This window comes from Bradyrhizobium septentrionale (assembly GCF_011516645.4).
Taxonomy (GTDB): domain Bacteria; phylum Pseudomonadota; class Alphaproteobacteria; order Rhizobiales; family Xanthobacteraceae; genus Bradyrhizobium; species Bradyrhizobium septentrionale.
The window spans coordinates 7,222,926-7,277,876 of record NZ_CP088285.1 but is presented as its reverse complement, the minus strand read 5'-3'; the positions used below and the strand labels follow the sequence as shown (position 1 = coordinate 7,277,876).

The 54,951-nt window shown below is 64.3% G+C and carries 58 protein-coding genes and 1 pseudogene (2 of these 59 running past the window's edge); 32 read left to right on the top strand and 27 right to left on the bottom strand.

Annotated elements, in window-relative coordinates:
• From HAP48_RS36370 to HAP48_RS36360, 3 genes and pseudogenes are all read left to right on the top strand, one after another.
• Nucleotides 1-312 carry the final stretch of a xanthine dehydrogenase family protein molybdopterin-binding subunit gene (locus tag HAP48_RS36370; RefSeq protein WP_166215488.1) on the top strand. It extends 2,463 nt beyond the left edge of the window, so only the last 312 of its 2,775 coding nucleotides appear in the window; the start codon falls outside the window, past its left edge; the stop codon is at nt 310-312.
• Nucleotides 309-751, top strand: a pseudogene (locus HAP48_RS36365) ((2Fe-2S)-binding protein). Before HAP48_RS36370 ends, HAP48_RS36365 begins: the two are co-directional and overlap by 4 nt.
• 11 nt (nt 752-762) lie before the next feature.
• A complete protein-coding gene (locus HAP48_RS36360; protein WP_166204592.1) occupies nt 763-1,380 on the top strand; it encodes an Isoquinoline 1-oxidoreductase subunit in 618 nt (205 codons plus the stop codon).
• A gap of 9 nt (nt 1,381-1,389) precedes the next feature.
• On the opposite strand, the gene HAP48_RS36355 is transcribed toward HAP48_RS36360, so the two are convergent.
• The 6 genes from HAP48_RS36355 to HAP48_RS36330 all read right to left on the bottom strand — a co-directional run bounded on the left by HAP48_RS36355 (nt 1,390) and on the right by HAP48_RS36330 (nt 5,927).
• A complete protein-coding gene (locus tag HAP48_RS36355; RefSeq protein ID WP_166204591.1) occupies nt 1,390-1,539 on the bottom strand; it encodes a hypothetical protein in 150 nt (49 codons plus the stop codon).
• A gap of 108 nt (nt 1,540-1,647) precedes the next feature.
• Nucleotides 1,648-2,274, bottom strand: coding sequence for an antibiotic biosynthesis monooxygenase family protein (locus HAP48_RS36350; RefSeq protein ID WP_166204590.1), 627 nt, complete (start codon nt 2,272-2,274; stop codon nt 1,648-1,650).
• Nucleotides 2,275-2,431: 157 nt separating this feature from the next.
• A complete protein-coding gene (locus HAP48_RS36345; RefSeq protein WP_166204589.1) occupies nt 2,432-3,250 on the bottom strand; it encodes a tetratricopeptide repeat protein in 819 nt (272 codons plus the stop codon).
• Between the two features lie 32 nt (nt 3,251-3,282).
• Nucleotides 3,283-3,969 carry a substrate-binding domain-containing protein gene (locus HAP48_RS36340; RefSeq protein ID WP_166204588.1) on the bottom strand — a complete coding sequence of 229 codons (687 nt, stop codon included), beginning with the start codon at nt 3,967-3,969 and terminating at the stop codon, nt 3,283-3,285.
• Nucleotides 3,970-3,974: 5 nt separating this feature from the next.
• The gene (locus HAP48_RS36335) at nt 3,975-4,679 is read right to left on the bottom strand and encodes a hypothetical protein (protein ID WP_166204587.1); all 705 of its coding nucleotides are present in this window, start codon (nt 4,677-4,679) and stop codon (nt 3,975-3,977) included.
• A 213-nt stretch (nt 4,680-4,892) separates the two neighbouring features.
• Nucleotides 4,893-5,927, bottom strand: a complete 1,035-nt coding sequence (locus HAP48_RS36330) for a glutamine synthetase beta-grasp domain-containing protein (protein WP_029082245.1) — start codon at nt 5,925-5,927, stop codon at nt 4,893-4,895.
• A gap of 542 nt (nt 5,928-6,469) precedes the next feature.
• On the opposite strand from HAP48_RS36330, the gene HAP48_RS36325 reads away from it, so the two are divergent.
• A complete protein-coding gene (locus tag HAP48_RS36325) occupies nt 6,470-6,682 on the top strand; it encodes a DUF2735 domain-containing protein (RefSeq protein WP_166204586.1) in 213 nt (70 codons plus the stop codon).
• Between the two features lie 90 nt (nt 6,683-6,772).
• On the opposite strand, the gene HAP48_RS36320 is transcribed toward HAP48_RS36325, so the two are convergent.
• Complete coding sequence (locus HAP48_RS36320) at nt 6,773-7,084, bottom strand: MliC family protein (protein ID WP_166204585.1); 312 nt, start codon at nt 7,082-7,084, stop codon at nt 6,773-6,775.
• Between the two features lie 83 nt (nt 7,085-7,167).
• Between HAP48_RS36320 and HAP48_RS36315 the strand changes: the two genes are divergently transcribed.
• Nucleotides 7,168-7,911, top strand: coding sequence for a tyrosine-protein phosphatase (locus HAP48_RS36315; protein WP_166204584.1), 744 nt, complete (start codon nt 7,168-7,170; stop codon nt 7,909-7,911).
• A gap of 111 nt (nt 7,912-8,022) precedes the next feature.
• On the opposite strand, the gene HAP48_RS36310 is transcribed toward HAP48_RS36315, so the two are convergent.
• Nucleotides 8,023-8,229, bottom strand: coding sequence for a hypothetical protein (locus tag HAP48_RS36310; protein ID WP_029082249.1), 207 nt, complete (start codon nt 8,227-8,229; stop codon nt 8,023-8,025).
• A 119-nt stretch (nt 8,230-8,348) separates the two neighbouring features.
• Nucleotides 8,349-9,044 (bottom strand): SGNH/GDSL hydrolase family protein, encoded by a 696-nt coding sequence (locus HAP48_RS36305; RefSeq protein ID WP_166204583.1) that lies wholly within the window; start codon nt 9,042-9,044, stop codon nt 8,349-8,351.
• 125 nt (nt 9,045-9,169) lie between these two features.
• Between HAP48_RS36305 and fabG the strand changes: the two genes are divergently transcribed.
• Entirely contained in the window at nt 9,170-9,850 is a 681-nt protein-coding gene (fabG, locus tag HAP48_RS36300; protein ID WP_166204582.1) for a 3-oxoacyl-ACP reductase FabG, read from the top strand.
• 87 nt (nt 9,851-9,937) lie between these two features.
• Here the strand turns inward: fabG and HAP48_RS36295 are convergent, their stop codons facing one another.
• Nucleotides 9,938-10,282 carry a GrlR family regulatory protein gene (locus HAP48_RS36295; RefSeq protein ID WP_166204581.1) on the bottom strand — a complete coding sequence of 115 codons (345 nt, stop codon included), beginning with the start codon at nt 10,280-10,282 and terminating at the stop codon, nt 9,938-9,940.
• A gap of 142 nt (nt 10,283-10,424) precedes the next feature.
• Between HAP48_RS36295 and HAP48_RS36290 the strand changes: the two genes are divergently transcribed.
• The 3 genes from HAP48_RS36290 (at nt 10,425) to HAP48_RS36280 (ending at nt 11,823) form a co-directional block, all read left to right on the top strand.
• On the top strand, nt 10,425-11,108 hold the full coding sequence (locus tag HAP48_RS36290; RefSeq protein ID WP_166204580.1) for a DUF2161 domain-containing phosphodiesterase: 684 nt from the start codon (nt 10,425-10,427) through the stop codon (nt 11,106-11,108).
• 16 nt (nt 11,109-11,124) lie between these two features.
• Nucleotides 11,125-11,424 (top strand): putative quinol monooxygenase, encoded by a 300-nt coding sequence (locus HAP48_RS36285; protein ID WP_166204579.1) that lies wholly within the window; start codon nt 11,125-11,127, stop codon nt 11,422-11,424.
• 90 nt (nt 11,425-11,514) lie between these two features.
• On the top strand, nt 11,515-11,823 hold the full coding sequence (locus HAP48_RS36280) for a hypothetical protein (RefSeq protein ID WP_029082254.1): 309 nt from the start codon (nt 11,515-11,517) through the stop codon (nt 11,821-11,823).
• 79 nt (nt 11,824-11,902) lie between these two features.
• Here HAP48_RS36280 and HAP48_RS36275 read toward each other — a convergent pair whose 3' ends face one another.
• Both HAP48_RS36275 and HAP48_RS36270 read right to left on the bottom strand, forming a co-directional pair.
• Nucleotides 11,903-12,526, bottom strand: a complete 624-nt coding sequence (locus tag HAP48_RS36275; protein WP_166204578.1) for a GNAT family N-acetyltransferase — start codon at nt 12,524-12,526, stop codon at nt 11,903-11,905.
• Between the two features lie 139 nt (nt 12,527-12,665).
• The gene (locus HAP48_RS36270; protein ID WP_166204577.1) at nt 12,666-13,064 is read right to left on the bottom strand and encodes a PaaI family thioesterase; all 399 of its coding nucleotides are present in this window, start codon (nt 13,062-13,064) and stop codon (nt 12,666-12,668) included.
• A gap of 183 nt (nt 13,065-13,247) precedes the next feature.
• Here HAP48_RS36270 and HAP48_RS36265 point away from each other — a divergent pair, with 183 nt between their 5' ends.
• Nucleotides 13,248-14,033 carry a cobalamin-binding protein gene (locus tag HAP48_RS36265; RefSeq protein ID WP_166204576.1) on the top strand — a complete coding sequence of 262 codons (786 nt, stop codon included), beginning with the start codon at nt 13,248-13,250 and terminating at the stop codon, nt 14,031-14,033.
• A gap of 213 nt (nt 14,034-14,246) precedes the next feature.
• Here the strand turns inward: HAP48_RS36265 and HAP48_RS36260 are convergent, their stop codons facing one another.
• Nucleotides 14,247-15,524: an ArgE/DapE family deacylase gene (locus tag HAP48_RS36260; protein WP_166204575.1), complete on the bottom strand. Its 1,278-nt coding sequence runs from the start codon at nt 15,522-15,524 to the stop codon at nt 14,247-14,249.
• Between the two features lie 54 nt (nt 15,525-15,578).
• Entirely contained in the window at nt 15,579-16,271 is a 693-nt protein-coding gene (locus tag HAP48_RS36255; protein ID WP_420869915.1) for a pyridoxamine 5'-phosphate oxidase family protein, read from the bottom strand.
• Between the two features lie 106 nt (nt 16,272-16,377).
• Between HAP48_RS36255 and pdxR the strand changes: the two genes are divergently transcribed.
• The 3 genes from pdxR to HAP48_RS36240 are packed head-to-tail and all read left to right on the top strand — an operon-like array spanning nt 16,378 to nt 18,375.
• Entirely contained in the window at nt 16,378-17,919 is a 1,542-nt protein-coding gene (pdxR, locus tag HAP48_RS36250) for a MocR-like pyridoxine biosynthesis transcription factor PdxR (RefSeq protein WP_166204574.1), read from the top strand.
• A gap of 46 nt (nt 17,920-17,965) precedes the next feature.
• Nucleotides 17,966-18,118: a hypothetical protein gene (locus tag HAP48_RS36245; protein ID WP_166204573.1), complete on the top strand. Its 153-nt coding sequence runs from the start codon at nt 17,966-17,968 to the stop codon at nt 18,116-18,118.
• Nucleotides 18,119-18,129: 11 nt separating this feature from the next.
• Nucleotides 18,130-18,375: a DUF6719 family protein gene (locus HAP48_RS36240; RefSeq protein ID WP_166204572.1), complete on the top strand. Its 246-nt coding sequence runs from the start codon at nt 18,130-18,132 to the stop codon at nt 18,373-18,375.
• A 54-nt stretch (nt 18,376-18,429) separates the two neighbouring features.
• On the opposite strand, the gene HAP48_RS36235 is transcribed toward HAP48_RS36240, so the two are convergent.
• On the bottom strand, nt 18,430-18,825 hold the full coding sequence (locus HAP48_RS36235) for a hypothetical protein (RefSeq protein WP_166204571.1): 396 nt from the start codon (nt 18,823-18,825) through the stop codon (nt 18,430-18,432).
• Between the two features lie 39 nt (nt 18,826-18,864).
• Nucleotides 18,865-19,023 carry a hypothetical protein gene (locus HAP48_RS36230; protein WP_166204570.1) on the bottom strand — a complete coding sequence of 53 codons (159 nt, stop codon included), beginning with the start codon at nt 19,021-19,023 and terminating at the stop codon, nt 18,865-18,867.
• Between the two features lie 472 nt (nt 19,024-19,495).
• Here HAP48_RS36230 and HAP48_RS36225 point away from each other — a divergent pair, with 472 nt between their 5' ends.
• Complete coding sequence (locus HAP48_RS36225; RefSeq protein ID WP_166204569.1) at nt 19,496-19,723, top strand: hypothetical protein; 228 nt, start codon at nt 19,496-19,498, stop codon at nt 19,721-19,723.
• Between the two features lie 43 nt (nt 19,724-19,766).
• On the opposite strand, the gene HAP48_RS36220 is transcribed toward HAP48_RS36225, so the two are convergent.
• Nucleotides 19,767-20,324 (bottom strand): CreA family protein, encoded by a 558-nt coding sequence (locus HAP48_RS36220; protein ID WP_166204568.1) that lies wholly within the window; start codon nt 20,322-20,324, stop codon nt 19,767-19,769.
• A gap of 223 nt (nt 20,325-20,547) precedes the next feature.
• Between HAP48_RS36220 and HAP48_RS36215 the strand changes: the two genes are divergently transcribed.
• From HAP48_RS36215 to HAP48_RS36200, 4 genes are all read left to right on the top strand, one after another.
• Nucleotides 20,548-22,320, top strand: a complete 1,773-nt coding sequence (locus tag HAP48_RS36215; RefSeq protein WP_166204567.1) for a L,D-transpeptidase family protein — start codon at nt 20,548-20,550, stop codon at nt 22,318-22,320.
• Nucleotides 22,321-22,589: 269 nt separating this feature from the next.
• Complete coding sequence (locus HAP48_RS36210) at nt 22,590-23,159, top strand: glutathione peroxidase (protein WP_166204566.1); 570 nt, start codon at nt 22,590-22,592, stop codon at nt 23,157-23,159.
• Nucleotides 23,160-23,321: 162 nt separating this feature from the next.
• Nucleotides 23,322-24,350 carry a polysaccharide deacetylase family protein gene (locus HAP48_RS36205; RefSeq protein ID WP_166204565.1) on the top strand — a complete coding sequence of 343 codons (1,029 nt, stop codon included), beginning with the start codon at nt 23,322-23,324 and terminating at the stop codon, nt 24,348-24,350.
• Nucleotides 24,351-24,458: 108 nt separating this feature from the next.
• Nucleotides 24,459-25,025, top strand: a complete 567-nt coding sequence (locus HAP48_RS36200; protein WP_166204564.1) for a dihydrofolate reductase family protein — start codon at nt 24,459-24,461, stop codon at nt 25,023-25,025.
• Between the two features lie 106 nt (nt 25,026-25,131).
• Here HAP48_RS36200 and HAP48_RS36195 read toward each other — a convergent pair whose 3' ends face one another.
• Both HAP48_RS36195 and HAP48_RS36190 read right to left on the bottom strand, forming a co-directional pair.
• Nucleotides 25,132-25,584 carry a DoxX family protein gene (locus HAP48_RS36195; protein ID WP_166204563.1) on the bottom strand — a complete coding sequence of 151 codons (453 nt, stop codon included), beginning with the start codon at nt 25,582-25,584 and terminating at the stop codon, nt 25,132-25,134.
• A gap of 87 nt (nt 25,585-25,671) precedes the next feature.
• Nucleotides 25,672-27,981, bottom strand: coding sequence for an NADP-dependent malic enzyme (locus tag HAP48_RS36190; RefSeq protein ID WP_166204562.1), 2,310 nt, complete (start codon nt 27,979-27,981; stop codon nt 25,672-25,674).
• A gap of 92 nt (nt 27,982-28,073) precedes the next feature.
• Between HAP48_RS36190 and HAP48_RS50240 the strand changes: the two genes are divergently transcribed.
• Together HAP48_RS50240 and HAP48_RS36185 are read left to right on the top strand one after the other, a co-directional pair.
• Complete coding sequence (locus HAP48_RS50240) at nt 28,074-28,208, top strand: hypothetical protein (protein ID WP_275948997.1); 135 nt, start codon at nt 28,074-28,076, stop codon at nt 28,206-28,208.
• The gene (locus HAP48_RS36185; protein ID WP_166204561.1) at nt 28,205-30,196 is read left to right on the top strand and encodes a hypothetical protein; all 1,992 of its coding nucleotides are present in this window, start codon (nt 28,205-28,207) and stop codon (nt 30,194-30,196) included. The genes HAP48_RS50240 and HAP48_RS36185 overlap by 4 nt, the downstream gene beginning before the upstream one ends.
• 156 nt (nt 30,197-30,352) lie before the next feature.
• On the opposite strand, the gene aspS is transcribed toward HAP48_RS36185, so the two are convergent.
• Nucleotides 30,353-32,128, bottom strand: a complete 1,776-nt coding sequence (gene aspS / locus HAP48_RS36180; RefSeq protein ID WP_166204560.1) for an aspartate--tRNA ligase — start codon at nt 32,126-32,128, stop codon at nt 30,353-30,355.
• Nucleotides 32,129-32,324: 196 nt separating this feature from the next.
• Here aspS and HAP48_RS36175 point away from each other — a divergent pair, with 196 nt between their 5' ends.
• Together HAP48_RS36175 and HAP48_RS36170 are read left to right on the top strand one after the other, a co-directional pair.
• Complete coding sequence (locus tag HAP48_RS36175; protein WP_166215484.1) at nt 32,325-33,797, top strand: protein adenylyltransferase SelO; 1,473 nt, start codon at nt 32,325-32,327, stop codon at nt 33,795-33,797.
• Nucleotides 33,798-34,399: 602 nt separating this feature from the next.
• Nucleotides 34,400-35,704, top strand: a complete 1,305-nt coding sequence (locus HAP48_RS36170; RefSeq protein ID WP_166204559.1) for an SLC13 family permease — start codon at nt 34,400-34,402, stop codon at nt 35,702-35,704.
• A gap of 25 nt (nt 35,705-35,729) precedes the next feature.
• Here the strand turns inward: HAP48_RS36170 and HAP48_RS36165 are convergent, their stop codons facing one another.
• Nucleotides 35,730-36,905 (bottom strand): hypothetical protein, encoded by a 1,176-nt coding sequence (locus HAP48_RS36165; RefSeq protein ID WP_166204558.1) that lies wholly within the window; start codon nt 36,903-36,905, stop codon nt 35,730-35,732.
• Nucleotides 36,906-37,274: 369 nt separating this feature from the next.
• On the opposite strand from HAP48_RS36165, the gene chrA reads away from it, so the two are divergent.
• The 4 genes from chrA (at nt 37,275) to HAP48_RS36145 (ending at nt 42,658) form a co-directional block, all read left to right on the top strand.
• Nucleotides 37,275-38,483 carry a chromate efflux transporter gene (gene chrA, locus HAP48_RS36160; RefSeq protein WP_166204557.1) on the top strand — a complete coding sequence of 403 codons (1,209 nt, stop codon included), beginning with the start codon at nt 37,275-37,277 and terminating at the stop codon, nt 38,481-38,483.
• Between the two features lie 88 nt (nt 38,484-38,571).
• Entirely contained in the window at nt 38,572-39,726 is a 1,155-nt protein-coding gene (locus tag HAP48_RS36155; protein ID WP_166204556.1) for an acyltransferase family protein, read from the top strand.
• A 1,115-nt stretch (nt 39,727-40,841) separates the two neighbouring features.
• The gene (gene rnd / locus HAP48_RS36150; RefSeq protein ID WP_166204555.1) at nt 40,842-41,990 is read left to right on the top strand and encodes a ribonuclease D; all 1,149 of its coding nucleotides are present in this window, start codon (nt 40,842-40,844) and stop codon (nt 41,988-41,990) included.
• A gap of 464 nt (nt 41,991-42,454) precedes the next feature.
• Nucleotides 42,455-42,658: a cold-shock protein gene (locus HAP48_RS36145; RefSeq protein ID WP_021079877.1), complete on the top strand. Its 204-nt coding sequence runs from the start codon at nt 42,455-42,457 to the stop codon at nt 42,656-42,658.
• A gap of 80 nt (nt 42,659-42,738) precedes the next feature.
• On the opposite strand, the gene purN is transcribed toward HAP48_RS36145, so the two are convergent.
• Together purN and purM are read right to left on the bottom strand one after the other, a co-directional pair.
• A complete protein-coding gene (purN, locus tag HAP48_RS36140) occupies nt 42,739-43,389 on the bottom strand; it encodes a phosphoribosylglycinamide formyltransferase (RefSeq protein WP_166204554.1) in 651 nt (216 codons plus the stop codon).
• On the bottom strand, nt 43,386-44,459 hold the full coding sequence (gene purM, locus HAP48_RS36135) for a phosphoribosylformylglycinamidine cyclo-ligase (RefSeq protein WP_166204553.1): 1,074 nt from the start codon (nt 44,457-44,459) through the stop codon (nt 43,386-43,388). The genes purN and purM overlap by 4 nt, the downstream gene beginning before the upstream one ends.
• Nucleotides 44,460-44,619: 160 nt before the next feature.
• On the opposite strand from purM, the gene HAP48_RS36130 reads away from it, so the two are divergent.
• From HAP48_RS36130 to ppx, 4 genes are all read left to right on the top strand, one after another.
• Nucleotides 44,620-45,162: a CDP-alcohol phosphatidyltransferase family protein gene (locus HAP48_RS36130; protein WP_166204552.1), complete on the top strand. Its 543-nt coding sequence runs from the start codon at nt 44,620-44,622 to the stop codon at nt 45,160-45,162.
• Between the two features lie 94 nt (nt 45,163-45,256).
• Nucleotides 45,257-45,934 (top strand): P-loop NTPase family protein, encoded by a 678-nt coding sequence (locus HAP48_RS36125; protein WP_166204551.1) that lies wholly within the window; start codon nt 45,257-45,259, stop codon nt 45,932-45,934.
• 132 nt (nt 45,935-46,066) lie between these two features.
• Nucleotides 46,067-48,271 (top strand): RNA degradosome polyphosphate kinase, encoded by a 2,205-nt coding sequence (locus HAP48_RS36120; RefSeq protein ID WP_166204550.1) that lies wholly within the window; start codon nt 46,067-46,069, stop codon nt 48,269-48,271.
• A gap of 12 nt (nt 48,272-48,283) precedes the next feature.
• On the top strand, nt 48,284-49,786 hold the full coding sequence (ppx, locus tag HAP48_RS36115) for an exopolyphosphatase (RefSeq protein ID WP_166204549.1): 1,503 nt from the start codon (nt 48,284-48,286) through the stop codon (nt 49,784-49,786).
• Here the strand turns inward: ppx and HAP48_RS36110 are convergent.
• From HAP48_RS36110 to ndk, 3 genes are all read right to left on the bottom strand, one after another.
• Nucleotides 49,734-51,578 carry a B12-binding domain-containing radical SAM protein gene (locus HAP48_RS36110; RefSeq protein WP_224496751.1) on the bottom strand — a complete coding sequence of 615 codons (1,845 nt, stop codon included), beginning with the start codon at nt 51,576-51,578 and terminating at the stop codon, nt 49,734-49,736. The genes ppx and HAP48_RS36110 overlap by 53 nt on opposite strands.
• A 476-nt stretch (nt 51,579-52,054) precedes the next feature.
• The gene (locus HAP48_RS36105; RefSeq protein WP_166204548.1) at nt 52,055-52,894 is read right to left on the bottom strand and encodes a TerC family protein; all 840 of its coding nucleotides are present in this window, start codon (nt 52,892-52,894) and stop codon (nt 52,055-52,057) included.
• Nucleotides 52,895-53,005: 111 nt separating this feature from the next.
• Entirely contained in the window at nt 53,006-53,428 is a 423-nt protein-coding gene (ndk, locus tag HAP48_RS36100) for a nucleoside-diphosphate kinase (RefSeq protein ID WP_166204547.1), read from the bottom strand.
• A 344-nt stretch (nt 53,429-53,772) separates the two neighbouring features.
• Between ndk and HAP48_RS36095 the strand changes: the two genes are divergently transcribed.
• On the top strand, nt 53,773-54,036 hold the full coding sequence (locus tag HAP48_RS36095; RefSeq protein ID WP_166204546.1) for a sulfur globule protein precursor: 264 nt from the start codon (nt 53,773-53,775) through the stop codon (nt 54,034-54,036).
• A 158-nt stretch (nt 54,037-54,194) separates the two neighbouring features.
• Here the strand turns inward: HAP48_RS36095 and HAP48_RS36090 are convergent, their stop codons facing one another.
• Nucleotides 54,195-54,560, bottom strand: coding sequence for a hypothetical protein (locus HAP48_RS36090; RefSeq protein ID WP_166204545.1), 366 nt, complete (start codon nt 54,558-54,560; stop codon nt 54,195-54,197).
• Between HAP48_RS36090 and HAP48_RS36085 the strand changes: the two genes are divergently transcribed.
• Nucleotides 54,547-54,951 carry the beginning of an ABC-F family ATP-binding cassette domain-containing protein gene (locus HAP48_RS36085; RefSeq protein WP_166204544.1) on the top strand. It continues 1,458 nt past the right edge of the window, so only the first 405 of its 1,863 coding nucleotides appear in the window; it begins with the start codon at nt 54,547-54,549; its stop codon lies beyond the right edge, outside the window. The two genes, HAP48_RS36090 and HAP48_RS36085, sit on opposite strands and share 14 nt — an antisense overlap.

Here is a 54,951-nt window from a genome sequence, read left to right as displayed (position 1 = left end):
TCCCATGGCGGCTTCGCGATGGGCGTCGGCTACGCGCTGCTCGAAACCCTGCCGCCGTTCGAAGGTGGCCCCGGCAACGGGCAGTGGAATCTCGGCCAATACCTGATCGCGCGCGGCTCCGACCTGCCACTGCACGATCTCGAGATCGAGATGCTGCCGCCGCTGACGCCGGACGAACCGCCCAAGGGCATGGCCGAGGTGGTGATGATCCCGATCGTGCCGGCGCTGCTCAACGCCATCAACGACGCGACCGGCCACCGCTTCCGCTCATTGCCGGTGACCTCGAGCCTGCTCAAGGGAGCGCTTGCGTGACGACGCTCAACCTCACCATCAACGGCCAGAAGCACGGCCCCGTCGAGGTCCGCGACGACCTCTCGATGAACGATTTCCTGCGCGAGATGCTCGCTACACCAGCCCGACCTGCGTGGTGCCGGCGGCGAATTTCGACGGCAAGGCGATCCGCACCGTCGAGGGCCACGCCAGGGACGGCGAACTCTCGGCGCTACAGCGGGCCTTCATCGACCACTTCGCGTTCCAGTGCGGCTACTGCACGGCCGGCTTCCTCAACGAAGGCCAGGTTCTGCTCGAACGGTTGGCGAAGACGCCGGTGGCACGGGAGCAGCTCGAGACAGTGATTGCCGATGCGCTCGACGGCCATCTGTGCCGCTGCACCGGCTACATCAAATATCACCAGGCGGTGCGCGACGTGATCCTCGCCGATTCCAAACGCTATCTGACCGCCAACAAATGAGCCCGCGCGCGATGACATCGGACACGCGGTTTCGGATCATGGCAGTGCTGACGGCGCTCGCGACCAGCCTATGCGCGGGCTACGCGGCATCGCAGAGCGCCAGCCATGCCCTCGCCTCACCGGAAAGCTTTGCCGGAATCGAGAATGTCGAGCAGCGCTCCGCGGCGATCTTCACCGAGCTCGGCAAGGTTTTGACGCATCCGCGCTGCACAAATTGCCATCCCGCCGGCGACAGTCCGCGGCAAGGCGACATCAGCCGCATGCACCAGCCGCCGGTCACGCGCGGCGCCGACGGCCACGGCGCCAGCGCAATGCGTTGCTCGATCTGTCACAAGCACGCCAATTTCGAGCCCGCGCGCGTGCCGGGCCACCCGGAATGGCACCTCGCGCCGCGCGAGATGGCGTGGGCCGGAAAGACAGTCGGCGAGATCTGCGCGCAGATCAGGGATCCCGCGCGCAATGGCGGCCGCAAGGTCGAGGAACTGATCGATCATATCGGCAAGGACACGCTGGTGGGCTGGGCCTGGCATCCCGGCTTCGGCCGCTCACCCGCACCGGGCACGCAGGCGCAGGCCGGCGCGCTGGTCGAGGCCTGGGTGAAGTCCGGCGCGGCCTGCCCCGCGCCGTAAACCCGCAAATTAGTGCCGTTTGAAATACTGCACGTCGCGCTCGTGCTTCTCCGCCGCCGTGCGCGACTTGAACGTGCCGAGATTGCGGCGCTTGCCGGTCTTCGGATTGACGTTGCGGGAATACAGCCGGTACTCGCCGGAACGCAATTTGCGGATCATGACGTCGCCTCGCCAGTGCCTTTCGCATATCAACGACAGGCTGGGACGAGCGTTCCAGATCACCACCTCGCACTTGTGGCGAAGGAAAGCCGGCATCGCCTTGTCCGTCTAAGGTCTCTGCACCGGCGGATAATACTGCGGCGCCTCAGCGCGCTCGTACATTCCGTAGTCGCGCATGACCTCGAAAATGCGGAAATATTCGGTCCTCGGATCGCTGAAGAGCTGCGCGCCGAAGTCCAGACCGGATTGATAATCCGGCAGGTCGACGAGGTGCGCGAACCGGCCATCGCGATACATGCTTTGGAAGGAATCCCGACGCCACTCCGTCGCTGCCGGCAGATCGGGATTGGTCGACTCCGACGCAATGACATAGGTCGGGGGACGTCTTGCGGGGTCATTGTATGGCGTGCGTCGCTCGGGCTGCCAGATCGGGCGGCCCGGCCTTGCTTCATGGATCACCTGGGCGATCCGGATGCGGTAGTCGGAGAAGACATCCTCGCGGCCGATCTTTTGCACCGCATGATGCCCCGCATCCACGCGCCACGCGGTCATGGCGCCTTCGTCCTGCCAGATCTGATAGGACAGCAGAAGGTTCTTGCGGGTCAGGCTCTGGAAACGATCGATGAAGAGACAGCCGCCCATGGCGTCAAGCGCAGGCCTCAGCGAAGCCGCGAGGTCCATATAGCGGTTGATGTGCCCGTCCTTGATCTGGACTTCGAAGAACTGAGAAATCATCAAATGGTACCCCGGCGTCTGCGACGTTTGCGCAAAGCTGCACTATGCCTGGCGTGAGAGCATTGCCTTCGAAGCGCAAACTGATACCCGCCGACTGTAGAATCAGAATGTGCCGGCAAGAAAGGGCCAGTTTCTTCTATTCCAGGGGCCACCGGAACTAGAAGCAGAGATTGGTCACGGCGTTGCCGCGCTTGTCCTTGATGACATAGGGACAGCGGGCGCGCTCCAGCGCCTTCTTGGCATCCTCGTCGCCGAGCGCCGCCGCCCGCTCATAGTAGGCCTTCGCTGCATCACTATCTTTCGGACCGCCGCGGCCGGCCTGCGCGAACGCCCCCATCCGCTCCAGCGCGCCCGGATGGTTCTGAGCCGCCGCCTTCTCGAACAGCGCGCGTGCGGCAGCGTCGTCCTGCGCACCGCCCTTGCCCTCGGCGAGCATCATGCCGAGCTGGTACTGCGCCTCCGCATTGGTCTCGGCAGATCTGGCGAGCAATTCGCGGGCGCGTGCCGGGTCGGATGCGGTGCCGCCGCCGAGTGCCGCAAGATTGCTGACGCCGCGCGCGTTACCGGCCTGCGCCGCACGCTCGAACAATTTGCGCGCCTGCGCCTCGTCCTTGGCAACGCCGGTGCCATTGCCGTAGAGCACGCCGAGCTCGACCATTGCCGATGTCGAGCCCTTGTCGGCGGCTTTGCGCCAGGCGGCCATCGCTTCCGCCGTCTGCCGGTTGGCGGCATGGGCGCGGCCGAGCGCATACATCGCGCGCCGCGAGGATCTTGCCGCCACCGCGCAATACTTGATCGCGGTCGCGATATCCGCCGATGCGATCTCGCCCACGCCCTTCACGTCGGCCGGCTTGTCGGGATCGGTGGGATCGGCGGCGAGCCGGTCGCACAGCACGAGGTCGGCCGATTGCGCGTGGGCCAGCGCGGGCGCGGCGAGTGCCACGGCAACAACGAATGCATGGAACAGTTTGAACATGGGCGGCAGGTTGCGTCGCGGTGCGGGCAAATTCAAGGCTCGAGCCCGGTCTCCCGCAACACCGGCGCGACATCAGCGGACGACAGATAGCGCAGCAGATGATCGGCGGCCTCTGCGCGTTGCGAGGTGGCTATCCGGCCGGCGGAAAACACCGCCGGCGTCTGCAGGTTCAGGGGAATCGGCCCGACGATCTCGATGCCATCGATCTGCTTCAACTCGCTGATCTGCTGGATCGCAAGATCGGCCTCACCACTGACGAGCTTTTCCGCGGTGAAGCCTGCGGGAATGATCACCGCACGCGCGTTGATGTCAGTGGCGATGCCGAGCCGCTCGATCAGCCGCGCGAACAGGATGCCGCTGGCGCCGAGCCGCGAATAGGCCACCGCCCGTGCACCGAGCAGCGCCGCACGCAGCGCGGCTTCGGTTGTGATGTCGGGATGCGCGGCGCTCGCCTTCACCGCAACGCCGACATAGGAGCGCGCGAGATCGACGGCGCTATCCCGCGCAACGCGGCCTTCGCCGATCATCTCGTCGAGGCCTTCCTTGGTCAAAATCACCAGATCAGCCGCCTCGCCGCCACGCAGGCGCTCGAGCAGCGCCAGCGTCGGCGCGAAATCGGCATCGATCGCAACGCCGCTTGCCGCCTGATAGGCCGAGGCAAGCCGCGCGACCGCGCCCTTCAGCGCCAATGTCGAGAGCACGCGAACCGAATTGCCCATTCCGCTCATGCCCGCCGCATCAGCTTGAGCGCGGCCGTGAGGCGGAGGCTGCGCTTGCCGGCAAGCGCGGTCGCTTCGAGCACCGCGCCTTCCGCGTCGCAAGTACCGGCGAAACCGATCCCGACCTCGCGGCCGCCGAAGGTCGGATGCTCGCCCATCGCCGAGGTGTGTTCCTGATTGAGGATCTGGCCCTTCCAGCGGCCCTTCTCGGAGGTGTAGGTGCCGAGATAGTAGAAGAACGCGTCGCCGCCGAGGATGCGGCCGTTGTTCAGCAGCATCACGCCGGTCAGGCCGCCATCGACCCCGTCGAGCAACTGGATGTGGATCGAATAGAGCCCGTTGATGATGCCGCCCTCGCCGACCCCGCCGGCAATCGGGACTTCGTCGTCGGTGATCGGCGTCATCACCGACTGGAACGGCACGCCGGGCAATTCCCTCAGTTCGCCCTTGAAACGGTAGAGCTCACCGTCCGGCCAGCCTTTGGCGATCAGCGTCGCGTCGTCGGTGCCGGCCATCGCGCGGTAGTTCAGGTCGGGGTTGTGGCGGACGGTCTGGATCTCGACCGCGACCTCGTCGCCGTCTTTCTCATAGGTGCCGATATGGGCAAATGCCGAATTGCCGCCGAGCATCCTGCCGTCACCGACATACATCACGCTGCGGCCGACAGCGCCGCCCAGCTCGAACCGGACCTTGTAAAATCCTTCAAACAAGCGCCGTGTCCCCGGCAGCCAAAATGCAATCGTTATCTAGCGCGGTTCAAAACGCGGCGAAACCGCTTTCGGCGGCAAGCCGCCCGCAAATACTGTCCTTAAAAAGCAAAGGTCCGCCAAGGCGCTCGCCCTGGCGGACCCAATTGCGGTACCGGATGGCTCCATCCGGGTCCGATCGCTGCTTAGGCCGCAGCCACTTAAGCCGCAGCCTTATTAAGCTGCAGCCTTGGCGCCGGTCGGAACCTCGGAGATCGTCTTCAGGATCTGCGAAGCGATCTGGTAGGGGTCGCCCTGGGAGTTCGGGCGGCGGTCTTCCAGATAGCCCTTGTAGCCATTGTTGACGAAGGAGTGGGGCACGCGGATCGAAGCGCCACGGTCAGCCACGCCGTAGCTGAACTTGTTCCACGGCGCGGTCTCGTGCTTGCCGGTCAGACGTTTGTCGTTGTCCGGGCCGTAGACGGCGATGTGGTCCATCAGGTTCTTGTCGAAGGCCTTCATCAGGCTCTCGAAATATTCCTTGCCGCCGACTTCGCGCATGTACTTGGTCGAGAAGTTGGCGTGCATGCCCGAGCCATTCCAGTCGGTGTCGCCGAGCGGCTTGCAGTGGAATTCGATATCGATGCCGTAGCTCTCGGTGAGACGCAGCATCAGATAGCGGGCCATCCACATCTGGTCAGCGGCGGTCTTGGAGCCCTTGCCGAAGATCTGGAATTCCCACTGGCCCTTCGCCACTTCGGCGTTGATGCCTTCGTGGTTGATGCCGGCGGCGAGGCAGAGATTGAGATGCTCTTCCACGATCTTGCGGGCAACGCTGCCGACGTTCGAATAGCCGACGCCGGTGTAGTACGGGCCCTGCGGCGCCGGATAGCCATCGGTCGGGAAGCCGAGCGGACGGCCGTCCTTGTAGAAGAAGTATTCCTGCTCGAAGCCGAACCAGGCGCCTTCGTCGTCCAGGATGGTGGCGCGCTTGTTGGAGACGTGCGGGGTCTTGCCGTCGGGCATCATGACTTCGCACATCACCAGCACGCCGTTCTCGCGCGCAGCGTCGGGATAGCAGGCGACCGGCTTCAGCACGCAGTCAGAGCTGTGGCCTTCAGCCTGCTGGGTGGATGAACCGTCAAAGCCCCACAGCGGAAGCTGTTCGAGGGTCGGGAACGACGCGAATTCCTTGATCTGCGTCTTGCCGCGCAGGCTCGGCGTCGGCGTATATCCGTCGAGCCAGATATACTCGAGCTTGTACTTGGTCATTGAACCTCTCTGTTGATGATGCAAAACCGTGAGGACACCGAAAGCCAGTCGGTCGCCGCACGCGTACCCGGCCACCATCGGCCGGCTCTTACTAAGCAATTAAAATGCCAGTCGCTGCACTGCGGGACCCACCCTGTTCGCGGATGTCCACAACGGACATCGCATTTTTAGCTGCGACATAGCAGCGCGGCAGGCATGCGCCGCGGTCAGCCAAAATCTTCTTTTCGAGCGCCTCGCCGCCCGTTTCTGCAGCAAATTCGGCTACGGCACCGCCTGCCGATTAATGCAGCGGCAGCGCTGTGTGACAGTTCGTGTCCGACCACCGGGCGCCCCGCAACCATCGCCATGGCCCAAGCGTTAATCAGCTGCCTCCTGCCTCGCAGGAGGCAAACCGGGATTTGCTCACGAATTAGACAGTAGATGACTATTTCTTAGTCAACTTGCGCCCCGCCGGGCCCGGGCCGATATCGAAAGCACGGTAACGACACGCGAATGAGTCGGGCGCACCATGGAGGCTCGCTCCGGCCAAAGGAGACTTTGACATGATCACGACGGGCCAAAACCAAGGCCAAAACCAGGGATCGGCAACGATCTATCAATTCCCGGCGGGGGGCCGCTCGGCTCTCGGCGGACGCCGCTATGGCGAAGCGCTGGTGGTGCGCGGACTTGCCAGCGAGGTCGAGACCTCGGCTTGCAGCGAGAGCTGGTACCATCAGGCGGCGATCGACGACGCCAAACCGAGCCGCGATCACTGATGTCGATCAGGCAGAGAGGCGCGACGCAAGAACGTCAGACAGCGTCAGAACAATAAAGAAGGGTCGGAACCAGGCGTTTCGGCCCTTTTTTCATGCCAGCTCGCAGGCCGTCGCTGGCCGCTTGGCATGCCGGAGCCTGGCAAGCCCAGATCGACTGATCTCGAGCGTGACGCCGCCGCCTTTGTAGCGTGTGCCTGTCAGCGACAGGCGCTTGGTCAGCGTCACCGCCTTGCCGTCGAGCTGCAGATGCGCGCGTGTGTCCCCGGTGAAGAACCCCGCAACGAACTGGGTGCCGTCGGCACAGCGATAATTCCGGAAGGCGGACTGTGCCGATGCCGCCTGGGGACCGAAAACGCCCAAGACCATTGCGCCAACGAGAATGGCGCCCCCGCGATAAGTCATATTCTCCCCCTGACGCGCCGGTTATAGACCTGTCTGCGCCAAGATTTCTGCGCCAAGACCTCACCAGCTGCAACAGGCCCGCCATGTCCGAAGCCCCTGCCCGTCATCTCAATCTCGCCGGCGCCACCAATTTTCGTGACCTCGGCGGCTACCAGACGCGTGACGGGCGGACGGTGCGCTGGCGGCAGATCTTCCGCTCCAACCATCTGGCGCATCTCACCGAGCAGGACGTCGCCGTGGTGCGCTCGCTTGGGGTCAAGAGCGCATTCGATTTTCGCGGCGTCGCCGAGCGCACCGAGGCGCTGTGCGGCATGAGCGACGTCACCGTGCATTCGCTTCCCGTCGAGCCGACGGTGGTGGCCGCGCTGCGCGCGATCGCCGGCAGCCGCCAGCTCTCGGAAACGGATGCGATCGACGTGATGCGGGATTCCTACCGCGGCTACGTGCAGGACAACACGCCGCGCTATCGCGCGCTGTTTTCCCATCTGCTGGAAGACCGCGCGCCGCTGGTGATCCACTGCACCGCCGGCAAGGATCGCACCGGCTTTGCCTGCGCGCTGATCCTGTACGCGCTCGGCGTGTCCGATCAGGTGATCGCCGACGACTATCTCCTGACCAATCAGTTCTACAAGCGCGATCCGGCGCACAGCACCGAGCTGCCCGACGACGTCAAGCAGGTGCTCGGTACCGTGCGCGCTGCGTTTCTGGAGGCTGCGTTCGAGGCGGTCGAGGCCGATTACGGCAGCCTCGACGGTTATTTCCGCGAAGGCCTCGGGCTCGGCCAGGCCGAGCGCAAGGCGCTTGAAGGCCGCTATCTGCAGGCTTGATCAATTCGCCAGAGCGTTTTCGAGCGAAGTGGACACCGGTTCGCGTGAAGAAAACGCGTCAAAACAAGAATCTAGAGCTTCGGTTCTGATCCAATCAGAACCGAAAAAGCTCTAGGCCGCCGCGGCCTCGAGCTCGAGTTCTGCATCGAGATCGGCGATCACATCCTCGAACGCCGAGATCGCCTGCTGGATCGCCGCGATCTGCATCAATTCCCAGCTGCTCACCGGCCCGTTACGGTTTTGCAGCGCCACCACGAGATCGCGCCGCTGCTCCTTAAGCTGAACAAGCGGTAAACCGTGATCCGGAAGATATCCCATAGAAAACCCCTACCTTGGCTGGAGTTTCGCTTCTACGGGAAAGGATTCTGCGAACGACTTACGGAACTGCCGCAAATTTTATCCAATCGGCCCTACTCCGTAGTCTTACGTAGTCAGCGTTACGTGATCGCCTCCGGCTTCAAGGCGTCGTCGATGGCGCCAAACAGCGACTGGGTTGCGCAATTCGTCGCCCATTCGCTGGTGTGAAGCAGAAGCTGGCCGCCATCGTCGAGCTCGGTCAGGGGAATTCCGGCTTCGAACCAGCGCTTCATCAGCGCGAAACGGCTGAACAGGTTGACGCCCTTGTTCGACGTGACCTCGGCGATCATCGGCATGATGATGTTGGCGAGATTGAGCGCGGCTGGTGTTCCGACGATCGCCTGCGTGTACTGGGAATCCATCACGACGACGTCAAGCGGCAGCGCGGCGAGCACGTCGAGCCCGGCCTCCAGCGTGGCACGCACCTCGGCCGGATTGTAGCTCTTGTAGACGGCGTTGGTGCCGACCTGCCAGATCACCAGCACCGGCGCCTCGGTCGTGACGTCGGTTTCGATGCGCGAATATTCCTCAGGCGCCTCCTGGCCGCCTACGCCACGGTTGATCACATCGATCATCCGGCCGAAGAAGCGTTGCCGCAGCAGCATTTCGAGCCGCGGCGGGAATGGCAGGATGTTGTCGGCGCCCGCCGTCGACGACGATCCGAGCGCCACCACCTTGACCTTGCGTTGATGCCGCAGCGCTTCCGCAATGTGCGGCAACGGATGGGCGAACTTGACGAGTTCGAGATGGGTTTCGCACGGCCTTGGTGTCGGCATCGCAAACATCCTTGAGGTGAATGAACTGATCAATGCGCGCAGTAGGAGACGGAATGGGCGGCATTGCAAATGAATTCCGCCTGATCATAGTGGGCGGAAGCCTGCTCGCGCATACGGAGACCGCCATGAACAGAAAAGCCATCGTCATCACCGGCGCCCTCGGCGCACTTGGCCAAGTGGTCACCGAGGAGGCCCTGGCGCGCGGCGCGAGCGTCGCCGGGATCGATCATGCAGCCTCAACGCTTGCGCCAACCGCCGACCGCATCGAGCTCGGCGGTGTCGACCTCACCGATCCCGCGCAAGCGAAGGCTGCGATCGACAAGGCAGCCGCGCATTTCGGCCGGCTCGACGGGCTGATCAACATCGCCGGCGGCTTCACCTTCGAGGCCGTGAGCGACGGAGATCCCGCGACCTGGCAGCGCATGTACGCCATGAATGTGATGACCGCGCTCAACACATCGCGCGCCGCTATACCGCATCTCACCAAGTCGGGCGCCGGACGCATCATCAATATCGGCGCGCTGGGCGCGTTGCAGGCCGCCTCCGGCATGGGCCCCTACGCGGCTTCGAAGGCCGGCGTGCATCGCCTGACGGAGTCGCTCGCCGCCGAACTCAAGGGCAAGGTCACGGTGAACGCCGTGCTGCCCTCGATCATTGATACCGCGGCCAATCGCGCCGCGATGCCGAAGGCCGATATCTCCAAATGGGTGACGCCGAAAGAGCTCGCCGACGTCATCCTGTTCCTCGCCAGCGACGCCGCAAGCGCCGTCACCGGCGCGCTGCTGCCGGTCAACGGGCGGGTTTAGATCGCCACGAGCTTCTTGAGCACCGCGAAAACGGAGACGCCGCGCGCTTGAGACCTGGACCTTGCAGTACCTGCTCTGCATCACACCTCAGTCAGCAACCAATAGCCGCAGCCTCGACCTGAAGCGGATGCTCTGCTTGCCGGCGAGCGCCATGCCGTTACCCTCGGCGGTCTCGTCGGTGTAGGTGCCGGTGAATCCAATGGTGACCACCTTGCGTTCCCACACCGGGCGCTCGCCATAGGTCGGCGAATGCTCCTCATTGGTGACCTCGCCCTTCCACTTGCCATCGGCCGCGGTGTAGCTGCCATGGGCATAGAAGAACGAGTCGCCGCCGCGCATCTGGCCGTCGCGCAGCACCATGACGCCCTGATTGCCGCCAGAGACGCCGTCGAGAAATTCGACGGTGATGTGATAGAGCCCGTTCCGGATCATGAAAATAGCCGCGCCTTGTCCCAGCCTCACAATAGCCGCTGGGGCGGGCTTTGAGCAAATTCCGTCCGCGGCGGCAGCGGTCTTTCCGGGCTATGCTGGTGCGAATTGAGTCGCGGCCGAACCGCCGCCGGAGCCGTGCCCGTTGGAAACTGCGCTTTATCTGCCCGTCAAACGCTTCCTCGAAAAGCTCGGCTTCACGGTGAAGGGCGAGGTCGGCGGCTGCGATCTCGTGGCGCTGAGCGGCGACGATCCGCCTGTCGTCGTGATCGGTGAACTCAAGCTCGCCTTCAATCTCGAACTGATCCTGCAGGCGGTCGACCGTGCCGCCGCCGCCGACGAGGTCTGGATCGCGGCAAAGGTCTCGGCCCGCGGCAAGGGCCGCGAGAGCGACGCGCGCTATCGCAATCTGTGCCGGCGGCTCGGCTTCGGCATGCTCGGCGTCACCGACCGCGGCGACGTCGAGGTGCTGGTGCCGCCGCCGACCGCGGCCATCAGGCGCAATCCGAAGCAGCGCTCGCGCCTGATCGCCGAGCACCGGAAGCGCAAGGGCGATCCCGTCATGGGCGGTTCGACACGCACACCGATCATGACCGCCTACCGCCAGCAGGCGCTGGCCTGCGCGTCGGCGCTGTCGGATGGACCAAAGCGGGTGCGCGACCTGCGGGCGGATTTTCCCGACGCCGGCAAGATCCTGCTGCATAATGTCTATGGCTGGTTCGATCGCGCCGAGCGCGGCATCTATCTTCTGACCGATGCCGGCCGTGCTGCACTGAAGCGCTGGCCGCAGCAGCCGATCAATGCGTCAGGGGCGGAAGCCGCCCCGTAAAGCACTGGGGGACATCATGATTGTCGTCACCGGCAGCGTCACCGCCCGCCCCGACACATTCGATGAGGTGCGGCGCCTAAGTCTCGAGCATGTCCATCGCTCGCGCACCGAGCCCGGCTGCATCTCGCACGCGGTGCATGTCGACTGCGAAGATCCCCTCAAGCTGGTGTTTTTCGAGCAATGGGCCGATCGCGCCGCGCTGGCGGCGCATTTTGCGGTCCCGGCCTCCCGTGACTTCGTCCGGTTGCTGCAATCTCTTGCGGCGGCTGCGACCACGATCGAACTTTATGACGCTCACAAAATTGAGAGACTCTAGCTGCATGGCTGGATTGCCATCTCACATTCATATTGCAATGCAACATTAGGGCCCTTACGTATCTCCCGCGATTCAAGGGATGAGGCGGCGATGAGCGGAGACTGGAACACCAAATACGGCACAAGGCGCGTGCGGCATGATCCGCCGACCCTGGAGGAGGCAATCTTCGCGGCCATCGGCATCACCGACGACGTGGAGGCCCAGGCCGAGATCGCATCGTCCCTGATGGGACTGCCCTATGACGAGGTGCTGGCCGAGGTGAAGAAGACCGCGCGCGTCAGCGCCCGGACCGGCACGGCAACCCGTGTGATCGCCGGCGAACAGGGCGCGCAGCGCTCCATTGTGGTCGAGCGCCGCGTGGTCCGCCGCTTTGCGACGGACAAGCGCACCGGCACCTGAACAACGACATCCGATTGCTGAAAGAAAAAGGGCAATCCGCTGAGCGGATTGCCCTTTTTGCGTTTGCTGAGAAATCGGCTCAGGCCGCCCGGCCCCAGCCCGACATCTGCATCACCATCCGCCAATAGGCACGGTTCATGTCGACGATCGCTTGCGCGGCCTCGGCCGGCGTCACCACTGCAGCAGTCGGTGCCGGCTCGGCCTGGTGTTGCTCGGTCAGGTCGATGCTGCCGGTGGACTCACCGTGACGGAAGGTCAGCTGGGCACCGAACTTGGTGGCGAGCGCACGCATCGCATCGTTCTGTGCGCCGGTGGTGATGCGCAGGTTGCTGTAGCCCTTGGCATGCGCCTCGGCGATCAGCTTGCGAAACAGCGTGCTGCCGACGCCCTTGCGACGCGCCGACCGCTCCACGCTGAAGGCGATCTCGGGCTGCGCGTCCGGTGACTGCTCCGGCGGATGCAGCTCGGCCGCGCCGCGGACCACGCCATCCTCGAAATAGGCGATGATGACCGTGCCATCGTTGGCGCAGCGCTCGGCATAGCGGCGGATGAAGCTGTCGTCGATGAAGCCATGAAAGCGATCATGACGGCTGGTACGATCCAGCCGCAGCAGATGATCTCGCAGCAGAGGAAGCTCCTCCTGCTGGCTCAGCGTCCGTACGGTGCCCTTGGCAGACGTCGGACGGATGGAATCGTAGTTCATTTCATAACTCCTCTTGGTAGCCCTCGAGGAGGCGTCGACTCCCTAGCACCCCTATCTTGTGCATCGCACCATATAATTCAAGTACTGAGATTCATTTGAGTAAACAATGATGTGATTGGTAAATCACAATATCGCCTCATCATAATACCAGCTGCGTTTGGGTCACCAGCGCGACCAGCTTGCCATCCTCGGTCTCCAGCCTGGTCTGCCAGACCTGGGTGCGCCGTCCCCGGTGAACCGGGGTTGCCGTGGCGATCACCGTCATCCCCTCCTTGGCGCCGCCGATGAAGTTGGTCTTGCTCTCCAGTGTCGTGGTGCCCTTGGCATCCGCAGGCAGGTTGATCACGGTGGCGGCGGCGCCGACCGAGTCCGCAAAGGCCATCACCGCTCCGCCGTGGATGGTGTGATGGAGGGTGCAGAGGTCCGGCCGCACCAGCATCTTCGCGACCACCCGATCCTGGCCGGCCTCGGTGAAGGTGACGCCCTTCAGTTCCGCGAACGGCATCTTCATCGACTGGATCTTTTCGAGCGGCGTCATTGTTCCTCCGGTTTTTCTGGACGTCATACGCGGGCTTGACCCGCGTATCCATCGTTCTTGGCAAGGCGCTTTCTTGGCATGATGGATTGCCGGGTCGAGCCCGGCAATGACGTCCGAGGTAATGGCGACCATGACGTTATGGTCACAGTGACAATGTGCCGCCAAATCTGCATACCGTCCGCGATGCGCGACTTCCCTCCCCGCCGGATCGTCTGCCTGACCGAAGAGACGGTCGAAACGCTCTATCTGCTCGGCGAGCAGGACCGCATCGTCGGCGTCTCCGGCTATGCGGTGCGGCCGCCGCAGGTCCGCCGCGAGAAGCCGCGGGTGTCGGCCTTCATCTCCGCCGACATTCCAAAGATCCTGGCGCTCGACCCGGATCTGGTGCTCGCCTTCTCCGATTTGCAGGCCGACATTGTCGCCGATCTCGTGCGTGCCGGCGTCGCCGTGCATGTCTTCAACCAGCGCGACGTCGCCGGCATCCTCGTAATGATCCGCACCCTGGGCGCGATGGTCGGCGCCGCCGAGCGCGCCGGGCAGCTCGCGCAAAGCCTCGCAGGACGGCTGGACGCGATCGCGGCGACGCCGCGTCCGGCGTCACGGCCAAAAGTCTATTTCGAGGAATGGGACGATCCGCTGATCAGCGGCATCGGCTGGGTGTCCGAACTGATCGAGATCGCCGGCGGCGAGGACGCGCTGCCGCATCTGCGCGGGCACAAGGCCGCCAAGGATCGCATCGTCGCGCCTGAGGCCGTGCTCGAGGCGATGCCCGACGTGATCCTGGCATCCTGGTGCGGCAAGAAGGTCGTGCCCGACCGCATCCGAAAACGTGACGGCTGGAGCGAGATTCCGGCCGTGCGCAACGACCGCATCGTCGAGATCAAGTCATCGATCATTTTGCAGCCCGGCCCAGCCGCGCTGACCGATGGGCTGGATGCGATCGTCAGGGCGTTGTGGCCGGAGAGCTGATCCCTCCACCGTCGTCCCGGCCGAGTGCGCGATTGCGCACGGAGCCCGGACCCATTACCACGCGTCTTGATTGTCGTGCACCGCTGGAATGACGAGTCCTGGTCACAACATCTGCTGCGGAGTAAGGGTCCCGGCTTTCGCCGGGACGACACCAATTATTGTTGCGCTATTGCGCGAAACAGTCATCGCAACGATGTGGATGCAGCGGAGCTACTACGCCTTCTCCACCCCGCACCATTCCGCGATGAACAGCGCGGTGGCCTTGGTCGACTTCCGCAGCGAGTCCAGCTCCACATACTCGTTGAAGCCGTGCATCGCCGCGCCATTGGCGCCGAAGCAGAGGCTCGGGATGTCATAGTTCAGGCCGTAGAAGCGCGTGTCGGTCAGCGCGGTGAAGGCGCGGTCTTCTACCGCGCCGCCATAGACCGTCTGATGTGCCCTCGCGAAGGCGGCTTCCGGCGCCTCGGAATTCACCAGCTCATAGCCTTCCGACAGGAAGCCGGACCACTCGACCTGCGGCGGATTGTTGGAGAGGAAGCGATGATCGCGCGCCGCGGCCGACACGCAGGCCAAAATCTCCTTCTGGCATTCGGCGATCGACCAGCCCGGCAGCACCGCTATGCGGCAGTCGACGTCGCACCAGGCCGGCACGCTGGAGGCCCAGTCGCCACCCTTGATGATGCCGGGATTGAAGTTGATCGGATGATTGACGTCCTTGAAGTGGCGATCCGCCTTGGCGCGCTCATTCCAGGCGATCTCGAGCTGCTCCAGCGCATGCACCAGATGATACGCCGCCATGATCGCGTTCGAGCCGGCACCGGCCTCGAACACATGCACAGGGAAGCCGCGTACCTTCAGGCGGAACCAGATCACGCCGACCTGCGAGCGGATCATCGTGCCGTTGGTCGGCTCCGGGATGAAGCAGGCATCGGCACGATAGCCGCGCTGCAAGGTCGAGAGCGCGCCGACGCCGGTGCTCTCCTCCTCGATCACGGACTGGAAGTGGATCCGCGCCGTCGGCTTCAGGCCGGCCTTCCTGATCGCATCCAGCGCATACAGCGCGCCGATCGTGCCGGACTTCATGTCGCAGGCGCCGCGGCCGTACATCCTGCCGTCCTTGATGACAGGCGAGAACGGCGGCGTCTCCCACATCTCGAGCGGGCCGGTCGGCACAACGTCGCAGTGGCCCTGCAGGATCAGCGATTTGCCGGCATTGGTCGCCGGGCGGTAGGTGCCGACCACCGTGCGCGCCTTCGAGAAATCATGATCGATCGGGCCGAAGCCGCGCAAATCCCTGAGCTCGTCGAGATTGATGTGCCAGTCGTCGACCTCATAGCCGCGCTCGCGCAAGAGATCGCCGATCATGTCCTGGCACGGCCCCTCGGCGCCGCGGGTCGAGGGGATCGCGACAAAGGCCTGCGTCGTCGCAAGCTGCGCATCGAATCCCTCGTCAACCGCAGCAAGGATTCGTTGTTGCGTCTCGGCAGTCATGCGGCAGCTCCATCGGGGAAATCAGACAGGCGGGAGCCGCACCGTAACCCGATTTCACTCCGCCTTGTATTGCGCAAAATAGGCATCCCGCAATGCATCTTCGAGCAGACGGCCTTCCGAATAGCCATCGAGTGTCGCAGGCCGCATCACGCCGTCGAGCAGCCGCGAACACGGCTCCGGCGCGCCGAGCACGGTGCGCACCGGGATACGCTCGGCATAGATCGGCAACTCGTAATCCTCGTCGTCGTCGGCGACGCCCTTGGCGCGAACCTTTGCCGAGGCTTCATCGATCTCCATCGCGATGAACGAGGTCGCCTTGATCTCCTGCTTGCTGCTGGCGCGCAGGCTTGCGGTGCGCTCCGGAAAGAAGCGGTCGACCATCGCAACGATGGCGCGCTCCTTCTCTTGCGGGTCGGTGACGAGATAGGCAGTGCCGAATGCCATCACCGCGCGATAGTCGGCCGAGTGATTGAAGCCGCAGCGCGCCAGCACCAGGCTGTCGAGATGGGCGACCGTCAGGCACACGCGCTGCCCTTCGGACTGGTTCTCCAGCATCCGGCTCGCGCTCGAGCCGTGCCAGTAGAGTTTGGTGCCCTCGCGCCAGAAGAAGGTCGGCGTGCAATAGGGCTGGCCGTCTATCACGTAGGAGACGTGGCACAGCATCGAGGCGTCGAGGATCTTGTGCACGGTGGCGTGGTCGTAGAAGCCGCGATCATGGCGGCGCTTCACCCGGTTGCGGGACGACATGGGGTAGGACGGAGCGGATGCGCCTTCGGTCACGGCGGTGCCTTTCGAAATCTGGAATCTGTCGAGAGTTGTAGCGGTCCATTTGGTCTGCGATAGTGCCAATTCCATGCGAAAAATTCCGACCAATTTGCGCAAGCCCAATTTATCTGAGCCTTGGCCGGCCAAGGCCGAGCTGCCGCTCGACCTCGCCGGCCCCCACGTCACGCAGGGCGCAGCGTCGCAGCAGCGGCTCTATCAGGCGCTGTGCCACACAATCGTCGGCGGCCTGGTCAAGCCGGGCGAGCCGCTGCCGCCCTCGCGCACGCTGGCCAAACAGACCGGCTTCCGCCGCAACGCCGTCACCACGGCCTATGAGCGGCTGATCGCCGACGGCTTTGCGGTGGCAACCACGGGCTCCGGCACTTTCGTCGCCGCGCGCATCCCGGCCCAGGCCACCGCGCCGCGGCGTGCGAAGATCGAGATCGAGCCGCCGCAGCACAACGCGCTGTCGCTCGGCTGCACCCATATCGACGAACGCGCACTGCAGCGTTTCCGTGCTTTTGCCGGCCGCAGGCTGCGCGCCTTCGGCTCCGAGCATCTGCATTACGGCGATCCCCGCGGCAGCAGCGAATTGCGCGCCGCGATATCAGATCATTTGCTGTCGGCGCGCGGGTTGCGCTGCGATCCCGACCAGATCATGCTGGCGTCGGGCACCTTGCACGCGCTGCGCATCGTGCTCGGCGCGATCCTCAAGCCCGGCGACCAGGTCTGGTGCGAGGACCCCGGCTACCCGGCGGCGCGGCGCGCGATCGAGCATTGCGGCTATCGTCCGGTGTCGGTGCCGGTCGATGCCTCCGGCATGCGCGTCGACAAGGGCCGCGCGTCGGCACCACAGGCACGCGCCGCCTATGTCACGCCGTCGCACCAGTTTCCGCTCGGCGTGCAGATGTCGATGCCGCGCCGGCTCGAGTTGCTCGACTGGGCCCGCGATGCCGGCGCCTTCGTGTTCGAGGACGATTACGACAGCGAGTTCCGCTATGACGGCGCGCCGCTGTTGTCGCTCGCCGGCATCGATCATCTGCGCCGCGTGATCTACATGGGCACGTTTGCCAAGACGCTGTTTCCGGGATTGCGGATCGGCTACTGCGCCCTGCCCGAAGCCCTGATCGGCCCGGTGACGGCGGCGCGCGCCGCGCTCGACCGCTTTCCCGCCACGTTGATGGAAGGCGCGGTCGCCGACATGCTGAACTCCGGCGCCTTCGCCGCCAATTTGCGCAAATCGCGAAAACTCTATCGCGAGGCGCGCGACGTGCTGGCGTCGACGCTCGAGCGCGCATCCGAGGGCAAGCTCACGGTTCCCGTGCCCTCGCAGGGTCTGCATCTCGTCGCGCGGCTCGATCCCGCGACCGATCCGCTCATTGCCGCGCAGGCAAAAGCTGCCGCCGGCGTCGGCGGCTGGCTGCTCGCCGAGACCTATCATCGTGCACGCCCACTGCCCGGCTTCGTGCTGGGATTTTCCGGTCATCCGGTTCCGCAACTCGTCGCGTCGGCGGAACAATTGGCGAAGACAACGCTGATTGCGCTGCGCGCGACGCGCAAGGGACCAGTCAAGGGATCGGTCAAGTCATCCGCCAAACCGCGGCGCGCTATGAGAATCGCAGCGACCTGACTAAGGTCGCGCGCGTTCAGTCAGTGCCAGCGTACGGAGATACCGGATGCCTGCCAATCGCAACGTCCTGTATCTCGTGATCGGCGGGTTGGTCCTGATCGTGGGCATGCTCGGCTACAATCTCTATCAGGCGAAGAAGCAGCCCGACGGCCTGCAGATCAATGTCGGCCCCGATGGGGTCAAGATCCAGAACAAGTGAGGGAGGCCGCGATGCCGCGCATCGGATTCGTCGCGCTGATCGGCGCCGTCATATGTGTCGCCCTGAGCGCTCCCGCCTCCGCGCAGCAGGCCTTGATGCGCGAGGGCGACATCGTCGACCTCCGGGTCGGTCAGCGCGTCCTGGTCGATGACGGCTCGTGCCCGGCCGGGCAGATCAAGCAGGTGATCGGTGCCAAGCTGAGCCAGAACGGCGTTGTGCGGACCCGCAGCTGCGTGCCGCGCCTCGCCAAAAAATAAAGCGCCCCGCTTCCGCGAGGCGCCTGCTTCATCATTGCCTGGCGACGTGCCCGCTCAGTTCGAGATCGGCTCGAACATGCATTGCAGCGTCGGCTTGGCAATCTTGGTGAAGGTCGGGCCGATCTCGCCCTGCTTCGACGGCGGCACCCAATCGGTCTCGATGGTCGGCACGCCGGTCTCGCTGATCCCGCGGAGCAGTGCCTGACGGAGATCGGGGTCATCCACCGTTGCTGCGGCGTGGTCGTGCAGGCAGCCGCAGACGGCTTCGGGATGCGCCCAGCGGCCAAGCATGTGCGGCGCGCATTGGCGAACGAATTCGTCGCGCGGCTCAGTCACCCGGTACAGCGACCGTATCTGCAGCGATTCGAGGGGGAGCTGGGATTGGGCCTGGGCGGAACCCGCGAGGACGAGCGATGCGAACATCGCGGCGGAACAGATACGGAGCAACATGAGTGGCCTTTATCGGCTGTTCTGTTTTTCGCGTCGCGTTCAGTTGGCCTGCGCCATCACCATCGGGGCCACAGTGACCACCGGCGAGCCGTTATAGGAGAACGTGCCGATGCCGGGCAAACCGCTGTCCGGGGAACCAGCCATCGACGAACCGGCCATCACGAAGACGAAGGCGAGGATCAGGCTGATGGTCCGCATGTGACAGTCTCCGTTATTCCGGCTGGCGTCCGCGCCGTTGTGTTGACGGTTTGATAACGAACTGCCGTTTCCGGAGTTCTGCGGAACAAGTCGAAAATGGTTTCATCAACGGGAGAATTGTTTCGTCGGCTGGCGATCGACGAAACATTGGCCGGGAAACATCAATATTTTCAGTGATAGAGCGGCGGCGGAGCGCGTGTTCAAGATTTCGCGCGTCGAGGCCTGCCTTCGCACCCGCCTTGGCGCCTGTCCTTGGGCCTTCCTTGGCACCTGGTTTGGCCGCAGCCAGGGCAATGGCCGATTATGCGTGCAAATTGAGCGGGCTATCGCGCTTTCTTAACTTTCCTCTGCTGAGACAGGAGGCAGCACAGCAGGTCGGCAGTGAACCGGGCGACGGTCCAGCCGACTCATCTCGGCACCGTGCAACCATCTCCGTGGTGGCACGTTGTGGTGATTCCCAATCCAACGAAGGATGTCAGTCGTGGGCAATGGCAACATGGGCGTTGGCAATGAATCCGCGGCCACCAAATCCGGCCCGCAGAAGCAGATGACGGCCGCAATGTCGCAACAGGGTACCCACGTGATGGGCGACAATGAGTGCGCGCAGCAGAAGCTGGTCCGCCTCGTCGGCTGCCGCGACCCGAAGGTCAAGCCGGGCCTCAGCATCGGCGCGAAGCAGTTCGGGCAAACCAACCGCTAGCTCGCCCGCCGCTTCAGCCGAACAGGCCAAGCCCCTGCCGGGGCTATTGAATGAACTCGCCGCACTTCTGGATGGCGGCGTCGGTCGGGCCCCACGGCATGATCGGCACCGACGACGTCGAATTCTTCGGCGAGCCCTCGATCAGCCTGTCCGAATAGACCATGTAGACCAGCACGTTGCGCTTGGCGTCGCAGCCGCGCACGATCTGCATCTTCTTAAAGAATAGCGACCGGCGCTTGCTGAACATGTCGTCGCCCTGGCCGAGCTTGTTCTTGAAGCGGATCGGCCCGATCTGCCGGCAAGCCAGCGAGATATCGGAGACTTCCTCGGCAAGTCCAAGCCAGCCCTTGAAGCCGCCCTTCTCCGGCACCGTGAAGTGACAGGCGACACCTTCGACCTCGGGGTCGTCGACGCCGTAGGTCGCGAGCTTGTCGTTGGGGCTCATTAATTTGAACACCGTGGAACGGCGAAAGATCAGGTCCGGCTCATCCGCCGCAGCCGCCGGACGGGCCAGCCCCAAACCCAGCACCATCAGCAGCACTGCGCACCCCGATCGAGACAACAGTCGCACGTCACACAAGCTCACACTTCTCGATGTCATTGAGGTCTCCGCGGGGTGGGTCCCGCCTATGTAGTGCGCAAACGCAGCACAGGAAGGCGCTAACGGCTCCGTGATCAGGCGGGGCGTTTAACCTCTTGTGAGGCTTTTTTGCTACGCTTTTGGCGAAAAAACACGCCCATCACGGAAGGGTTAATCGCATACGCTGGTGAACGCGTTCCACGTCTGCGACAACCAAGGAATAGTTTGGACTGGGATTCGGAATATGCGCGGAACGGGACGGCGGATTTCGATTTTTGATTCTGCCAATAGGCGGTTCTGGCAGGTTGCGGTTTTGACCGCGGCCGGCACCGTCGCCGCCTCCTCACAGGCCGATGCTGCGCTGTTCTACTGGAACAGTGATTCCGGCTATTACGGTGATTACCAGCCGATGCCGCGGCCGGCCCGGCCGAAGCCGAAGCGCAATCTGACCAAGAAGAATCCGGCGACCGAGAAGGAGGCCGGCGCCAAGCCGCAGGGTCCCCTGATCATCTCGGTCTCGGTCGACCAGCAGCGGGTCAGCGTCTACGACGCCAACGGCCTCTATGCCGAGAGCCCGGTGTCGACGGGCATGAAGGGGCACTCGACCCCGATGGGTGTCTTCAGCGTCATCCAGAAGCAGAAGTACCACCAGTCCAACATCTATAGCGGCGCACCGATGCCGTACATGCAGCGCATCACCTGGTCGGGCATCGCCATGCACGCCGGTGTGCTGCCCGGCTATCCGGCCTCCCATGGCTGCATCCGCATGCCGATGTCGTTTGCGGTCAGGATGTACGGCTGGACGCGAATGGGCGCCCGCGTGTTCGTCACGCCGGGCACGATCACGCCGGAGAACTTCTCGCATCCGCTGCTGGTGACACAGAAGGTCACGCCGCAGCAGCCGGTTGCCGACGAGATCCTGAAGATGGATGCGCCGCTCGGCGTCAAGACCGACAAGGGCGCCGACAAGCAGTCCGATCTCGATTTGCGCACCAGCGTCGGCCACGCCGCCCCGCCCGCTTCGCTGCGCGACAACACCCATACCGCCGACGCCAGCAGTGCGATGCCGGCGGCGAGCACGTCGGTGACGATGTCCGACGCGTCCTCCTCGGCGACACGGGACGCGATTGCTGACAAGCTTGCAGCCGACAAGCCCGAGACGGTCCAAGCTGAGACTGCGACCGACCAGCCGGCCGAGACCAATTCCGCTACCGACGACAAGACGGTCGGCGAAACCACCGGCAGCACCGACACGCCGAAGACCGAGGTCTCCGCGCACGACCCGGTGAAGGCCGAAGCCAAAGCTGACGAGCCGAAAGCGGACGCCGCCAGGCCCGGCATTGCCGAGGCACCCAAGACCGATACGAAGGCCGATGCGCCTAAGGCTGATGCCGCCAAGGACGCGAGCAAGGACGCGGCGAGCAAGGACGCTGCCAAGGCGGTGGATGCAGTCAAGCCGGCTGACAAGCCCGCCGAGCCGGCAACCGCAGCCGACGCACCCGATGCCAAGAAGGATGCAACCAAGGATCCGGCACGGCTGCCGGGCGTCGCCAGGATCGACGTGTCGAAGCGCGCCGGCCAGATCGCGGTGTTCATCAGCCGCAAGGATTCCAAGCTCTATGTGCGGCAGAACTTTGCGCCGCTGTTCGACGTGCCGGTGATGATCGCCGCAAGCGACCGGCCGCTCGGCACGCATGTGTTCACCGCGGAAGCCGATAAGACCGACGCGAACCTGCTGCGCTGGTCGGTGGTCACGCTGCCGACCCGCAATGCCGCCCGTATCGACGCCGACGAGCATGTCTCGCATCGCCGCAAGGTGGCGGCGCCGGTCGAGGCCAAGGCGCAGCCGGCGACGAATACCCCGGCCGAGGCACTCGACCGCATCTCGATTCCATCAGACGTGATGGCCCGGATCAGCGAAGCGCTCGGCACCGGCGGCTCGATCATCGTCTCCGACCTCGGCGTCAACCAGGGTGAGACCGGCGAAGGCACCGACTTCATCCTTCCGCTGCGCTAATCTTCGGGCTGCACCTCTCCAACCCTCTTCCCGAGAGCCAAAATCACTTTCCGTCATGGCCGGGCGTAGCCGTCCGAAGGACGGCGTCGCTTCCGCTCGCCTATGTCCCGGCCATCCACGTCTTTCTCGCCCGTTGGAGCGAAGACGTGGATGCCCGGCACAAGGCCGGGCATGACGGCTAAGATGTTCTCTTCCGTAACGCCTTGTTGAAGGCCTGAGCCTGCGCTCTGGATTATGATGTCAGGCACATCCGATCCGGGGACATCATCATGATCGACCGCCGAACACTGATCGTGACGGCCTTGGCCGCGGCCGCGGGATCGCGTGCGCTGCATGCGGAGCAGCCCGCAATGAGCCGGATCACGGCCTACGCCTTCTCATTCCCGGCACTCTCCGGAGGCGATATCAGCCTTGCCGAATATGCCGGCCATCCCCTGATGATCGTGAACACGGCCTCGCTCTGTGGCTTCACGCCGCAATATGCCAGCCTGCAGCAATTGTGGAGCGAATTCCGCGAGCGCGGCTTCGTCATCATCGGCGTGCCCTCGAATGATTTCGGCGGCCAGGAGCCCGGCGGCCCGACGGAGATCGCCGAGATCGCGCAGCATCAATACGGCGTCACCTTCCCGATCGCAGCTAAGGCTGTGGTCCGGGGCGCGAGCGCGCATCCGTTCTACCGCTGGGCGGCCGAGGCGCGGCCGAAGGACGTGCCGCGCTGGAATTTCCACAAATACCTGATCGGCCGCGACGGCCACATCGCCGACGTCTTCCCTGAGTCGGTCACGCCCGACGACACCCGCATCAAGACTGCAATCGCACGAGCGCTGGCGGCAGCCTGAAAGGCCCCGATAATCCCCGGAATTAACTGGGATTTTGAGCACGCGCCCGCCCACCTTCATTGCCTTGGCGTCGCGACTGCGACTAGGGTACGATCGGTTGGGGGTGAAGCGGTCCGGGTGCGGCAACGCCGGCACGGGAGCGCGATCAGCAAGGAACACGCCATGCGCATTGCGGCAGGTCTGATTTTCGCAGGGACCGTATCGTTGCTCGCGTCGAGCGCAGCTTGGTCGCAGACGCCGCCCGCCAAGGGCGCTGCGGCAGCGCCGGCCAAGGGTGCCGCCACAGCGCCGGCGGCAGCACCAGCGGCCGCAGCTCCAGCGCCCGCCGCCGCGGCACCTGCGCCCGCCGCCGCAAACGCCGCGCCAGTGCCGCCGAAGCAACCGCCGCAGCCGGCGCGCGCTGCCTGCAACAATCCGAACGCGCTCGGCGTCGGCCGCACCGTCGAGATCGACACCACCGGCGGGCCAGGCTTCGGCTTCGAGCATTTCAAGCAGCTCGACTTCCTGCGCGACCATGAAGTGGTGTTGACCTTCGACGACGGTCCATGGCCGGCCAACACACCCGCAGTGTTGAAGGCGCTCGCGGATGAATGCACCACGGGCATCTTCTTCCCGATCGGCAAGCACGCCACTTATCACCCTGAAATCCTGCGCCAGGTCTATGCCGCCGGCCACACGGTCGGCGCGCACACCTGGTCGCACGCCAATCTGAACAACAAGAAGCTGACCGAGGATCAGAAGAAGGACGAGATCGAGCGCGGCTACGCCGCGGTCAAATGGGCGCTCGAGGTTTCACCCTCACCGTTCTTCCGCTTCCCGGCGCTGCAGCATCCGCCGGAGATGGTGACCTATCTCGGCAACCGCAACATCGCGATCTTCTCCTGCGACCTCGACTCCTTCGACTTCAAGTCGAGCAAGCCGCAGCAGGTGATCGACACCGTGATGAAGAAGCTGAACAAGCTCGGCAAGGGCATCATCCTGATGCACGACTTCCAGAAGCACACCGCGGAGGCGCTGCCCGCGCTGCTGCAGCAGCTCAAGGCCGGCGGTTACAAGGTGGTGGCGATGCGCGCCAAATTCCCGGTGACGGTGCTGCCGCAATACGAGCAAGAGCTCGCCAAGGACGTCAAGCTGCCGACCGTGAGCTCGCGGCCGGTGAACAGCGTCGTCACCACGGTCGACCAGCAATAGCGCGCGACAGTTCTAGAGCGTTTTCGAGCGAAGTGGGTACCGGTTCGCGTGAAGAAAACGCGTCAAAACAACAATCCAGAGCCCCGTTCCGATTCGATCGGAACGGAAATGGCTCTGGTGTCTGGGTTGCGTATCGAAGGGTTCGTCATCGTCTCCGCCGATGGCCGGCTGGCGAATGCGCACAATGTGATGCCTGACGATCTCAAGATCGAAGGCGACAAGCGGTTCTTCACCGCGGCCCTCGACCGCGCCGACCTCGTCGTGCATGGCCGTCACTCCCAGGAAGAGCAGCCGAACGCGCCGAAGCGGTGCCGCCTGATCCTGACCGGCAAGGTCGCGGCCACCGCGCCCGATCCGGACAATCCGAAGGCGCTGTTGTGGAATCCGGCCGGCTGCCCGTTCGAGGCGGCGAGCCGCGAAGCCGGCGTGACATCGGGCATGGTCGCCATCATCGGCGGCCCCGGCGTGTTCGGCATGTTCATGGACCGCTACGACACGTTCTGGCTGTCGGTCGCGCCAAGGGTGCGTATCCCCGACGGCGAGCCGTGCTTTCCGGGCGTCCCTGCCCGCACCCCGCAGCAGGTGCTCGCCGCGCACGGGCTGCACGCCGGCGCGCCGCAACTGATCGATGCCGCGCACGACGTCAGCGTGACGCCGTGGCGGCGGGTTCTCTAGTCACTGATCGTGGGGCCGGTTAGCCGAAGGCGTAACCCGCCAGTTTTTCGCCGGGGGAATGGCGGGTTACGCTACGCTAACCCGCCCTACGCAGCTGCGTATCGTCCTACACGTCCCCATACGCCGGCTCATCGCGGCGCGGGCCGCGGCCGTAGCCGGCGATGATGAACAATGCGCCGATCAGCGACAGGTTCTTCAGCGCCTCCATCAGGGTCTTGCCGTTGTCGGGCGCCGCCTGATTCCAGAAATCGTGGAAGTAGAAGGTCGCAAAGCAGACGAAGATGATCAAAAGGATCGCGAAGAACCGCGTCAGCACGTTCACTGCGATCATCAACCCGGCGATGATCTCGAAGGCGCCGATCGTGATCGCCAGGAGCTGCATGAACGGCATGCTGGCGAAGGTTTCGATCTGCTGCGTATAGGGCGCGATCACGGCGGGAATGGTCACCTTGGCCGTGAGCACGTCCGCGGTCACCTGGATGCCGAAGAGCTTGGTCGCCCCCGAATACAGGAACAGCACGGCGAACAGAACGCGCCCGAAGGTGATCAACGCTGGCATGGGTCGGCCTCACTGGATGGCAGAATCGGACGAAGCAGGCGGAGCGATTATGGTCGCTCCACCTGCTTCGATCAAATCGAATCGGTCTCAACCAAACAGCGTCGGCTGCGCGCGGCCGGCGCGCTCCTGGGCTTCGACGGCGGCAACCGCCGTCATGTTGAGAATGCCGCGCGCCGTCACACCGGGGGTGAGGATGTGCGCCGGGCGCGCCGGACCGATCAGGATCGGCCCCACCGGCAGCGCGTTGGCGAGCGATTTGATCATCTGGTAGGCGATGTTGGCGGCGTCGAGGTTCGGCATGATCAGGATGTTGGCCTCGCCTTCCAGCCGCGATTGCGGCAGCACGAGCTTGCGCGCCACCGCCGACAGCGCGGTGTCGCCCTGCATTTCGCCGTCGGCCTCGATCTCCGGATGCTTGTCCTTCAGGAGCTGGGTGGCCCGCCGCATCTTGCGCGAGGAGTCCGTATCATAGCTGCCGAAGTCGGAATGTGACACGAAGGCGACCCTCGGCTTGAAGGCGAAGCGTTGGACGTGAATCGCCGCGAGCGACGCCACTTCGGCGAGCTCCTCCGCACTCGGGTTCGGCCGCACCTGGGTGTCGGCGAGGAAATGCGCGCCGGTGGAGGTGATCATCAGCGCCAGCGCGGCATAGTCGCTGACCCCCGGCAGGAAGCCGATGATCTCGCGGACATGGCGCAGATGGCTCATGTAGCGGCCCTCGACGCCGCACAGCATCGCATCGGCCTCGCCGCGCGACACCGCGAGCGCGGCGATGACCGTGTTGTTGGTGCGAACCACGGTGCGCGCGCCCTCGGGCGTCACCCCGCGCCGGCCGGCGACGTCGATATAGGACTGCACGTAGGAACGGTAGCGCGGATCGTCCTCGGGATTGACCAGGTCGAAATCGCGGCCGGCCTTGATCGACAGGCCGAAGCGCTTGATCCTCGTCTCGACCACCGACGGACGACCAACCAGGATCGGCCGCGCCAGCTTCTCCTCGAGCACCACCTGGGTCGCGCGCAGCACCCGCTCATCCTCGCCTTCGGCATAGATCACGCGCACCGGCTGGGTCTTCGCCTTGGCAAACACCGGCTTCATGGTGAGGCCGGAGCGGAACGAGAAGCGCTCGAGATTGGCGGCATATTCGTCGAAATTGGTGATCGGCCGTGTCGCGACGCCGGACTCGATCGCGGCCTTGGCCACGGCCGGCGCAATGCGCAGGATCAGGCGCGGATCGAACGGGCTCGGGATCAGCGAGCCCGGACCGAACCCCTGCGTCTCGCCGGTCTCGAAGCCATGGGCCACCGCATCCGACGGCGGATCGCGCGCGAGCTGCGCGATCGCGTCCACCGCGGCGTGCTTCATCGCCTCGTTGATCGCGGTGGCGCCGACGTCGAGCGCGCCGCGGAAGATGAAGGGGAAGCAGAGCACGTTGTTGACCTGGTTCGGATAGTCCGACCGTCCGGTGCAGATCATCGCATCCGGTCGCGCCGCCCGCGCCTCTTCCGGCATGATCTCCGGCACCGGATTGGCGAGCGCCATCACCAGCGGCCCATCCCCCATCTGCTTGACCATCTCCGGCTTCAGCACGCCCGGCGCCGACAGCCCGATGAAGATGTCCGCGCCCGGAATCACGTCCGCCAGCACGCGCGCGTCGGTCTTCTGGACATAGACCGCCTTCCAGCGATCCATCGTGGTGTTGCGGCCTTCATAGACCACGCCGTCGATGTCGCAGACCCAGATGTTCTTGCGCTGCGCCCCCATCGAGACCAGCAGGTTGAGCGTCGCGATCGCCGCCGCGCCGGCCCCCGAGCAGACGATCTTGACGTCGGGCAGCTTCTTGCCGTTCAGCAGCAGCGCGTTGACGATCGCGGCTGCGACGATGATGGCGGTGCCATGCTGGTCGTCGTGGAACACCGGGATATTCATGCGCTCCTTGAGCTGCGCCTCGATCTCGAAGCATTCCGGTCCGCGGATATCCTCCAGATTGATGCCGCCGAAGGTCGGCTCCAGCGCTGCCACGGTCTCGACCACGCGCTCGATCGTGTCGGCCTTGATCTCGATATCGAACACGTCGATGCCGGCGAATTTCTTGAACAGCACCGCCTTGCCTTCCATGACGGGCTTGGAGGCCAGCGGACCGATATTGCCGAGACCGAGCACGGCCGTGCCGTTCGAGACCACGGCCACCAGATTGGCGCGGGCGGTCAGGGTCGCCGCCTCGGCGGGGTTCTTGGCGATCTCGGTGCAGGCGGCGGCCACGCCCGGCGAATAGGCCAGCGCCAGGTCGCGCTGGTTGGCAAGCGGCTTGATCGCCTGGATCTCGAGCTTGCCCGGCCGCGGCAGCCGGTGATAGGCGAGCGCCGCGTTATGGAGTTCTTCAGACGATGACGACATGCGTGCTCCCCGCGTTTCCGGCCCAAATTTCTTGTTTCTGTGCTAATCCAGGCAAAAGTCAGTTGTCCGGCAAACCGAGCCGGATGTGAAGCATGTCCAGCCGCTTGGATGCAACATCCGATAACATCCCCGTCAACAGGCCCGGGCGGGCCCGTTCAGTGATGCTGCACCTTCTGGCCGCGGATTGGCAATTTTTTTCCCTTGATGATCCGGAGTTGACCGAATGAAGAAAATTCTGCTCGGCCTGATCGCTGTCATTGTCATTGCGGTCGGCGGCTTCTTCGGCTTCGACCTCTATGCCCAGCGCCGGGTCACGCGCGAGGTCGAGACCGCCTTCGAGCAGGTCCGTGCCACCGGCGCCAAGGCGAGCCACGGCAAGATCGCCTTCGACGTCAAGAGCCGCACCTTGACGATTGCAGACATCGCCTCCGAGACGGGAGCGCAGTCCCCGGTCAGCGTCAAGATTGCCAGCCTCACGATGACAGGCCTCGGTCAAACGGACGCGGCACGGGTCTCCGCCGACAAGCTCGAGTTCAGCGATGTCGAGATTGGCGTGGCGGGGCCGAGCCCGACGATCGCCTCCCTGACCTACAAGGCGCCGCGGATCACGGTGAAGGACTATTCCGCTCCCGCCGGCCTGCCCCAGCTTCCGGCCTCGTCGTCCATCGTCGAGTTGTACCGGTTCGCGTTCGCCCAGCTCGCGCACATCAACGCGTCATCGGTGAGCGTGCCCACCTTGACCGGACCGATGATCTTCAGCGCTGTCGTACATGCCGGCGACGGCGCCAGCGGCGAATTCGCTTACTCGGGCCTTGCCATCGAAAACATGAAGGACGGGAAAATCGCGTCCAGCAAGACCGACAAGGTTGCGTTCACGGTCAACCAGCAGGCGGCCGGCACGCCGATCAAAATGACCGGCGACCTCGCCAATATCGTCGCGACCGATATCGACGTCGGCGCGATGGCGGCGATATTCGATCCCGCCAAGGCCAACGACGACCGGGAGTACCGGATTCAGGGACACGTTTCGGCCGGTCCCTATGTCATCAGCGCCACCCCTGGCATAAACTTGCGGATCGACGGCATGACCGTCGACGACGTCAGGATCAACCCGTCGCGGATGCAACTGCCGGCGCTGCTGGCGATGATCCCGCCACCGGGGAGCCCGCCACCGTCTGCGGCCCAAACACGCGACCTGCTGGAGAAATTCGCTGGCATCTATTTAGGCGCCGGCATCGGAAATGCCGAGATGCATGGGCTTTCGCTTGAGACACCAGAGGCCCCGCTCAAGCTCGCCTCGATGCGCTTCAACTTCGAAAACGGCAAGATCGGCGAGCTTACGGTCGAAGGACTCGATGCAAGTGCGGCGAAGGGCACTCTCAAGGTCGGACGGTTCGCGCTGAAGTCGTTCGATGTCGCCAAGTCCGTCCGGCTGACGGCACAGTTCGCCGGACAGAAGCCGACGCCCGAACAGGCGCTCGCGCTGCTTCCGCTGATCGAGGGAGTCGAGTTCAAGGGACTCGTTTGGCCGTACAAGAACACGGACAAGCTGGTCAAAGTCGACGTCTTCAGCCTCGACTGGGGTCAGTTCGTCGGATCGATCCCGAGCAGGCTGCACCTGACCGCGAAGGTGGCGACACCGCTTGATGCGGCCATCCCCGGGCAGGACGCACTCATCGCTGCCGGGATCGACCGGATGGCGGTCGACGCCGATCTCGGCGCTGTCTGGACCGAGGCGTCGCGCTCGTTCGCGCTCGAGCCGGTCAAGTTCGACATGGCCGGGCTCGTGAAGGCGTCGGCGAAGGTCTCGCTCGGCAACGTGCCGCGCGAGGCATTTTCGGCCAACGCAGCCGAGGCCATGGGCGCGGCAGCGCAGATCGAGGCCAGCGCGATCGAGCTCACCGTCCATGACCTCGGCGTCATCGATCTCGCAATCGCCCAGTACGCGCGCAGCCAGAATGTCGGCCGCGACGCCGCGCGCAGCGCCATCCTTGCGAGCATCAAGGCGCAGGGCGATGCGATCGGCGGCAGCAATCCCGATGCCACCGCCCTCATCACCGCCATCGGCCGGTTCATCGAGACGCCAGGACAGACGCTGGTCGTCAAGCTGACGCCGCGCGCCAAAGCGCCGGCGCTGCAGCTGATGCAGCTGCTCAAGATCGATCCGCAGTCGGCGCTGGCGCAATTCCGGATCGAGGCCTCGACGGGGCTGTGACATGGACTCCCCCTCTCCCCGTTCTTACGGGGAGAGGGTTGGGGTGAGGGGCTGCTTCCGCGAATTCGAGAGATGAGTGTGCGCGGAGGGATGCCCCTCACCCGGCGCTGCGCGCCGACCTCTCCCCGCAAGCGCGGGGCGAGGTGACTTTAAAGGCTAGCTCTTGGCCGGCAGGTTGGTGCGGATGTGCAGCTCCTTGAGCTGCTTCGGCGAGGCTTCCGACGGCGCGCCCATCAGCAAATCCATGGCCTGCTGGTTCATCGGGAACAGCGAGATCTCGCGCAGATTGTTGGTGCCGCAGAGCAGCATCACGATGCGGTCGAGGCCGGCCGCCATGCCGCCATGCGGCGGCGCGCCGTACTGGAACGCACGGTACATGCCGCCGAAGCGGTCGATGACCTCCTGCTCGCCATAGCCCGCGATCTCGAACGCCTTCACCATCGCTTCCGGCTTGTGGTTGCGGATGCCGCCGGAGGCGATCTCGTAGCCGTTGCAGGCGATGTCGTACTGGAACGCCTTGATGGTCAGCGGGTCCTGCGACTTCAGCGCATCGAGACCGCCCTGCGGCATCGAGAACGGGTTGTGCGAGAAGTCGACCTTCTTGTTCTCCTCGTCATACTCGTACATCGGGAAGTCGACGATCCAGGCGAGCTCGAACCGGTCCTTGTCGATCTGGTTCAGCTCCTCGCCGAGTTTCGTTCGGGCAAGCCCGGCGAACTTCCAGAATTTTTCGGGATCGCCGGCGACGAAGAACGCCGCGTCGCCCTCCTTCAGGCCGAGCTGGTCGCGGATCGCAGCGGTGCGTTCCGGGCCGATGTTGTTGGCAAGCGGACCCGCGCCCTCGCCGCCCTCGCGCCACATGATGTAGCCGAGGCCGGGCTGGCCCTCGCCCTGCGCCCACGAGTTCATGCGGTCGCAGAACGCGCGCGAGCCGCCGCCAGTGCCGGGGATCGCCCACACCTGGTTCTTCGGGTCCTCAAGCATCCGCGCGAACACCTTGAAGCCGGAGCCGCGGAAGTGCTCGGAGACTTCCTGCATCACGATCTTGTTGCGCAGGTCCGGCTTGTCTGAGCCGTATTTGCGCACGGCTTCCGCGAACGGAATCCGCGGCCAGTTCTTGGTCACCGGCTTGCCCTTGGCAAAATCCTCGAACACGCCTGTTATCACCGGCTCCATCGCCGCGAACACGTCGTCCTGTTCGACAAAGCTCATCTCGACGTCGAGCTGGTAGAACTCGCCCGGCAGGCGGTCGGCGCGCGGGTCCTCGTCGCGGAAGCACGGCGCGATCTGGAAGTAGCGGTCGAAGCCCGACATCATCAACAGCTGCTTGTACTGCTGCGGCGCCTGCGGCAGCGCGTAGAACTTGCCGGGATGGATCCGCGACGGCACCAGGAAGTCGCGCGCGCCTTCCGGCGAGGATGCCGTCAGGATCGGGGTCTGGAATTCGAAGAAGCCCTGCTCCTTCATCCGCTTGCGCATGGAATCGACTACCGCGCCGCGGGTCATGATGTTCTGGTGCAGCTTCTCGCGACGCAGGTCGAGGAAGCGGTACTTCAGCCTGATGTCCTCAGGATATTCCTGCTCGCCGAACACCGGCAGCGGGAGCTCGGCCGCAGGACCCAGCACCTCGATCTCCTTGATGTAGACCTCGATCATGCCGGTCGGCAGTTCGGGATTGTCGGTGCCGGCCGGGCGGTGGCGCACCTTGCCGTCGATCCGCACCACCCACTCCGAGCGGAACTTCTCGACCTCGGCGAATGCCGGCGAGTCCGGATCGGCCACGCATTGAGTGATGCCGTAATGGTCGCGCAAATCGACGAACAGCACGCCGCCATGGTCCCGGACACGATGGACCCAGCCTGACAGCCGGGCCGTCTGGTCGATATCGCTCTCTCGGAGCGCGCCGCATGTGTGTGACCGGTAGCGATGCATATTCGTTCCAAAACTGATGTCGGAGGGTCGAATCGCGACAGGGCCAAAATGCCCTGTCCGAAGTTGCGGAGGGTTTACCCGACGGGGCCGGGTGCGGCAACCAATGGAACGCCCGGTTTTCGGGCCAAACGGCAGATTTTCCGGACCGGCGCCGCCAATCGTTTGCCTATTCGGCCCGCAGGCCTATCTTCCCGACATGACCATCCATTTCCCCTTCCAGAACACCTATTCGGCGCTGCCGGCGAACTTTTTCGCCCGCGTTGCGCCGACCCCGGTGGCCTCCCCCCGGCTGATCAAGCTGAACCGGTTGCTCGCGCTCCAGCTCGGGCTGGATCCGGACCTGCTGTCGACCCCGGAGGGCGCCGAAATCCTCGCCGGCAAGCGCCTGCCTGACGGCGCCGACCCGATCGCGATGGCCTATGCCGGCCACCAGTTCGGCCACTTTGTTCCCCAGCTCGGCGACGGCCGCGCCATCCTGCTCGGCGAGGTCATCGACCGGGACGGCGTCCGCCGCGACATCCAGCTCAAGGGAAGTGGCCCGACCCCGTTCTCCCGCCGCGGCGACGGCCGCGCCGCGCTGGGTCCGGTCTTGCGCGAATACATCGTCAGCGAGGCGATGTTCGCTTTGGGCATTCCGACCACCCGTTCGCTTGCCGCCGTCGTCACCGGCGAGCCCGTGATGCGCGAGACCGCGCTGCCTGGCGCGGTGCTGACGCGCATCGCCTCGAGCCACATCCGCGTCGGCACCTTCCAGTTTTTCGCCGCCCGCGGCGACACCGACGGCGTGCGGGCGCTCGCCGACCACGTCATCATCAGGCACTATCCCGAGCTGAAGGACGCCGCCCAGCCCTATCACGCGCTGCTTGCCGGCGTCGTCGCGCGACAGGCCGCACTCGTCGCGCGCTGGCTGCTGGTCGGCTTCATCCACGGCGTGATGAACACCGACAATACCTCGATCTCAGGCGAGACCATCGACTACGGCCCCTGCGCCTTCCTCGACGCCTACAACCCGGCGCAGGTGTTCTCCTCGATCGACGAGATGGGCCGCTACGCCTACGCCAACCAGCCGCGCATCGCTTTGTGGAATCTGACCCGGCTCGCCGAATGCCTGCTGCCGCTGTTCGCCGACGACCAGGAGAAGGCGATCGAACAGGCGCAAGTGATCCTCGGCGACTTCCCGGAAAAATTCACCGCGGCCTATCAGGCCGGGCTGCGCGCCAAGGTCGGCCTGTTCACCGCGCGCGACGGCGACGAGGCGCTGATCCAGGACCTGCTCGACGCGATGGCAAAGAACGGTGCCGACTTCACGTTGACCTTCCGCCATCTCGGCGAGGCGGCAAGCGATGACGCCGCCGACGTCCGCGCGCAGTTCCTCGAGCCCACAGCGTTCGACGAATGGGCCACCCGCTGGCGCGCCCGCCTCGCGCTGGAACAGCAGACGCCGGCCGAGCGCAAGGCCGCGATGCGCGCCGTCAACCCCGCCTTCATCCCGCGCAACCACCGCATCGAAGCGGTGATCCAGGCAGCCGTCACCAACGACGACTACGCGCCGTTCGAGGAGCTGCTGACGGTGCTGGCGAAGCCCTACGAGGATCAGCCGCAGTTCGCGGCCTACGCCGATCCGCCGCTCCCCGAGCAGCGCGTGACGCAGACGTTCTGCGGGACCTAGCGGTATCCCCCGTCATTGCGAGGAGCGGAGCGACCGAAGCAATCCATGCATCCGTGCATGCGGGCCGATGGATTGCTTCGCTTCGCTCGCAATGACGCGGAGAGAGCGCTGCTTCGCCACGTGAGCGTTAACTCACCCTGCACCATGCCGGGAGGCTCGCCGCGGTAACCATAAGGCTTAACAGCGCGTCAACGCTCCCCCAACAAGTCTAACTGTTTCTAATGGGGGAGAATGGCCCGTGGACGCGTTTGCATTCGAATTCATGGGATTGGCGATGATCGCGCTGTGTCTCGTCGTGCTGGCCATGCCGGCGGCGCGCCGGCCGTCGAAGAACATGCGCTACGAGTAGAGACGTCTGACGCTGCGAACATCGGCGGATTAGCGGTAATCGCAAGCTCGTCATTGCGAGCGAAGCGAAGCAATCCATTGTCACCGAGCGTGCCGAACGATGGATTGCTTCGCTTCGCTCGCAATGACGCGGTTAAAGATACTGGCAAGCCCACCATCTCGACACCTCAGCCTTGCCTGACCGCGGCCGCACAGCCGGCTTCCGCGGTGCTATGGTCGCGCCGTCCCGCCGCCGCGCCACCTGATTCCCTGCCATGACCGAGACCGCTTCGTCGCTGATCCATCCCGGCTGGTTTGCCGCGATCGCCATCCTGCTCTGGGCCACCAGCCTGCTGCCGGAATTCCTCACCGCGCTGTTGTTCTTCGCCGCGGTCGCGGTGTTTCGCGCGGCGCCGCCGGACGTGCTGTTCTCCGGCTTCCAGTCGGAAGCGTTCTGGCTGGTGCTTGGCGGCTTCGTCATCGGCAGCGCGATCCGCAAGGTCGGGCTCGCCGACCGGATCGCGCGCGCCCTTGCCGGACATCTCACCGGCTCCTGGCTCCGGATGGTCGCCGGCGTCATCCTGCTGACCTATGCGCTGGCCTTCGTGATGCCCTCGAACATGGGCCGCATCGCGCTGCTGATGCCGATCATCCTGGCGCTGGCCGATCGCGCCGGGCTATCAGAGGGATCGCCGGGCCGTCATGCGCTCGCGCTTGCGGTGGGTTTCGGCACCTACCAGCTCTCGGCGTCGATCCTGCCGGCGAATGTGCCGAACCTGATCATGACCGGCGCCGCCGAGCGCGCCTATGGCGTGCGTTTCGATTACATGTCGTATCTTGTGCTGCATGCGCCGGTGATCGGCATCCTCAAGGGCATCGTGCTGATCGGCTGCCTGGTGTGGCTGTTTCCGGCATCGCCCAAGCCGATCGAGGGCAGCACCGAGACGACACCCATGAGCGCAGCGGAATGGCGGCTCTCGATCATCCTGCTTGCCACGCTCGCGTTCTGGATGACGGACTCTCTGCACGGCATCCGCCCGGCATGGGTCGGGCTGGTGTCGGCCTGTCTTTGCCTGCTGCCTCGCGTGGGCTTCCTCAACGGCGAGGAATTCGCCGCCGGCGTCAATGTCCGCACCTGCATCTATCTCGGCGGCATCCTCGGGCTTGCCGCCGTCGTCGCCTGGTCCGGGCTCGGCACTGCGATCGGCAATCTCATCATTCCGCATTTGCCGCTCGATCCGGCGCGGCCGGCGGCGGATTTCGCATCGATGATCGGGCTCGCCAGCCTGCTGAACTTCGTGGTCACCGCCAACGGCGTCCCCGCGGTGTTCACGCCGCTCGCGTCCTCGCTCGCCGCACACACCGGCCTCACGCTGCCGACCGTGCTGATGTCGCAGGTGTTCGCCTATGCGACGCCGCTGCTGCCGTATCAGGCAGCCCCGATCGTCGTCGCCGCCGGCATGGCGCGCGTGCCGACCAGCGCAGCGGTCAAGGTGTGCCTCCTGGTCGGCCTGATCTCGTTCGTCGTGCTCGCGCCGCTCTATCTCGTCTGGTTCCGGCTGCTCGGCTGGATCGGCTGAGCCGCCGTCGCAAGAAATATCGCGCCTAGGGCATGTATGTCACAGAGTATGTACACCTGACGCTGTAACGGAACTCTTCGTCGCTGCTAAACGGCTTGGCATCAACGAAATGCGTTACACCGGACATTTCTTCGCTAGTTTGCCCTGTGTAAAAAAGGAAGCGTGCACCGTTGTACCAAGTGCCATCCAGCAAGTGAGGACCAGGCAGGAAATTTCCCGCTGGAATGTCCGAAGAAAACGTCTGCTTTGAAAAGCCGCGCGTAAGAAGCGCAATATCGCGGGAACGACTCGTAAGGGCCATCGGTCCGATCACCGTTGGCTGCGAGGGAAGTGTGATCCACTCCTGATAATCTTTTCCGGGGTCAGGTCGGTCGGAGATATCCTGCTCTGGAACGTAAAAATGACCGACCTCGATCAATCCTGGATCTGCGTTGGGGTCCTTTTGCACGATCCATATATTGAAATACCCGCGCCCGTCGCCGGCGACTCCATCGTCCACAATGTGCAGCTTATCGAGCGTAATCGTTATCGTGCACCGCTTCGTCGAGAACTCGCGGTGGACGACCTGCCAGCTACCTTGCCTGTCTACCAAGCGAAGCAGGGCGTGGTATGAATTGCCCGGCAGCAAATTTTCGGATGCGATCTCCATTTCATAGATTGTCTTGAAACCATCCGAGACAATCGTCCCCACATCCGGCGGGTCCTCGAAAACCAGCATGCCGGGGGAAATCTCGATTGGCGATTTGGTACTGACCTCCAGAACTGCAAACGTGTCGTTTCTGGTCGTTACGGGCCACAAGAACCAGGTGCCACCAGCGCTTGGCGGATCCACTTCGTTATAGAGGTCGGCCGGTGCACCGACGGCTGCAATCACAAGCCGGGCATCGGGTGGGGGATCCGCAATATTGTGATTAGGGTCTTGATCGTCGTGGAACATCACGTAGTCAAAAACCTGATTCAGCTCGATGTCCTTGTTGAAAGAGCCGCCGCGCGTCGGACCTTGCGAGTCTTCCACGTAACCAGGCTGCGTTGTGGGATCCACCGTTCGCCACGGAATACTGAGATTGCCGGGTTCTCTCACCCAAATCGTGGGCCCGTATGGATGAAACGCGTTCTGGTAGATCATTTGAATGACGCCGCGGAACGGCGGCGTCGGCAAAAGCAGCATCGTTGGATTTGCTTTGAGCACTGAATTAGACATTGCGACCCCCATTGCCTCAATATGTCGTACCCACGCGGCTCTTCGATCAGCAGAGCATGATCTTGCAGCCAATTGCACCGCGCGCTTGTGAACTGGTTTACAAACCACGGCCCTGGACCATATTTGTTTCATTTGGTTGCTGAGGCCCAGGCTGCCTGAGAGCCTTTCCGTTCCGATCAAATCGGAACGGGGCTCTGGATTCTCGTCTTGACGCGTTCTGCTTCCTGAACTGGCGTCCATCCCGGATCAAGTCCGGGACAGGCCTTCGCTGGAAAACGCTCCAGCCATCACCGAAAGGCGATATCCTGCACTGATGAGTCCACTGACGTGCGACGCAAGTCCGGGAATTGACGGCGCTTGAACAACGACATGCAGCAATCCAGCACCCCGCCCTCCACGGCGCGCGCCGCGCATTCGCCGCTGGAGGTGCTGCTGATCTTCCTCAAGCTCGGCGTCAGCTGCTTCGGCGGCCCGATCGCCCATATCGGTTATTTCCGCGACGAGTTCGTCACCCGCAGACGCTGGCTTGACGAGCAGGCCTATGCGGACCTGGTCGCGCTCTGCCAGTTCCTGCCGGGCCCTGCGAGCAGCCAGGTCGGCTTCTCGCTCGGCCTGATGCGCGCTGGCTATCTCGGCGCGCTGGCGGCCTGGACCGGGTTCACGCTGCCGTCAGCGATTGTGCTCGTGCTGTTTGCCTTTGGCGCCGGCGGATTGAGCGGCCCGGCCGGCGCTGGCCTGGTGCACGGCCTCAAGCTCGTCGCGGTTGCGATCGTGGCGCAAGCCGTCTGGGGCATGGCGCGCACGCTCTGTCCCGACCGCGAGCGCGCCTCGATTGCGACGGTGGCGGCGCTCATCATCCTCGCCAGTTCCTCGTCGATCGCGCAGATCGGCGCCATCATTCTCGGCGCCGTCGCCGGGTTCTGGCTCTGCCGGGCACAACCGGCCGACGGCGTCACCCATATCGCAATGCCGGTGTCGCGCCGCGTTGGCGTCGCCGCGTTGAGCCTGTTCCTCGCGCTGCTCGCCGGACTGCCGCTGCTGGCCCGGGCATGGCCCGGCCTCAGCCTGTTCGAGGCCTTCTACCACTCCGGCGCACTGGTGTTCGGCGGCGGCCACGTCGTGCTGCCGCTCTTGCGCGAAGCGGTGGTGACGCCGGGCTGGATCGGCGACGATGCGTTCCTCACCGGCTACGGCGCCGCGCAGGCGGTGCCGGGCCCGCTGTTCACCTTCGCGGCCTATCTCGGCACCGTGATCGGCGGCGTGCCGGGTGCAATCGTTGGCCTCATCGCCATCTTCATGCCGGGAATTCTCGTCCTGCTCGCGGCGCTGCCGTTCTGGGATAGTTTCCGCAAGCAGCCCTCGGCGCAGGCGATGATGCGCGGCGTCAACGCCGCCGTGGTCGGCGTCCTCGGTGCGGCACTCTACGATCCGGTCTGGACCAGCAGCGTGCACCGTCCGCTCGATTTCGGCATCGCACTGGCGGGCTTCGTGCTGCTCACGGCATGGCGCGCCCCGCCGCTGCTGGTGGTCGTCGTCTGCGCGGCCGCCGGCATCGCCACCGGGCTCCTGCAATCGTGAACAGCCGGACTGGCCTCAGCCCCGGCCGGATTAAGGACGCCTTCATGCCTCGCCGCCAGAATGCCGGGCCTGTTCCCCGGAGCGGCGCATGCCGGACGTTCAAGAGCAACCGGGCCCGACCAGGGTTCCGATACTCGACCTGCTGCGGCTCGCCGCGGTCGGGGCCGTGATCCTGTATCATTACGGCTTCTGGGGTCCCGCATCGCACGGTGTTCAGCAGGTCGCGATGCCGTATCTCGCGCCGGTCGCGCAGTATGGATTCCTCGGCGTCCCCGTGTTCTTCGCGATCAGCGGCTTCGTCATTGCCTATTCGGCCGAAGGCCGCACGCCGGTCGGCTTCGCGATCGCCCGCTTCAGCCGCATCTATCCGACCTTCGTCATCTGCATGACGCTGACCTTCCTCGCGACGCTGCTGGTGGGCCATGCCTGGTTCCACGTAACGTGGGGGCAATGGCTGGCAAACCTGTTCATTGCGGCACCGATGTTCGGCCAGCCCTACATGGATGACGCCTACTGGTCGCTGGTGATCGAGGTCGTGTTCTACGTCTGGGTCGCGCTGTTCCTGGCCTGGGGCATCTTCCCGCGGCGGATCGACACGATCATCGTGGCATGGATCGCCATCACCTTCGTCAACGAACTGACCCTCGACATTCCCCTGTTCGAGAAACTCTTCATGGCCGACGATAGCGGCTTCTTCGCCGTCGGGCTCCTGATTTATGAGCACTATCGGGGACGACGCGACACCAGGCTCTACAGCCTGCTGACGCTGGCGATGGGAACGGCGACGTTCCAGGCCGTGCACAAGCTGGAACGGCTCGGCGTCCACACCCACGGCAGCTTCGATCCCATGGTCGTCACGGCCATCTCCATCGTCTCGCTCGGCATCGTTTTCGCCGCCACCCGCATCAAGTCGGTGCCGCTGCCGGCTAGCCTCGTCAGCGCCGTGGGCGGCATCACCTACCCGCTCTATCTGCTGCATCTGCAGCTCGGTTACGTGATCCTGCTTGCGATGACGCCAACGCCGGATGCGCTTTCGACCGCGCTCGTTGTCACGGCCGTCGTCGTGCTGGCGTGGTTCGTCTGGCGCTTCCTCGAAGCTCCCGCGCATGGTCTCGTCAGGGACAAGCTCACACTGCTGGCCTCGCGGCACGGATGGCCGACGCGCCTTCGCGCCGGCGAGCCGCGGATCAAATCGGGCCGCATCTCCGGACGGGTCGAGGCAGAGCAGATCGCCAATCGCTGATTTGCTCGACGGCGCAAGTCGCAACCTCCTTCGTCATTCCGGGGCTCGCGAAGCGAGAACCCGGAATCCATTCGACCACCTGTTTTGCGGCTCAATGGATTCCGGGTTCGTGCTGCGCACGCCCCAGAATGACGACACGATAGAGTTTGCGCCCTGCCACTGAGTTGCCCGACGGCGCAAGCCCCTCACGATAAAATATTTCTGTTTATCGGCACACCCAACTCAGTATATGGTTCGCTCGTCTCACCCGATCGAGGGGCGCTTCGCGATCGTCACGAACGCGGTGTGAGATGCGGTGGACGCCGAGCGTGGTGCTGACGAGAGCACGCGAAGCGGACGGTGAAGTCGTGTGGTCCTGACGCCCTAGCGGCAGGTGTCTCGTCGCAACACGCGAAGGCGTGATGCGAGGGCGGTGACAAGCAAGCCCAGTCTCGCCGGGGAGAGCACGAAGTAAGCCGCACAACCATCGTGCAGGGAAAGCCGGGTTGTTTCCGGTTACACCTGTGGTCCTACCCCCGAGCTTTCTACCCATTGCTCGGGGCCCATGGGTGCGATCGGCACCCGGCTTTCCCTGCGCCCTCTGTTCAAGAGGAGGGTGAAACGAGATGCAAAACTCGAACAATTCATGTCGCGAGAACGCGAGGCTGTATCCTCAGTTCGACTGTCATCGCCCGCGAAAGCGGGCGATCCAGTACGCCGCGGCTTCTCGATTCAAGCACAACCGCCTCTGGAATACTGGATCGCCCGGCCAAGCCGGGCGATGACACTGAACAAGCTGTTTGACAGGTGGAATCAAGAACTATCCTCATCGTCGTCCTGGCCTAGTGCGCAATTGCGCACGGGAGCCAGGACCCATTACCCCGAATGCCAATTGCCAAAAGAGGCCCGGGCAGCGATCCCATTCCTCATCAAATTCGGCCGTTATGGGTCCTGGCTTTGGCCAGGACGACAGACGAATCCGCGGCGCGACCAGGCCGAAAACGCCCCCGAATCACGCCCAATCAATCCAGAAATGCCCTGTCCCTCACCCTGTGCAGGGCCAAAATCCCAGCAAGACCCTTGACATAGCTGCCCTTTCGGCAGAACGCGTGGGGTCAAGCCGTCATGGACTGTTCATGGATCTGATTAGCACGACCCCCGACCTCGCCGCCGCCTGCGACCGGCTCGCTCAACACAAGGTCATCACCGTCGACACCGAGTTCCTGCGGGAGACGACCTACTATCCGCTGCTCTGCGTCGTGCAGATGGCGAGCGCGGATGAAGCCGTCGTGGTCGACGCACTGGCGCCCGGCATCGACCTCAAGCCGTTCTTCGATCTGATGTCGAACGAGGCCGTGCTGAAGGTATTTCATGCCGCGCGGCAGGACATCGAAATCGTCTGGCATCTCTCCGGCACCATCCCGCATCCGATCTTCGACACCCAGGTCGCCGCCATGGTGCTCGGCTATGGCGACAGCATCGCCTATGACCAGCTGGTCGACCGCGTCACCGGCCACCGTCCCGACAAGACCCATCGCTTCACCGACTGGTCGCGCCGCCCGCTGAGCGAGGAGCAGCTGCATTACGCGGTCTCCGACGTCACCCATCTGCGCGAAGTGTTCGCCGCGCTCGACGCCGATCTCAGGAAGCGCGACCGCAGCGACTGGGTCAGCGAGGAGATGGAGGTCCTGACCTCGCCGAAGACCTACGACTTCCATCCCGAGCGCGCCTGGGAGCGGCTCAAGACCCGCGTCCGCAAGCCGCGCGAGCTCGCGGTGCTGATCGAGGTCGCGGCGTGGCGCGAGCAGGAGGCGCAGAGCCGCGACGTGCCGCGCTCGCGCGTGCTCAAGGACGATGCGGTCGGCGATATCGCCACCCATGCGCCGACCTCGCTCGACAAGCTCGGCAATCTGCGTTCGCTGCCGAAGGGCTTTGAGCGCTCGAAATGGGGCGCCGACATCATTGCTGCCGTGCAGCGCGGGCTCGCCCGCGACCAGGCGTCGCTCCCCAAGCTGGAAAAGCCGCGCAACAACTCCAATGGTGCGGCGACCGTCGAGCTGCTGAAGGTGCTGCTGCGCATGACCTCGGAACGCCACGGCGTCGCCAGCAAGGTGATCGCCACCGTCGACGATCTCGAGCAGATCGCGGCCGACGATCAGGCCGAGGTCGGCGCCCTGCACGGCTGGCGGCGCGAATTGTTCGGCGAGGCCGCGCTCAAGCTCAAGCACGGCCAGCTCGCGCTCGCGATCGACAAGGGCCGCGTGGTGCGGGTGGATCGGGGTTAGAGCGTTTTCAAGCGAAGTGGGCACCGGTTCGCGTGAAGAAAACGCGTCAAGACAAGATCTGAAGCCCCGTTCCGATTCCATCGGAACGGGGCTTCAGCTCACGTCGGGTCGGAGCCCTCTGCTGCGCGCGAAGCGGCAGCGCCCCGCACTGTCGGCCAGTGGCCGAATGCGCCATGGCGGCCTCCGCCGACCACAGGCTCCGGTTGCGTCACGCGAAACTACCGCGGCGAGCTGGCTTGCTAAGGCGCAATTTTCGTGTTGCAATCGCTTCACAATCGGATTGCGGCCGTTCGACTGTGCGTTTCGCGACGTTGATATCCAAGGCTTCGAGAGGCGAAACTTCGGACTTGAAGACTTTGGATCTGAAGACCCCCGAATTGAACAGACATCGGAAAGCCCGCTTGTGGCGTGGCACGTGGAAAACGTGGCCGCGTCTTTTTTATGTCTAGACTGGGAGAGAGACGATGCCGAAGGGTACCGTCAAATGGTTCAACCCGACCAAAGGATACGGGTTCATCAAGCCGGCCGTCGGCGACAAGGATGTGTTCGTCCACATCTCGGCGGTCGAGCGTGCCGGGCTAAGCACACTCAACGAGAACCAGACCGTCGAATACGAGCTGGTGGAGAACCGCGGCAAGGCGTCGGCAGAGAACCTCAAGGTTCACTGAACGTCGCTGTCGGCGGATTTCATCCTGATGCCTCCCCCGGCCGCATCACCCCGGGGGATTACCCTCGGCGCGAGCGTGCCCTAGCTCTGCGGCGCGATCAGCGTGCTGTCGGTCGCCGCGCTGCCCTGCGTCGTGCAGCGCTCGCCTTCGAGCTTGAGCCGGCCGGACGCCAGGAGCCGCAGCGCCTCCGGATAGATGCGATGCTCTATACCGATCACGCGTGCGGCGAGCGTCTCGGGCGTGTCGTCGTCAGCTACCGTGACCGCGCCCTGCATCACGATCGGACCGGCATCGGTCTCCGGGATCACGAGATGCACCGTCGCTCCCGACAGCTTGACGCCTGCGCGCAGGGCCTGGCCGTGCGGATCGAGGCCGGGGAAACACGGCAGCAACGACGGATGGATGTTGAGCATCCGGCCGTACCAGTGCCGGGCGAATTCGGCGGTGAACAGCCGCATGAAGCCGCCGAGGCAGATCAGCTCGACCTGCCTGTCGTCGAGCGCTTTCTGCAGCACCGCCTCGAAGCCGGCGCGATCCTTGCCGAACGGCTTGCTCTCGATGACGATGGTCGGAATGTCGCTCGCGGCCGCCTTCTCGAGCCCGCCAGCGTCGGCGCGGTTGGAGATCACGGCCACGATCTCGGCCGGAAAATCCGCAGCTTTCGCAGCCTCGATCAGCGCGGCCATGTTGGAGCCGCGGCCGGAGATCAGGATGGCGACGCGGCGCTTCATCGCGAGAGATCGAGATGACCGTTATAGACCACGCGATGCTCGCCTTTGGCCTCGATCACCTCGCCGAGCAGCGTCACGGTCTCGCCGCCGGCGGTGAAGGCCTCGGTCACCGCGTCGACCGCGTCCGGCTTGACGATCGCGATCATGCCGATGCCGCAGTTGAAGGTGCGCAGCAGCTCGAGCTCGGCGATGCCGCCCTGCACGGCCAGCCATTTGAACACCGGCAGCACCGGCAGCCGCGCCAGATCGATGCCGACGCCGAGATGCTTCGGCAGCACGCGCGGAATGTTGTCGGTGAAGCCGCCGCCGGTGATGTGGGCGAGCCCCTTCACCGCGCCGGTCTCGCGGATCGCGCGCAGGCAGGACTTCACATAGAGCTTGGTCGGCGTCAGCAGCGCTGCGCCGAGCGTCATGACCGGCGCGAACGGCGCCGGCGCCTCATAGGCAACGCCGGATTGCTCGACGATCTTGCGCACCAGCGAATAGCCGTTGGAGTGCACGCCCGAGGAGGCAAGGCCGATCACGGCGTCGCCCGCGGCCATATCGGCCGTCGGCAGCAGGGTGCCGCGCTCGGCCGCGCCGACCGCAAAGCCGCCGAGGTCGTAATCGCCGTCCTTGTAGAGGCCGGGCATCTCGGCGGTCTCGCCGCCGATCAGCGCGCAGCCGGATTCGCGGCAGCCCTCGGCGATCCCCGCGACGATCTGTGCGGTGGCCTCCGGGTGGAGCTTGCCACAGGCGAAATAGTCGAGGAAGAACAGCGGTTCCGCACCCTGCACGACGAGGTCGTTGACCGACATCGCGACCAGGTCGATTCCGATGCCGCTATGGATGCCGGTCTCGATCGCGATCTTCAGCTTGGTGCCGACGCCGTCGGTCGCAGCCACCAGGACCGGGTCCTTGAAGCCGGCGGCCTTGAGGTCGAACAGCCCGCCGAAGCCGCCGATCTCGGCGTCCGCGCCCGGCCGCGCGGTGGCCCGCACCATCGGCTTGATCAGATCGACCAGACGATTGCCGGCGTCGATATCGACACCCGAATCCGCGTAAGTGAGCCCGTTTTTGCGCTCGGTCATGCCCAATTCCAGATGATCAGGGGCTGGTTACGAGGAATTCCGCCCCCGCGCAATGGCTCGCGGCAATGCTGCTGCGATACTATGTAGATAACATCCGGCCAGTGCGCAAAAGAGCCGGATATCGAGTAGAATCAGGCTTCTAGCCGGGAAGCGACTCAAGTTGAACATTCCGAATATCATTACCCTCGGCCGCATCATCCTGGTGCCGGTGATCGTCTGGGCCATCGTGTCCAGCCAGATGGAGATCGCGTTCGCGATCTTCGTGATCGCCGGCGTCTCGGACGCAGTCGACGGTTTCCTCGCCAAGCGCTTCAACATGACGAGCGAGCTCGGCGCCCTGCTCGACCCGCTCGCCGACAAGGCACTGCTGGTGTCGATCTATGTCGCGCTCGGGATCTGGGGCGCGGTGCCGCGCTGGATCGTGATTCTGGTGGTGTCGCGCGACATCATGATCGTCTCCGCCGTGATTGTGTCATGGTTGTTCGACAAGCCGGTCGAGATGAAGCCGCTGATGGTGTCGAAGCTCAACACGGTGGCGCAGGTCGCGTTCGCGGCGTTGGTGCTGGCCTCGCTCGGCTTCGGCTTCCAGCCGTACCCTTACGACCTGATCCTGATGGGTCTCGTCACGATCTTTACTTTGGGTTCGGTGTCCCTCTATCTCGTGGAGTGGGTGCGGCACATGAGCACGATCGAAGCTCGGTAGGCATGATCCCGAAACGTGGAAGCCGGTTTTCCCGCGACAAGCGCGAAGCGTTTGCGCAGAGATCATGCTAAAATAAAGCAGTTTGGAGACTTGCGTGGCCGGTAGCGTTCAACCTCGTCAATTGGCCTTGGCCCTGCCGCACGAGGAGAAACTGACCCGCGACGATTTCCTCGAGGGGCCCGCCAATGAAGCAGCGCTGGCGCTGATCGATGGCTGGCCCGACTGGCCGAACCGAATCATGCTGCTGGTGGGCCCGGACGGCTCCGGCAAAAGCCACCTCGCCGCGATCTGGGCCGAGAGCGCGGGCGCCCGCGCGACCGCGGCGCATGCGCTGACCGCCGAAACCGTGCCGACGGCGCTTGCGACCGGCGCGCTGGTGGTCGAGGACCTGAGGCCGTCGGATTTCGACGAGCGCGCGATGTTCCATCTGATGAATCTCGCGCGCCAGGACGATGCCTTCGTGCTGATCACGGCGCGCATTCCGCCGTCGGCGTTCGAGATCGAATTGCGCGACCTGCGGTCCCGGCTTCGCGCGGTGCCGACGGTGACGCTGCTGCCGCCCGACGACCAGCTGTTCCGCGGCCTCATCGTGAAATTCTGCGCCGATCGCCAGATGAGCGTGGATGAGCCGCTGGTCAGCTACCTCTGCAACCGGATCGAGCGCTCCTATACCGCCGTCCGGCAGGCGGTCGAGCTCCTGGACACCGAGGCACTGCGGCTCGGCCGACCCGTCACACGGGCGCTGGCGGCGGAGCTGTTGCGCGATGCCTGAGCTGTCCCGCGGCTTGACGGCGCAGGCCGGCGGAACATCAATGTCATCGAAACGTCATCGCAATATCACATGGTCTGTGCGGCCCTCGGCTACACCGCTCCGGCTCCCTGCCCCGAATTGGACCAGCACTTGATGGACTCGGCACAAGCTACTGAAATCAAAGAAAAAGAGGCGGAGCTGCCCGCCGTCCCCGCGATCGCATCCAGCCCCGAGCGATTCATCAACCGGGAGCTCTCCTGGCTGCACTTCAACCGCCGGGTGCTCGAGGAATCGGTCAATACCGGCCATCCCGTGCTGGAGCGGGTCCGCTTCCTGTCGATTTCGGCGAATAACCTTGACGAGTTCTTCATGGTCCGCGTCGCCGGCATCAAGGCGCAGGTCCGCGAGGGCATTGCCGAGCGCAGCCCGGACGGCCTGCTGCCGGCCGAGCAGCTGGTGATGATCAACAAGACCGTGTCGCAGCTCGCCTCCGACCAGCAGGCGATCTGGAGCGATCTGCGGGATATCCTGTCCAAGGTCGGCATCCAGCTGGTCGACGGCCGCGACGTCACCAAGTCCGAACGCACCTGGATCGAGGATCACTTCCTCCACAACATCTTCCCGCTGCTGACGCCGCTGGCGATCGACCCGGCGCATCCCTTCCCGTTCATCCCGAACCTCGGCTTCACGGTGGCGCTGCAATTGTCGCGGATCTCCGACGGCAAGGCGATGAACGCGTTGATCCGCATGCCCGGCAAGATCGACCGCTTCATCCGCCTTCCCTCCACGAAGGAAAGCGGTCCGGCGCGGCTGATCACACTCGAGCAGGCCACCGGTCTGTTCATCGGCCGCCTGTTCCCCGGCTACACCGTCAAGGGCCAGGGCGCGTTTCGCATCATCAGGGACTCCGAACTGGAAATCGAGGAAGAAGCCGAGGACCTCGTTCGCCTGTTCGAGACGGCGCTGAAGCGCCGCCGGCGCGGATCGGTGATCCGGCTCGAGATCGAAGCCAAGATGCCCGACGAGCTGCGCAGCTTCGTGCAGCACGCCTTGTCGGCAGCGAACGATGAAGTGATCCTGGTCGATGGCGTGCTCGCGATGAACGAGCCGTCGCAGCTTACCCGCCTCGATCGCCCCGACCTCGAATTCCCGCCCTACGTGCCGCGCCATCCCGAACGGGTGCGCGACCATGGCGGCGATATCTTCGCCGCTATCCGGCAGAAGGACCTCGTGGTCCATCACCCCTACGAATCCTTCGACGTCGTCGTGCAGTTCCTGCAGCAAGCGGCGCGTGATCCTGACGTGGTCGCGATCAAGCAGACGCTCTACCGTACCTCGAACAATTCGCCGATCGTGCGCGCGCTGGCGGATGCCGCCGAGGCCGGCAAATCGGTGACCGCGCTGATCGAATTGAAGGCGCGCTTCGACGAGGAGGCCAATATCCGCTGGGCCCGCGATCTCGAGCGCGCCGGCGTGCAGGTGGTCTACGGCTTCATCGAACTGAAGACGCACGCCAAGCTGTCGATGGTGGTGCGCCGCGAGGGCGGCAATCTCACGACCTATGTGCACACCGGCACCGGCAACTATCATCCGGTCACCGCGCGCATCTACACTGACGTCTCCTACTTCACGTCGGACCCGATCATCGGCCGCGACGCCGCGCGGGTGTTCAACTACATCACCGGCTATGCCGAGCCGAGCGACATCGAGAAGATGGCGGTGTCGCCGCTGACGCTGCGCAAGCGGATCATCGAGCACATCCACGGCGAGATCGCCCACGTCAAACATGGCCGGCCCGGCGCGATCTGGATGAAGATGAACGCGCTGGTCGATCCCGACATCATCGACGCGCTGTACGAGGCCTCGCAGGCCGGCGTCTCGATCGAGCTCGTGGTGCGCGGCATCTGCTGCCTACGGCCGGGGCTGCCGGGATTGTCGGAGAATATTCGCGTCAAATCGGTGATCGGCCGGTTCCTGGAACACGGCCGGATCTATTGCTTCGGCATGGGTCAGGGCCTGCCGAGCACAAAAGCTGCTGTGTATATCTCGTCCGCCGACATGATGCCGAGGAACCTCGACCGCCGCGTCGAGGTTCTCTGTCCGCTGCAAAATCCCACGGTGCATCAGCAGGTTCTCGAACAGATCATGGTCGCGAACCTGAAGGACACCGAGCAGAGCTGGCAATTGTTGCCGGACGGGTCGTCAACGCGTATGAAGGCCGCGAAAGGCGAAGAGCCGTTCAACCTGCATGACTACTTCATGACAAATCCGAGTCTGTCCGGCCGTGGTAAGTCTCTCAAGGAATCTTCACCGCGCCGGCTCACGCGTCGCAACGAGCGTCAGCAGCCATCGTCTTAAGGGGGCCTTCCTGTGAAGCGGCCGCGGAAGCGCGCTTCCAGCGTCGCTGTGATCGATATCGGCTCGAACTCGGTTCGTCTCGTGGTCTACGAGGCGATGGCGCGCAGCCTCGTCACGATCTTCAACGAGAAGGCGCTGTGCGGGCTCGGACGCGAGGTGCAGAGCACCGGCCTGCTCGCGACCGATGCGGTCAACAAGGCGCTCACCGCGCTGCGCCGCTTTCGCGCGCTGTGCAGGATCCAGCAGGTCGGCCGCGTCTACGCGATCGCGACCGCGGCCTGCCGCGACGCCAAGAACGGTCCCGACTTCATCGCCAAGGCCGAGCGCATCTGCGGCGCCAAGATCGAGATTCTCTCCGGACCGCGTGAAGCGAAACTGTCCGCGCTCGGCGTCGTGTCGGGCGTGCACAATCCGAACGGCATCGTCGGCGATCTCGGCGGCGGCTCGCTCGAACTGATCGACGTCAAGGGCAACCGCGTGCGCAGCGGCGTGACGCTGCCGCTCGGCAGCCTTGCGCTGCAGGACCTCTCGGACAAATCGATCAAGCGCGCCGAACGCATCGTCAAGAACGAGCTGCTCGGCGTCGCCCAGCTCAAGACCGGGCGCGGCCGCACCTTCTACGCAGTCGGCGGCACCTGGCGTGCGCTGGCGCGTATTCACATCATCCAGAGCGGCTATCCGCTCAAGGTGATGCACGGCTACTCGATCCTGGCGGCCGACGCGCTCGACTTCGCACAGCGGCTGCGGCGGCTGGCAGCGACCAACATGCTGGCCAACATCGAGTCGGTCGCCGATGCCCGGCGGCCCCTGCTAGCTTACGCCGCGCTCGTGCTCGAATACATCATCCGCGTCGCCCAGCCGAAGACCATCGTGTTCTCGACCTTCGGCGTGCGCGAGGGCCTGCTCTACGAGATGCTGCCGCAGGCCGAGCGCGCCAAGGACGGGCTGGTCTGCGCCGCGCAGAACCTCAACGAATTGCTGTCGCGCTCGGCCCGCCACGCTCAGGAGCTGACGGCGTGGACCGACCGGCTGGTGCGCGTCGTCAGGCTGCGCGAGACCGAGGAAGACCGCAGGCTGCGTCACGTCGCCTGCCTGCTCTCCGACATCGGCTGGCGGGTGCACCCCGATCATCGCGGCGAGGAAACTCTCAGCCTGATCATGAACGGCAATTTCGGCTCGATCACCCATCAGGGACGCGCCTTCGTCGCGCTCTCGGTGTTCTATCGCTACGCCGGCCTCAGCGAGGAAAACGAACCGCCGGCGCAGATCCGCGCGCTGGTGACGCCGGCGATGGACGAGCGCGCGCGTGTGCTCGGCGCCGCGTTCCGCGTCGCGCATCTAATCACCGCGGCGCGCACCGGCGTGCTGCCGGCAACCCATTTCCGCACGCAAGGCCGCAAGCTGATGCTGGTGTTCGAGCACCGGATGGTGGATCTGGTCGCCGACCGTGTCGGCAGCCGCTTCAAGCAATTGGCGCGGCTGGTCGGGCGCGCCGGCTCGATCGTGCGGCGCTAACCCTGGGCCTTGCATCAAGCGACTTGGGGCCCGTCAGTCCGGCGATTTTCTTGAAATGAGCGACCGCAGCGCGGGCGCCCGCCGTCTTGGTGAGAAGGTCGAGCGTCTCATCGCCGTCGTCGCTGACCGGCGTGAGCGCGCGGTCAAGATAGTTGCCGGCCCCCGGGGTGTAGGCGATGACCGTTTTCCAAATCAACAACCGTCCGATCGCCACGGTGAGGACGCTGTGCTTCACGAGCGTCTCGCAACCAAAGCGTAGCCAGAACAGCCAGGGGTTCTCGCGCGGCAAGCCTGGTCGCCGCTCGGACGGATGCTTGAGGCGGAAAATCCCACCCTGAAGGGGATGTACCTTTTCGAGGCGATCCGTCGTCGAAAAAGTGAGTAGGTACTTTGCGAGATTGCCGATCGGAACGCCGGTGGCCGCGGCGCGTCGCAGCAGAACCTTCATGTGCTTGGGCGTATAATAGAGCTGCCAGGCCTCGTGATAGATGTCCTGCCACTCTTGCTTGCTCATCTTGGGATGGGCCGTACAGACGTGTTCGACATCGTAGCTGTTGAGGTCCGCTTCCATGGCTGTGCCGTTCTTCCAGAGCGTCTGGTGATCTTCAGAGCCGGGCAGCGGCGTCAGACAAAAGAACTCGAGAAGGTCGATCGGCAGTTCTTCCTGGATGATGGCGATGTCGCGTTTGATTGTCTCCGGCGTGTCGGCTGGAAAGCCCAGGATATAGCCCGCGATGGTCAAGATGCCCTGCTCCTTCCAGGCCAGCAGCATCTTTCGATACTCGGTGATCTTGTTCTGCCGCTTCTTTGCTAGCGCCAGGTTGTCGGGGTTGATGTTTTCAAGTCCAATGAAGACCTTTGTTACTCCGGCGCGTTTTGCCTTTTCCATGAAGTTGGGGATCTTGTGACATAACGTGTCGACCTGGATCATCAGGCCGAGCGGGATGCCGTCCTTTTCGCGGAGCTGGATGAGGCGATCGAAGGTCGATTCCCACTCTTTGTTGCGCGCAAAGTTATCGTCGGTGATGAAGAATTTTCGAATGCCCTGGGCCCAGTTGAGGCGCACGATGTGCTCCACATCGTCTGCCGATCGGTAGCGCGATTTGCGGCCTTGCACGTTGATAATGGTACAAAACGAGCACTGGTAGGGGCAGCCGCGGCCGGCATCGAAACTGGCGCTGGAGCCAAGCGTCCGTTCGATGTATCGCTTCGGGAGGAACGGCACCGGCACGCCGTCCATGCCCGGCAACTCTTTCATGTGGTTGTAGAGCGGCGCGAGGCGTCCCGCGGCTACGTCGGCAATGACGGATTCGAGACGCCCTTCGGCTTCACCCGCGAATATGGCGACGCCCATCTCCCGGCAAGCGTCGAGTTCCACGGCGCGGCCATCCAGCATCGACAGGCAACCCGAGACATGAAAGCCACCGATGGCGACCGCAATCCCGGCTGCCCGGAACGAACGGGCGATGTCGAGGGCGCGCGGATATTGGTTCGATTGAACGCCGATCAGGGCCACGCATCCGAAACCGCCGTGACTCCTGAAGCGCCTCAAGAGCCCCGGGATGTCGATGCGCGTATTGGTCTCGTCGATGGCTTCAATATCAAAATCGACATCGGGCCCGAGTACCCGGCGTTCGGCGCAATCCGCCGCAATGCCATACACGGCCGCCAGCGAATTCGACGGCGTCATGGCGCGCCACCAGCGGATTACGTATCCGTCATCATCGTAGTGAGACGGCTTGACCAGGATGAGCTGAAAGCGTCGCCTCGCCGCTATATCGGAATGCAGCACTCACTGTCTCCTGATTGGCGCAGTGCTGAAAATAAACACCGCGGCGGCTCATCTGCTGAAATCCACATCAGCAGCGGCGCCCGGCATTCGGTGCCTACTGATCAGTGCTTTCAGCTTTCATTTCGCCCTGCAGCCTAACCGATTAGTGTGAATTCGGATGGATCGAGATGCCCGTCGCGGTTGCGATCGGTTAGGGTAAAAAGCCGTGCAAGGTAACTCTTCCACTCATCGCAGGTGTGGATGACGTTATGATTGGCGGCCCAGATGTCGGGTCATCTTTTGATAACGGTGGGCCGCGGGCGTCGCCACGCGCCCGGGGAACCGACTGTGCAGAAGCATAGGATGCGGTTCGGACGGAATTAAGGGCAGATCCGATATCAGTGATGTGCCGTTACAAATCAGGAATCACCCAGCGGCCTTGTACCGGGCGACGTCGAGGACCGGACCAAGCGATCGCTCGAGGGCCTCGCGCGCCCTCACGCCGCCTTGGCGGCGCGCTTGGCCTTCCGGACCGCGTGGCGGCGCCAGAACGATCCCGCGACCAGCACCACGACGATGCCGAGCACCGCGAGCGTGATCTCGCCGCCGTTGCCGCCATGGCCGAATTGCGGCGACATCCCGATTGCGGCCAGCCAGGAATCGAGCTTGGCGCCGAGCGATCCGGCGAACAGCGCATCCAGCTTCGGATGCACCGCCGGATCGGTCGCGATGACGTCGCCCGCGATCCAGCCGAGCAGCGCGGCACCGGCCCAGACCAGGACCGGCAGCTTGTTGAGCAGCGCCATGATCAGCGCCGCACCGGCCACGATCAGGGGAACGCTGATCGCAAGTCCGAGCACCAGCAGCGGCACGCTGCCATTGGCGGCGGCGGCCACCGCGATCACATTGTCGAGGCTCATCACGATGTCGGCGACGACAACGATCTGAACCGCGGCCCACAGATGCGAGGCCGCATGCACGCTGTCCTCGTCCTCCTGCTCCGGCACCAAAAGCTTGGCGGCGATCACGATCAGCGCCAGTCCGCCGACCAGCTTCAGGAATGGCAGCTCCATCAGGCTGGCGACGATGCCGGTGAAGATGACGCGCAGCAGCACCGCCGCGGCGGCGCCGAGAATCATGCCCCACAGCCGCTGGCGCGGCGCGAGCCCGCGGCAGGCGAGCGCGATCACGAGCGCGTTGTCGCCCGACAGCAGGACGTTGATCCAGATGATCTTGCCGACGGCGACCCAGAAGGTCGGCGTCGCCATCTCGTTCTTGAACTGGGTGAAGAACGCGCCGATGTACGCGGGATCAAAGATCTGCCACAGCCAGTCCACAGCGCGTCCTATTCGGCCTTGCGGCCGCCCCTGGCGGCGGTCGTCCGCCGCTCCCCGGTTTAGTTCGACACGGTCCCGTCAGGGGACCGTGCCACCTTCAGTTAGACGGCGTTAGCCGACGATCTCGTTGCCGGCGAAGAACTGCGCGATCTCGATCACCGCGGTCTCCGGCGCATCCGAACCATGCACCGAATTCTCGCCGATCGACTTCGCATAGAGCTTGCGGATGGTGCCCTCGGCGGCCTTCGACGGATCGGTCGCGCCCATCACGTCGCGATATTTCAGGATGGCGCCCTCGCCTTCCAGCACCTGAACCACCACCGGACCCGAGGTCATGAAGTCGACCAGTTCGCCGAAGAACGGGCGCGCCTTGTGAACGGCGTAGAAGGTCTCGGCCTGGCCGCGGGTCATGCTGATGCGCTTTTGCGCCACGACCCGCAGGCCCGCCTTCTCGATCACCGCATTGACCGCGCCGGTCAGATTGCGCTCGGTGGCGTCGGGCTTGATGATCGAAAAGGTGCGTTCAATCGCCATGATTTCGTCCTTGTAAACGGTGGCTGGGAGTTGCCGGGGCTTATATCGGCGCGATGGGGTAACGGCAAGCGACCCTGTGACGCGTTAGCCTTTAGTTTTGACGCATTTTCACAACGAAAACCGTCATCTGGGCGGTCCCCGGACGGATGCAGGTTCGGCCGACTTACCGCGATTTCACCTAGGTGAACCCATTCTGTCAGCGTCGTGCCGCTGTCGTTCAGCTCACCCCGCCTAGGCTCTCCATCGATCGGACGCCTTGCCGGCCCACCGCAAGCCTCACAGGACGTCTCGGGAAACGATGTCACCGCGGGCGCGTCACGCGCCCATAGCTCGAGGAGACGATCATGTTACGCAAAATTTCGCTTGCCGCAGTCGCCGCGATTTCGCTCGGTGCCGCGGCGCTCGCCCCAACCTCCGCCTCGGCCTGGGGTGGTGGGCATGGCGGCTGGCACGGTGGATGGCATCACGGCTGGTGGGGTGGCCCGCGCGTCGTCGTCGGAGGTCCCGCCTACTACGGCGGTTACGGCTACGGTGGCGGCTGCTATGTCCGCCGCGTGGTGCCGACGCCCTGGGGACCGCGCTGGCGCCTGGTGAACCGCTGCTACTGATCTGGCTGACTTCCCCTATGCTCCCCTGACTTGCCTCGCCCCGGCCCTGCGCCGGGGCTTTTTTTCATGTCTACGGGAACCTGCACCCCTGTGACGCTCCGCACGACTTCCAGGCGTGAGCAAGGCTGGACGGAAACCAAATTCGGGGTCGCGACTTGTTATGACGAGAATTGACTCGACCATGCGAGGTGGAACTCGCCGAAAGATATGCCATGACAATGAGCCAGATCGAGAACGATCCAGATCAGATCGATCACAAGACCTGCCGTTACATCTGCGATGCCGTGGGTGAACGACTTCAACAGAATATCCGGCCGGAGCCGGCGCTTTCGTCCCGCCTGCAGCGATTGCTCGACGAGATGCGTCGACGGGAAAGCGATCAGCATTAGATGTTGCGGGCTGTCCAGCAGCCCAGTTGCGCTTTTCCAACAGCTCCCCCAAGAGACTTTACGAAGAGATTTTACGAACAGATGGGTTGCGTTTGGCAGCGGGTCCGGTGACAACGGCCCCATGCTCTCCATCACTGACATCTCGGTCCGGATTGCCGGACGGCTGTTGATTGATCACAGTTCTGTGCAGATTGTGCCCGGTGCACGGGTCGGATTTGTCGGCCGCAACGGCGTCGGCAAGTCGACGCTGTTTCATGCCATCCGTGGTGACCTTCCGGTCGAGAGCGGCAGCATCGCGCTGCCGCCGCGCTGGCGGATCGGCAGCCTCGCGCAGGAAGCGCCCGACGGCCCCGAAAGCCTGATCAATGTCGTGCTGAAGGCCGATCTCGAACGCGACGCGCTGCTGCGCGAGGCGGAGACTGCGCACGATCCGCATCGGATTGCCGATATCCAGACCCGGCTGGTCGACATCGACGCCCATTCGGCTCCCGCCCGTGCCGCGGCGATCCTCTCGGGCCTCGGCTTC

Excerpts from the sequence above, each read along its gene's own strand:
- HAP48_RS36190 (WP_166204562.1), bottom strand. The coding sequence starts at position 27,981 with ATGTCGTCATCGTCTGAAGAACTCCATAACGCGGCGCTCGCCTATCAC.
- HAP48_RS36340 (WP_166204588.1), bottom strand. The coding sequence starts at position 3,969 with ATGGGCAATTCGGTTCGCGTGCTCTCGACATTGGCGCTGAAGGGCGCG.
- HAP48_RS36310 (WP_029082249.1), bottom strand. The coding sequence starts at position 8,229 with ATGGGATATCTTCCGGATCACGGTTTACCGCTTGTTCAGCTTAAGGAG.
- HAP48_RS36350 (WP_166204590.1), bottom strand. The coding sequence starts at position 2,274 with ATGATTTCTCAGTTCTTCGAAGTCCAGATCAAGGACGGGCACATCAAC.
- purM (WP_166204553.1), bottom strand. The coding sequence starts at position 44,459 with ATGACCGAGCGCAAAAACGGGCTCACTTACGCGGATTCGGGTGTCGAT.
- HAP48_RS36230 (WP_166204570.1), bottom strand. The coding sequence starts at position 19,023 with ATGCGGACCATCAGCCTGATCCTCGCCTTCGTCTTCGTGATGGCCGGT.
- HAP48_RS36245 (WP_166204573.1), top strand. The coding sequence starts at position 17,966 with ATGCCTGCCAATCGCAACGTCCTGTATCTCGTGATCGGCGGGTTGGTC.
- HAP48_RS36270 (WP_166204577.1), bottom strand. The coding sequence starts at position 13,064 with ATGACGCCGCTCGAAAAGATCCAGTCGATGAAGATGCCGTTCGCGGAA.
- HAP48_RS36260 (WP_166204575.1), bottom strand. The coding sequence starts at position 15,524 with ATGACTGCCGAGACGCAACAACGAATCCTTGCTGCGGTTGACGAGGGA.
- HAP48_RS36210 (WP_166204566.1), top strand. The coding sequence starts at position 22,590 with ATGATCGACCGCCGAACACTGATCGTGACGGCCTTGGCCGCGGCCGCG.
- HAP48_RS36165 (WP_166204558.1), bottom strand. The coding sequence starts at position 36,905 with ATGTCTAATTCAGTGCTCAAAGCAAATCCAACGATGCTGCTTTTGCCG.
- chrA (WP_166204557.1), top strand. The coding sequence starts at position 37,275 with ATGCAGCAATCCAGCACCCCGCCCTCCACGGCGCGCGCCGCGCATTCG.
- HAP48_RS36200 (WP_166204564.1), top strand. The coding sequence starts at position 24,459 with ATGGCTCTGGTGTCTGGGTTGCGTATCGAAGGGTTCGTCATCGTCTCC.
- HAP48_RS36235 (WP_166204571.1), bottom strand. The coding sequence starts at position 18,825 with ATGTTGCTCCGTATCTGTTCCGCCGCGATGTTCGCATCGCTCGTCCTC.
- HAP48_RS36255 (WP_420869915.1), bottom strand. The coding sequence starts at position 16,271 with ATGTCGTCCCGCAACCGGGTGAAGCGCCGCCATGATCGCGGCTTCTAC.
- HAP48_RS36295 (WP_166204581.1), bottom strand. The coding sequence starts at position 10,282 with ATGATCCGGAACGGGCTCTATCACATCACCGTCGAATTTCTCGACGGC.
- HAP48_RS36330 (WP_029082245.1), bottom strand. The coding sequence starts at position 5,927 with ATGACCAAGTACAAGCTCGAGTATATCTGGCTCGACGGATATACGCCG.
- HAP48_RS36355 (WP_166204591.1), bottom strand. The coding sequence starts at position 1,539 with ATGATCCGCAAATTGCGTTCCGGCGAGTACCGGCTGTATTCCCGCAAC.
- HAP48_RS36315 (WP_166204584.1), top strand. The coding sequence starts at position 7,168 with ATGTCCGAAGCCCCTGCCCGTCATCTCAATCTCGCCGGCGCCACCAAT.
- HAP48_RS36275 (WP_166204578.1), bottom strand. The coding sequence starts at position 12,526 with ATGAACTACGATTCCATCCGTCCGACGTCTGCCAAGGGCACCGTACGG.
- HAP48_RS36360 (WP_166204592.1), top strand. The coding sequence starts at position 763 with ATGACATCGGACACGCGGTTTCGGATCATGGCAGTGCTGACGGCGCTC.
- HAP48_RS36155 (WP_166204556.1), top strand. The coding sequence starts at position 38,572 with ATGCCGGACGTTCAAGAGCAACCGGGCCCGACCAGGGTTCCGATACTC.
- HAP48_RS36305 (WP_166204583.1), bottom strand. The coding sequence starts at position 9,044 with ATGCCGACACCAAGGCCGTGCGAAACCCATCTCGAACTCGTCAAGTTC.
- fabG (WP_166204582.1), top strand. The coding sequence starts at position 9,170 with ATGAACAGAAAAGCCATCGTCATCACCGGCGCCCTCGGCGCACTTGGC.
- ndk (WP_166204547.1), bottom strand. The coding sequence starts at position 53,428 with ATGGCGATTGAACGCACCTTTTCGATCATCAAGCCCGACGCCACCGAG.
- HAP48_RS36225 (WP_166204569.1), top strand. The coding sequence starts at position 19,496 with ATGTCAGTCGTGGGCAATGGCAACATGGGCGTTGGCAATGAATCCGCG.
- pdxR (WP_166204574.1), top strand. The coding sequence starts at position 16,378 with ATGCGAAAAATTCCGACCAATTTGCGCAAGCCCAATTTATCTGAGCCT.
- HAP48_RS36280 (WP_029082254.1), top strand. The coding sequence starts at position 11,515 with ATGAGCGGAGACTGGAACACCAAATACGGCACAAGGCGCGTGCGGCAT.
- HAP48_RS36345 (WP_166204589.1), bottom strand. The coding sequence starts at position 3,250 with ATGTTCAAACTGTTCCATGCATTCGTTGTTGCCGTGGCACTCGCCGCG.
- HAP48_RS36120 (WP_166204550.1), top strand. The coding sequence starts at position 46,067 with ATGGACTCGGCACAAGCTACTGAAATCAAAGAAAAAGAGGCGGAGCTG.
- HAP48_RS36285 (WP_166204579.1), top strand. The coding sequence starts at position 11,125 with ATGATTGTCGTCACCGGCAGCGTCACCGCCCGCCCCGACACATTCGAT.
- HAP48_RS36145 (WP_021079877.1), top strand. The coding sequence starts at position 42,455 with ATGCCGAAGGGTACCGTCAAATGGTTCAACCCGACCAAAGGATACGGG.
- HAP48_RS36215 (WP_166204567.1), top strand. The coding sequence starts at position 20,548 with ATGCGCGGAACGGGACGGCGGATTTCGATTTTTGATTCTGCCAATAGG.
- HAP48_RS36185 (WP_166204561.1), top strand. The coding sequence starts at position 28,205 with ATGAAGAAAATTCTGCTCGGCCTGATCGCTGTCATTGTCATTGCGGTC.
- HAP48_RS36325 (WP_166204586.1), top strand. The coding sequence starts at position 6,470 with ATGATCACGACGGGCCAAAACCAAGGCCAAAACCAGGGATCGGCAACG.
- HAP48_RS36320 (WP_166204585.1), bottom strand. The coding sequence starts at position 7,084 with ATGACTTATCGCGGGGGCGCCATTCTCGTTGGCGCAATGGTCTTGGGC.
- HAP48_RS36095 (WP_166204546.1), top strand. The coding sequence starts at position 53,773 with ATGTTACGCAAAATTTCGCTTGCCGCAGTCGCCGCGATTTCGCTCGGT.
- HAP48_RS36170 (WP_166204559.1), top strand. The coding sequence starts at position 34,400 with ATGACCGAGACCGCTTCGTCGCTGATCCATCCCGGCTGGTTTGCCGCG.
- HAP48_RS36220 (WP_166204568.1), bottom strand. The coding sequence starts at position 20,324 with ATGACATCGAGAAGTGTGAGCTTGTGTGACGTGCGACTGTTGTCTCGA.
- HAP48_RS36265 (WP_166204576.1), top strand. The coding sequence starts at position 13,248 with ATGCGCGACTTCCCTCCCCGCCGGATCGTCTGCCTGACCGAAGAGACG.
- HAP48_RS50240 (WP_275948997.1), top strand. The coding sequence starts at position 28,074 with ATGTCCAGCCGCTTGGATGCAACATCCGATAACATCCCCGTCAACAGG.
- purN (WP_166204554.1), bottom strand. The coding sequence starts at position 43,389 with ATGAAGCGCCGCGTCGCCATCCTGATCTCCGGCCGCGGCTCCAACATG.
- HAP48_RS36175 (WP_166215484.1), top strand. The coding sequence starts at position 32,325 with ATGACCATCCATTTCCCCTTCCAGAACACCTATTCGGCGCTGCCGGCG.
- HAP48_RS36240 (WP_166204572.1), top strand. The coding sequence starts at position 18,130 with ATGCCGCGCATCGGATTCGTCGCGCTGATCGGCGCCGTCATATGTGTC.
- aspS (WP_166204560.1), bottom strand. The coding sequence starts at position 32,128 with ATGCATCGCTACCGGTCACACACATGCGGCGCGCTCCGAGAGAGCGAT.
- HAP48_RS36205 (WP_166204565.1), top strand. The coding sequence starts at position 23,322 with ATGCGCATTGCGGCAGGTCTGATTTTCGCAGGGACCGTATCGTTGCTC.
- rnd (WP_166204555.1), top strand. The coding sequence starts at position 40,842 with ATGGATCTGATTAGCACGACCCCCGACCTCGCCGCCGCCTGCGACCGG.
- HAP48_RS36195 (WP_166204563.1), bottom strand. The coding sequence starts at position 25,584 with ATGCCAGCGTTGATCACCTTCGGGCGCGTTCTGTTCGCCGTGCTGTTC.